51 protein-coding genes, 4 tRNA genes and 1 pseudogene (2 of these 56 only partly in view) are annotated in these 57671 nt (G+C 56.6%); 19 read left to right on the top strand and 37 right to left on the bottom strand.

All coding sequences use genetic code 11. The annotated features are described in order from the left end of the window. The 13 genes from rpoC to NQT62_RS02825 form a co-directional block, all read right to left on the bottom strand. A protein-coding gene (gene rpoC, locus NQT62_RS02765; RefSeq protein WP_256763041.1) for a DNA-directed RNA polymerase subunit beta' crosses the window boundary here: on the bottom strand, positions 1-3379 show its 5' portion. Its footprint begins 851 nt before the window's first position; only the first 3379 of its 4230 coding nucleotides appear in the window; it begins with the start codon at positions 3377-3379; its stop codon lies off the left edge, out of view. Between the two features lie 23 nt (positions 3380-3402). Continuing rightward, a complete protein-coding gene (rpoB, locus tag NQT62_RS02770; protein ID WP_256763042.1) occupies positions 3403-7512 on the bottom strand; it encodes a DNA-directed RNA polymerase subunit beta in 4110 nt (1369 codons plus the stop codon). A gap of 152 nt (positions 7513-7664) precedes the next feature. Beyond that, positions 7665-8045 (bottom strand): 50S ribosomal protein L7/L12, encoded by a 381-nt coding sequence (gene rplL / locus NQT62_RS02775; RefSeq protein WP_256763043.1) that lies wholly within the window; start codon positions 8043-8045, stop codon positions 7665-7667. Positions 8046-8090: 45 nt separating this feature from the next. After that, complete coding sequence (gene rplJ / locus NQT62_RS02780; protein WP_256763045.1) at positions 8091-8621, bottom strand: 50S ribosomal protein L10; 531 nt, start codon at positions 8619-8621, stop codon at positions 8091-8093. Positions 8622-8830: 209 nt separating this feature from the next. Next, positions 8831-9529 carry a 50S ribosomal protein L1 gene (gene rplA / locus NQT62_RS02785; protein WP_256763046.1) on the bottom strand — a complete coding sequence of 233 codons (699 nt, stop codon included), beginning with the start codon at positions 9527-9529 and terminating at the stop codon, positions 8831-8833. A gap of 1 nt (position 9530) precedes the next feature. Continuing rightward, positions 9531-9962, bottom strand: coding sequence for a 50S ribosomal protein L11 (gene rplK / locus NQT62_RS02790; RefSeq protein ID WP_256763047.1), 432 nt, complete (start codon positions 9960-9962; stop codon positions 9531-9533). Between the two features lie 147 nt (positions 9963-10109). Further along, positions 10110-10643, bottom strand: coding sequence for a transcription termination/antitermination protein NusG (nusG, locus tag NQT62_RS02795; protein ID WP_256763048.1), 534 nt, complete (start codon positions 10641-10643; stop codon positions 10110-10112). After that, positions 10643-11026: a preprotein translocase subunit SecE gene (secE, locus tag NQT62_RS02800; RefSeq protein ID WP_256763049.1), complete on the bottom strand. Its 384-nt coding sequence runs from the start codon at positions 11024-11026 to the stop codon at positions 10643-10645. The genes nusG and secE overlap by 1 nt, the downstream gene beginning before the upstream one ends. Before the next feature lie 57 nt (positions 11027-11083). Further along, positions 11084-11159 (bottom strand) — tRNA-Trp (locus tag NQT62_RS02805). A 7-nt stretch (positions 11160-11166) separates the two neighbouring features. Then, complete coding sequence (tuf, locus tag NQT62_RS02810; protein ID WP_256763037.1) at positions 11167-12357, bottom strand: elongation factor Tu; 1191 nt, start codon at positions 12355-12357, stop codon at positions 11167-11169. Positions 12358-12411: 54 nt separating this feature from the next. Beyond that, positions 12412-12486, bottom strand: a tRNA-Thr gene (locus NQT62_RS02815). Between the two features lie 17 nt (positions 12487-12503). Beyond that, positions 12504-12577, bottom strand: a tRNA-Gly gene (locus tag NQT62_RS02820). Positions 12578-12626: 49 nt separating this feature from the next. Next, positions 12627-12712: transfer RNA gene (locus tag NQT62_RS02825), tRNA-Tyr, on the bottom strand. Positions 12713-12761: 49 nt separating this feature from the next. On the opposite strand from NQT62_RS02825, the gene NQT62_RS02830 reads away from it, so the two are divergent. Further along, complete coding sequence (locus NQT62_RS02830; protein WP_256763050.1) at positions 12762-13991, top strand: AmpG family muropeptide MFS transporter; 1230 nt, start codon at positions 12762-12764, stop codon at positions 13989-13991. Here the strand turns inward: NQT62_RS02830 and NQT62_RS02835 are convergent. Then, positions 13941-14975 (bottom strand): AraC family transcriptional regulator, encoded by a 1035-nt coding sequence (locus NQT62_RS02835; RefSeq protein WP_256763051.1) that lies wholly within the window; start codon positions 14973-14975, stop codon positions 13941-13943. The genes NQT62_RS02830 and NQT62_RS02835 overlap by 51 nt on opposite strands. A gap of 169 nt (positions 14976-15144) precedes the next feature. On the opposite strand from NQT62_RS02835, the gene NQT62_RS02840 reads away from it, so the two are divergent. Then, complete coding sequence (locus NQT62_RS02840) at positions 15145-16059, top strand: alpha/beta fold hydrolase (protein ID WP_256763052.1); 915 nt, start codon at positions 15145-15147, stop codon at positions 16057-16059. Next, entirely contained in the window at positions 16056-16886 is an 831-nt protein-coding gene (locus tag NQT62_RS02845) for an SDR family NAD(P)-dependent oxidoreductase (protein WP_256763053.1), read from the top strand. Before NQT62_RS02840 ends, NQT62_RS02845 begins: the two co-directional genes overlap by 4 nt. 36 nt (positions 16887-16922) lie before the next feature. Here the strand turns inward: NQT62_RS02845 and glmS are convergent, their stop codons facing one another. The 10 genes from glmS to NQT62_RS02895 all read right to left on the bottom strand — a co-directional run bounded on the left by glmS (position 16923) and on the right by NQT62_RS02895 (position 27466). Continuing rightward, positions 16923-18764 (bottom strand): glutamine--fructose-6-phosphate transaminase (isomerizing), encoded by a 1842-nt coding sequence (glmS, locus tag NQT62_RS02850; RefSeq protein WP_256763054.1) that lies wholly within the window; start codon positions 18762-18764, stop codon positions 16923-16925. Between the two features lie 18 nt (positions 18765-18782). Continuing rightward, positions 18783-20174, bottom strand: coding sequence for a bifunctional UDP-N-acetylglucosamine diphosphorylase/glucosamine-1-phosphate N-acetyltransferase GlmU (gene glmU / locus NQT62_RS02855; RefSeq protein WP_256763056.1), 1392 nt, complete (start codon positions 20172-20174; stop codon positions 18783-18785). A gap of 29 nt (positions 20175-20203) precedes the next feature. Then, on the bottom strand, positions 20204-21478 hold the full coding sequence (locus NQT62_RS02860) for an FIST signal transduction protein (RefSeq protein WP_256763057.1): 1275 nt from the start codon (positions 21476-21478) through the stop codon (positions 20204-20206). Further along, positions 21475-22152: a PhaM family polyhydroxyalkanoate granule multifunctional regulatory protein gene (locus NQT62_RS02865; RefSeq protein ID WP_256763058.1), complete on the bottom strand. Its 678-nt coding sequence runs from the start codon at positions 22150-22152 to the stop codon at positions 21475-21477. The genes NQT62_RS02860 and NQT62_RS02865 overlap by 4 nt, the downstream gene beginning before the upstream one ends. 23 nt (positions 22153-22175) lie before the next feature. Further along, entirely contained in the window at positions 22176-23063 is an 888-nt protein-coding gene (gene argB / locus NQT62_RS02870) for an acetylglutamate kinase (RefSeq protein ID WP_256763059.1), read from the bottom strand. A 109-nt stretch (positions 23064-23172) separates the two neighbouring features. Continuing rightward, positions 23173-24504, bottom strand: coding sequence for an ATP-dependent protease ATPase subunit HslU (hslU, locus tag NQT62_RS02875; protein ID WP_256763060.1), 1332 nt, complete (start codon positions 24502-24504; stop codon positions 23173-23175). A gap of 20 nt (positions 24505-24524) precedes the next feature. Continuing rightward, positions 24525-25076: an ATP-dependent protease subunit HslV gene (gene hslV / locus NQT62_RS02880; protein WP_256763061.1), complete on the bottom strand. Its 552-nt coding sequence runs from the start codon at positions 25074-25076 to the stop codon at positions 24525-24527. Positions 25077-25133: 57 nt separating this feature from the next. Beyond that, positions 25134-26168, bottom strand: coding sequence for a septal ring lytic transglycosylase RlpA family protein (locus NQT62_RS02885; protein WP_306173514.1), 1035 nt, complete (start codon positions 26166-26168; stop codon positions 25134-25136). 56 nt (positions 26169-26224) lie between these two features. Further along, positions 26225-26863 carry a thiol:disulfide interchange protein DsbA/DsbL gene (locus tag NQT62_RS02890; RefSeq protein ID WP_256763062.1) on the bottom strand — a complete coding sequence of 213 codons (639 nt, stop codon included), beginning with the start codon at positions 26861-26863 and terminating at the stop codon, positions 26225-26227. 6 nt (positions 26864-26869) lie between these two features. Next, on the bottom strand, positions 26870-27466 hold the full coding sequence (locus NQT62_RS02895; protein WP_256763063.1) for an SPOR domain-containing protein: 597 nt from the start codon (positions 27464-27466) through the stop codon (positions 26870-26872). A gap of 134 nt (positions 27467-27600) precedes the next feature. Between NQT62_RS02895 and ilvA the strand changes: the two genes are divergently transcribed. After that, positions 27601-29121, top strand: a complete 1521-nt coding sequence (gene ilvA / locus NQT62_RS02900; RefSeq protein WP_256763066.1) for a threonine ammonia-lyase, biosynthetic — start codon at positions 27601-27603, stop codon at positions 29119-29121. 48 nt (positions 29122-29169) lie between these two features. Here ilvA and ttcA read toward each other — a convergent pair. The 3 genes and pseudogenes from ttcA to NQT62_RS02915 form a co-directional block, all read right to left on the bottom strand. Next, positions 29170-30024 (bottom strand): annotated as a pseudogene (gene ttcA, locus NQT62_RS02905) (tRNA 2-thiocytidine(32) synthetase TtcA); the annotation flags it as partial. A 73-nt stretch (positions 30025-30097) separates the two neighbouring features. After that, on the bottom strand, positions 30098-30496 hold the full coding sequence (locus NQT62_RS02910) for a dihydroneopterin aldolase (protein WP_256763067.1): 399 nt from the start codon (positions 30494-30496) through the stop codon (positions 30098-30100). Further along, positions 30493-31257 (bottom strand): SDR family oxidoreductase, encoded by a 765-nt coding sequence (locus tag NQT62_RS02915; protein WP_256763531.1) that lies wholly within the window; start codon positions 31255-31257, stop codon positions 30493-30495. The genes NQT62_RS02910 and NQT62_RS02915 overlap by 4 nt, the downstream gene beginning before the upstream one ends. 150 nt (positions 31258-31407) lie before the next feature. On the opposite strand from NQT62_RS02915, the gene NQT62_RS02920 reads away from it, so the two are divergent. Further along, positions 31408-32460 carry a class I SAM-dependent methyltransferase gene (locus NQT62_RS02920; RefSeq protein ID WP_256763069.1) on the top strand — a complete coding sequence of 351 codons (1053 nt, stop codon included), beginning with the start codon at positions 31408-31410 and terminating at the stop codon, positions 32458-32460. Between the two features lie 35 nt (positions 32461-32495). On the opposite strand, the gene NQT62_RS02925 is transcribed toward NQT62_RS02920, so the two are convergent. Genes NQT62_RS02925 through NQT62_RS02935 form a run of 3 tightly spaced genes read right to left on the bottom strand, consistent with a single transcriptional unit; the run spans position 32496 to position 34800 of the window. After that, complete coding sequence (locus tag NQT62_RS02925) at positions 32496-33236, bottom strand: hypothetical protein (protein WP_256763070.1); 741 nt, start codon at positions 33234-33236, stop codon at positions 32496-32498. Next, the gene (locus tag NQT62_RS02930; protein WP_256763071.1) at positions 33233-34033 is read right to left on the bottom strand and encodes a type III pantothenate kinase; all 801 of its coding nucleotides are present in this window, start codon (positions 34031-34033) and stop codon (positions 33233-33235) included. The genes NQT62_RS02925 and NQT62_RS02930 overlap by 4 nt, the downstream gene beginning before the upstream one ends. Beyond that, positions 34030-34800, bottom strand: coding sequence for a biotin--[acetyl-CoA-carboxylase] ligase (locus NQT62_RS02935; protein WP_256763072.1), 771 nt, complete (start codon positions 34798-34800; stop codon positions 34030-34032). Before NQT62_RS02935 ends, NQT62_RS02930 begins: the two co-directional genes overlap by 4 nt. A 78-nt stretch (positions 34801-34878) precedes the next feature. On the opposite strand from NQT62_RS02935, the gene NQT62_RS02940 reads away from it, so the two are divergent. The 5 genes from NQT62_RS02940 (at position 34879) to NQT62_RS02960 (ending at position 38555) form a co-directional block, all read left to right on the top strand. Continuing rightward, positions 34879-36024, top strand: a complete 1146-nt coding sequence (locus NQT62_RS02940) for a VanZ family protein (RefSeq protein ID WP_256763073.1) — start codon at positions 34879-34881, stop codon at positions 36022-36024. A gap of 35 nt (positions 36025-36059) precedes the next feature. Then, complete coding sequence (locus NQT62_RS02945; RefSeq protein WP_256763074.1) at positions 36060-36371, top strand: (2Fe-2S) ferredoxin domain-containing protein; 312 nt, start codon at positions 36060-36062, stop codon at positions 36369-36371. Continuing rightward, entirely contained in the window at positions 36368-37006 is a 639-nt protein-coding gene (locus tag NQT62_RS02950; protein ID WP_256763075.1) for an alpha/beta hydrolase, read from the top strand. Before NQT62_RS02945 ends, NQT62_RS02950 begins: the two co-directional genes overlap by 4 nt. A 67-nt stretch (positions 37007-37073) precedes the next feature. Next, positions 37074-38255, top strand: a complete 1182-nt coding sequence (locus NQT62_RS02955; RefSeq protein ID WP_256763076.1) for a D-alanyl-D-alanine carboxypeptidase family protein — start codon at positions 37074-37076, stop codon at positions 38253-38255. A gap of 15 nt (positions 38256-38270) precedes the next feature. Next, positions 38271-38555 carry an HP0495 family protein gene (locus tag NQT62_RS02960; RefSeq protein WP_306173515.1) on the top strand — a complete coding sequence of 95 codons (285 nt, stop codon included), beginning with the start codon at positions 38271-38273 and terminating at the stop codon, positions 38553-38555. A gap of 430 nt (positions 38556-38985) precedes the next feature. Here the strand turns inward: NQT62_RS02960 and pyrE are convergent, their stop codons facing one another. Beyond that, entirely contained in the window at positions 38986-39672 is a 687-nt protein-coding gene (gene pyrE, locus NQT62_RS02965; RefSeq protein WP_256763077.1) for an orotate phosphoribosyltransferase, read from the bottom strand. A gap of 33 nt (positions 39673-39705) precedes the next feature. Between pyrE and NQT62_RS02970 the strand changes: the two genes are divergently transcribed. Next, positions 39706-40488, top strand: a complete 783-nt coding sequence (locus tag NQT62_RS02970; RefSeq protein WP_256763078.1) for an exodeoxyribonuclease III — start codon at positions 39706-39708, stop codon at positions 40486-40488. 15 nt (positions 40489-40503) lie between these two features. Here NQT62_RS02970 and gatB read toward each other — a convergent pair whose 3' ends face one another. The 3 genes from gatB to gatC all read right to left on the bottom strand — a co-directional run bounded on the left by gatB (position 40504) and on the right by gatC (position 43869). Beyond that, positions 40504-41943 carry an Asp-tRNA(Asn)/Glu-tRNA(Gln) amidotransferase subunit GatB gene (gene gatB, locus NQT62_RS02975; RefSeq protein WP_256763079.1) on the bottom strand — a complete coding sequence of 480 codons (1440 nt, stop codon included), beginning with the start codon at positions 41941-41943 and terminating at the stop codon, positions 40504-40506. Between the two features lie 12 nt (positions 41944-41955). Then, complete coding sequence (gene gatA / locus NQT62_RS02980; RefSeq protein ID WP_256763080.1) at positions 41956-43449, bottom strand: Asp-tRNA(Asn)/Glu-tRNA(Gln) amidotransferase subunit GatA; 1494 nt, start codon at positions 43447-43449, stop codon at positions 41956-41958. Positions 43450-43569: 120 nt separating this feature from the next. Next, positions 43570-43869 carry an Asp-tRNA(Asn)/Glu-tRNA(Gln) amidotransferase subunit GatC gene (gene gatC / locus NQT62_RS02985; protein ID WP_256763081.1) on the bottom strand — a complete coding sequence of 100 codons (300 nt, stop codon included), beginning with the start codon at positions 43867-43869 and terminating at the stop codon, positions 43570-43572. A gap of 220 nt (positions 43870-44089) precedes the next feature. Between gatC and NQT62_RS02990 the strand changes: the two genes are divergently transcribed. The 7 genes from NQT62_RS02990 to NQT62_RS03020 all read left to right on the top strand — a co-directional run bounded on the left by NQT62_RS02990 (position 44090) and on the right by NQT62_RS03020 (position 52553). After that, entirely contained in the window at positions 44090-45133 is a 1044-nt protein-coding gene (locus NQT62_RS02990; RefSeq protein WP_256763082.1) for a rod shape-determining protein, read from the top strand. A gap of 139 nt (positions 45134-45272) precedes the next feature. Beyond that, complete coding sequence (gene mreC, locus NQT62_RS02995) at positions 45273-46238, top strand: rod shape-determining protein MreC (protein ID WP_256763083.1); 966 nt, start codon at positions 45273-45275, stop codon at positions 46236-46238. Continuing rightward, on the top strand, positions 46228-46752 hold the full coding sequence (gene mreD / locus NQT62_RS03000) for a rod shape-determining protein MreD (RefSeq protein ID WP_256763084.1): 525 nt from the start codon (positions 46228-46230) through the stop codon (positions 46750-46752). The genes mreC and mreD overlap by 11 nt, the downstream gene beginning before the upstream one ends. Continuing rightward, positions 46749-48665, top strand: coding sequence for a penicillin-binding protein 2 (gene mrdA, locus NQT62_RS03005; RefSeq protein ID WP_256763085.1), 1917 nt, complete (start codon positions 46749-46751; stop codon positions 48663-48665). Before mreD ends, mrdA begins: the two co-directional genes overlap by 4 nt. Continuing rightward, entirely contained in the window at positions 48643-49776 is a 1134-nt protein-coding gene (rodA, locus tag NQT62_RS03010) for a rod shape-determining protein RodA (protein WP_256763086.1), read from the top strand. Before mrdA ends, rodA begins: the two co-directional genes overlap by 23 nt. Further along, a complete protein-coding gene (locus NQT62_RS03015) occupies positions 49776-50636 on the top strand; it encodes an NUDIX domain-containing protein (RefSeq protein WP_256763087.1) in 861 nt (286 codons plus the stop codon). Before rodA ends, NQT62_RS03015 begins: the two co-directional genes overlap by 1 nt. A 15-nt stretch (positions 50637-50651) precedes the next feature. Beyond that, on the top strand, positions 50652-52553 hold the full coding sequence (locus NQT62_RS03020; RefSeq protein ID WP_256763088.1) for an ATP-binding cassette domain-containing protein: 1902 nt from the start codon (positions 50652-50654) through the stop codon (positions 52551-52553). A gap of 6 nt (positions 52554-52559) precedes the next feature. Here the strand turns inward: NQT62_RS03020 and NQT62_RS03025 are convergent, their stop codons facing one another. Then, on the bottom strand, positions 52560-53369 hold the full coding sequence (locus NQT62_RS03025; protein ID WP_256763090.1) for a hypothetical protein: 810 nt from the start codon (positions 53367-53369) through the stop codon (positions 52560-52562). A gap of 56 nt (positions 53370-53425) precedes the next feature. Then, positions 53426-54502: a phospholipase A gene (locus NQT62_RS03030; RefSeq protein WP_256763091.1), complete on the bottom strand. Its 1077-nt coding sequence runs from the start codon at positions 54500-54502 to the stop codon at positions 53426-53428. A gap of 61 nt (positions 54503-54563) precedes the next feature. Between NQT62_RS03030 and NQT62_RS03035 the strand changes: the two genes are divergently transcribed. Continuing rightward, entirely contained in the window at positions 54564-55472 is a 909-nt protein-coding gene (locus tag NQT62_RS03035) for a MerR family transcriptional regulator (protein ID WP_256763533.1), read from the top strand. A gap of 9 nt (positions 55473-55481) precedes the next feature. Here NQT62_RS03035 and NQT62_RS03040 read toward each other — a convergent pair whose 3' ends face one another. Beyond that, on the bottom strand, positions 55482-57671 hold the 3' portion of the coding sequence (locus NQT62_RS03040) for a response regulator (RefSeq protein ID WP_256763092.1). Its footprint extends 927 nt past the window's final position; only the last 2190 of its 3117 coding nucleotides appear in the window; its start codon lies off the right edge, out of view — the gene reads right to left on this strand; its stop codon occupies positions 55482-55484.

Consider the following 57671-nt stretch of genomic DNA (forward strand, 5'->3'; position numbering starts at 1 on the left):
GGATACGCGCCAGAATTTCACCCACAGACACGTCCTGACCGTCGCGAACAGTAATCAGCGCACCCACTGGGAAACTGATGTTCACAGAGTGATCGGTGCCTGCAATTTTGACTTCGTTGCCAGCCGGGTCGAGCAGCTTCACCTGGGGGCGCTCACCCTTGCCAGTGGCTGTACGGCGCTTGGCATCGATCACCACCAAGGTGGACAAGCCGGTGACATCATCAATCTGCTTGGCAACTGTGGCACCTTCTTCGATGTTCTCGAATTTGATCTTGCCACCGTATTCCGTCACGATCGGACGGGTCAGCGGGTCCCAAGTTGCCAGTAATGTACCGGCTTTGACCTGGTTACCATCCAGTACGGACAGTGTTGCACCGTAGGGTACCTTGTGACGCTCGCGCTCACGACCGAAATCGTCGGTGATCAGCACTTCGCCAGAACGGGAAATCACGATTTGCTCGCGCTTGCCGTTGGTGATGTAGCGCATGGTCGCTGTAAAGCGGATGATACCGTTCGACTTGGCTTCGATGCTGGACACCACGGCCGCGCGGGAAGCCGCACCACCGATGTGGAATGTACGCATGGTCAGCTGTGTACCGGGTTCACCAATGGACTGGGCCGCAATTACGCCAACTGCTTCGCCGTTGTTCACCAGCGTGCCGCGGCCGAGGTCACGACCGTAACACTTCGCACACAGGCCATAGCGGGTGTCGCAAGACAGCGGTGTACGGACACGCACTTCGTCGATGCCCAATTGGTCGATGAGCTCTACGGCATCTTCGTCCAGCAGCTTGCCGGTTTCAAACACAGTTTCCTGGGTTTCAGGGTTGACTACATCCGCCACAGTCACGCGGCCGAGAATACGGTCGCGCAGTGCCTCAATCACCTCACCGCCTTCAACCAGGGCCTTCATGGCCACGCCGTTAGAAGTACCGCAATCGTCTTCAACCACCACCAAGTCTTGCGTCACGTCAACCAGACGGCGGGTCAGGTAGCCCGAGTTCGCAGTTTTCAACGCCGTGTCGGCCAGACCCTTACGGGCACCGTGGGTTGAAATGAAGTACTGCAACACGTTCAGACCTTCGCGGAAGTTCGCGATGATCGGTGTTTCAATGATGGAGCCGTCGGGCTTGGCCATCAGACCCCGCATACCGGCCAGTTGACGGATCTGCGCGGCAGAACCGCGGGCACCGGAGTCGGCCATCATATAAATTGCGTTGAAAGATTCCTGGCGGACTTCCTTGCCGTTGCGATCAATCACTGGCTCTGTGGCCAATTGTTCCATCATGGCCTTGCCCACTTGGTCGCCAGCACGGCCCCAAATGTCCACCACTTTGTTGTAGCGTTCGCCTTGGGTAACCAGACCGGAGGTGTATTGCGCCTGAATTTCTTTCACTTCGGCTTCGGCGGCCGCAATGATGGTCTGCTTCTGCGCTGGCACCACCATGTCGCCCATGGCGATGGAAATACCACCGCGGGTCGCCATGCGGAAACCGAACTGCATCAGCTTGTCCGCAAAAATCACGGTTTCGCGCAAACCACAACGGCGGAAGGACGCGTTGATCAAGCGAGAGATTTCCTTCTTCTTCAAGGGACGATCAATGAAGGAGAACGGCAGCCCAGGAGGCAGAATCTCGGACAGCAAGGCACGGCCGACGGTGGTGTCGTAGCGTGTGCGCTTGGCTGTTTTTTCGCCGGTTTCCTTGTTCACCACGAACTCGTTGATGCGAACAGTAATGCGGGTGGCCAGTTCCACTTCCTTATTGTCATAAGCGCGGTTGACTTCACCCACATCGGCGAACACCAAGCCTTCGTTCTTGCCGTTGACCTTGTCGCGGGTGGTGTAGTACAGACCCAACACAATATCCTGGGACGGAACGATCGAGGGATCGCCGTTGGCCGGGAACAACACGTTGTTGGACGCCAACATCAGTGTCCGGGCTTCGATCTGGGCTTCCAGGGACAGGGGCACGTGTACGGCCATCTGGTCACCGTCGAAGTCGGCGTTGAACGCGGCACAGACCAGTGGGTGCAACTGAATGGCTTTGCCTTCAATCAACACGGGCTCGAAAGCCTGAATACCCAAACGGTGCAGCGTTGGAGCACGGTTCAGCATCACGGGATGCTCGCGGATCACCTCTTCCAGAATATCCCACACGATGGGTTCCTGGTTTTCAACGAACTTCTTGGCCTGCTTGATGGTGGTGGCAATACCCATCACCTCAAGACGGTTGAAAATGAACGGCTTGAACAGTTCAAGCGCCATCAGCTTGGGCAAACCGCACTGGTGCAGCTTGAGTTGTGGGCCCACCACGATCACGGAACGACCGGAGTAATCCACGCGCTTACCCAGCAAGTTTTGACGGAAACGACCGCCCTTGCCCTTGATCATGTCGGCCAGCGACTTCAACGGACGCTTGTTGGCACCGGTCATGGCCTTGCCACGACGGCCGTTGTCCAGCAGTGAGTCGACCGCTTCCTGCAGCATACGCTTTTCGTTGCGCACGATGATGTCGGGTGCGTTCAGCTCGAGCAGACGCTTCAAACGGTTATTCCGGTTGATCACGCGGCGATAGAGGTCGTTCAGGTCGGAGGTGGCAAAGCGACCGCCGTCCAGCGGCACCAATGGACGCAATTCGGGTGGCAGCACAGGCAGCACTTCCAGAATCATCCATTCGGGCTTGATACCGGACTTTTGGAAACCTTCCAGGACCTTCAAACGCTTGGCGATTTTCTTGATCTTGGCTTCGGAATTGGTGGCAGCCAATTCATCGCGCAGGGTGTTCACCTCGCGGTCGATGTCGATGGACTTCAACAGTTCACGAATGCCTTCGGCACCCATGTGGGCCACAAAGTCGTCACCGTACTCTTCCTGCTTGGCGAGGTAATCTTCTTCGGTCAGCAGTTGGGCACGCTTCAACGGGGTCATGCCGGGCTCAACCACCACGAAACCTTCGAAGTACAAGACGCGCTCGATGTCACGCAGTGTCATGTCCAACACCATACCCAAACGGGACGGCAGGGACTTCAGGAACCAAATGTGCGCAACAGGCGATGCCAGATCGATGTGACCCATGCGCTCGCGGCGAACTTTGGCCAAGGTGACTTCAACACCGCACTTTTCGCAGATGACACCGCGGTGCTTCAGGCGTTTGTACTTGCCGCACAAGCACTCGTAGTCTTTGATTGGGCCGAAAATCTTGGCGCAAAACAGACCATCGCGTTCAGGCTTGAACGTGCGGTAGTTGATGGTTTCGGGCTTTTTGACTTCACCGAAAGACCACGAACGGATTTTGTCAGGGGAAGCAATCGCGATTTTGATGGCGTCGAATTGCTCGTCCTGTTGGACCTGCTTGAACAGATCTAGTAATGCTTTCATCTATATACCTCCGTCGCGACCGATCAGAAACGGTCCAGATCAATATCAATGCCCAGTGAGCGGATTTCTTTCACCAACACGTTGAAAGATTCCGGCATGCCGGCATCAATGGTGTGATCACCCTTGACCAGATTCTCGTACACCTTGGTTCGACCATTCACGTCATCCGACTTCACGGTCAACATTTCCTGCAGCACATACGATGCGCCATAGGCTTCCAGTGCCCACACTTCCATTTCACCAAAACGCTGACCACCGAACTGGGCCTTACCACCCAATGGCTGCTGGGTCACCAGCGAGTAAGGTCCGGTTGAACGGGCGTGCATCTTGTCATCCACCAAGTGGTGCAGCTTCAGCACATGCATGTAACCCACGGTGACCTTGCGGTCGAAGGCGTCGCCTGTGCGGCCATCAAACAGGGTGATCTGGGTTTTGTGATCGTTAAAACCCAACGCCTGCATGCGCGGATCATCGCTGGGATAAGCCAGTTCCAACATGTCGAGAATGTCTTTCTCGTTGGCACCGTCAAACACCGGCGTGGCAAACGGCATGCCCTTGGACAGGTTCTTGCCCATGTTGATGATTTCATCATCGGTCATGGAATCCAGGTCCACAGGCGTACCGGTGCTGTTGTACACCTTGGCCAGGTATTCGCGCAGACGAGCCACTGCATTTTGCTGCTGCAGCATTTCGCCAATGCGGTCACCAATGCCTTTGCCGGCCCAACCCAGGTGGGTTTCCAGAATCTGGCCCACGTTCATCCGGGATGGCACACCCAACGGGTTCAGCACGATGTCCACAGGACGGCCATCGGCCATGTGCGGCAGGTCTTCCACGGGAACAATCTTGGAAACCACACCCTTGTTACCGTGACGGCCGGCCATCTTGTCACCGGGCTGCAGACGACGCTTCACGGCCAAGTAAACCTTGACCATCTTCAACACGCCTGGGGGCAACTCATCGCCTTGCGTCAGCTTCTTGCGTTTCTCTTCAAACGCCAAGTCAAACTGGTGGCGCTTGTCTTCGATGGACTTCTTCAGGGTTTCCAGCTGATTGGCGGCTTCTTCATCGGCCAAGCGGATGTCGAACCAGTGGTGACGATCCACCTCGCTCAAATACTCCGCCGCAATCTTGGTGCCCTTGGACAGTTTGCCTGGACCACCATTGGCGACCTTACCCACCAGGAAACGCTCAATACGGCTGAAGGTGTCAGCCTCCACAATACGCATTTGGTCGTTCAGGTCGAGGCGGTAGCGCTTCAGTTCATCGTCAATGATGGACTGGGCGCGCTTGTCGCGAACGATGCCCTCACGGGTGAACACCTGAACGTCGATGACAGTCCCGGTCATGCCAGAAGGCACGCGCAGGGAAGTGTCTTTCACGTCCGACGCTTTTTCACCAAAGATGGCTCGCAGCAATTTCTCTTCGGGTGTCAGTTGGGTTTCACCCTTGGGCGTCACTTTACCGACCAACACGTCACCGGCCTGCACTTCGGCACCGATGTAGACAATGCCGGAGTCGTCCAGACGTGTCAGTTGGGCTTCAGACAGATTGGAAATGTCGCGGGTGATTTCTTCGGAACCCAACTTGGTATCGCGCGCCACCACCGACAGTTCTTCGATGTGGATGGAGGTGTAGCGGTCTTCGGCCACCACACGCTCGGAAATGAGGATGGAGTCTTCGAAGTTGTAGCCGTTCCAGGGCATGAACGCGACCAGCATGTTTTGGCCCAGGGCCAATTCACCAAGGTCGGTGGAGGCACCATCGGCGATCACATCGCCACGGGCGATGATGTCACCGCGGTTCACGATGGGACGCTGGTTGATGTTGGTGTTCTGGTTGGAACGGGTGTACTTGATCAGGTTGTAGATGTCGACGCCAACAGAACCGGGTTCAACTTCATCGTCATTCACGCGAACCACAATGCGGTTTGCATCCACGTAATCAACCACACCACCATGGTCGGCGGTAATCACGGTGCCAGAGTCAACCGCCACGGTTCGCTCAATGCCAGTACCGGCAAAGGGCTTTTCGGGGCGCAAACAAGGCACGGCCTGACGTTGCATGTTCGCACCCATCAAGGCACGGTTCGCATCATCATGTTCCAGGAACGGAATCAAGGAGGCAGCCACAGACACGATCTGGCCTGGCGCAACGTCCATCAACTGCACACCCGATGGATCCATCAATTCGAATTCACCGGCCACGCGGCAGGACACGAGATCGCCCACCAAGCGCTTTTTCTCGTCGACTTCGGCGTTGGCCTGAGCGATGACGTAGCGGCCTTCTTCAATGGCAGACAGGTAAACGATTTCATCGGTAACCACGCTGTTTTCCACCTTGCGATACGGTGTTTCGAGGAAACCGTATTCGTTCAAGCGGGCGAACATCGCCATGGAGTTGATCAAACCAATGTTGGGACCTTCCGGTGTTTCGATTGGACAAACACGACCGTAGTGGGTGGTGTGGACGTCTCGAACTTCAAAGCCGGCGCGCTCGCGGGTCAGACCACCTGGGCCCAATGCAGATACACGGCGTTTGTGCGTGATCTCTGACAAGGGGTTGGTCTGATCCATGAACTGGGACAGCTGGGACGAACCGAAAAATTCCTTGATGGCCGCAGAAATCGGCTTGGAATTGATCAGGTCATGCGGCATGAGGTTTTCAGCCTCGGCCTGGCCCAGACGTTCCTTCACAGCACGCTCAACGCGCACCAAGCCGGCACGGAATTGGTTTTCCGCCAGTTCGCCGACACAACGAACACGTCGGTTACCCAAGTGGTCGATGTCATCAATTTCACCGCGACCATTGCGCAGATCCACCAGAATCTTGATGACTGCCAGAATGTCGTCATTGCCCAAAACCATCGGGCCTTCAACTTCAGGACGACCCACGCGGCGGTTGAACTTCATGCGACCCACGCGAGACAAATCGTAGGAGTCTTCGCTGTAGAACAGGCGATTGAACAGCATTTCCACGGCTTCTTCCGTGGGCGGTTCGCCAGGACGCATCATTCGATAGATGGCCACACGCGCGGCCGTTTGGTCCACAGTTTCGTCGGTCCGCAGGGTTTGCGAAATGTAAGGACCCTGGTCCAATTCGTTCGTGAAAATGGTTTCGATGGACTTAACACCCGCATCACGGATTTTGCCCATGGCTTCTTCCGTGATTTCGTCGTTGGCGTTGGCCACCACTTCACCGGTGCTCGGATCGATGATGTTTTTGGCCAATGTGCGCCCAATCAGAAACTCTTCCGGGACGGAAATTTTTGTGAGGCCGGCCGCTTCGATGTCGCGAATGTTTTTGGCGTTGATGCGCTTGTCCTTTTGAACCAGCACCTTGCCCGCCTTGTCCACGATGTCAAACTTGGCCACTTCGCCCTTCAGGCGACTGGTCACCACATCCATCAAAGCGCCTTCGGATTTGATTTCGAACTGGTCGAATTCAAAGAAGGTGGACAGGATTTGTTCGTTGTTCATCCCGATGGCTTTGAGCAGGATGGTCACCGGCATTTTACGGCGACGATCGACGCGGAAATACAGGACATCTTTGGGATCGAACTCGAAGTCCAACCAAGAGCCGCGGTAAGGGATGATGCGAGCGGAGAACAACAACTTGCCCGAGCTGTGGGTTTTGCCACGATCGTGTTCGAAGAACACACCGGGAGACCGGTGCAGCTGAGACACGATGACACGCTCAGTCCCGTTGATCACGAATGAACCGTTGCGGGTCATCAGGGGCAGTTCGCCCATGTAGACCTCTTGCTCCTTCACTTCCTTGACGGTGGGCTTGCTGGCCTCGCGGTCCAACAACACCAAGCGCACCCGTGCGCGCAGTGGGGAACAGAAGGTCAGACCACGCTGCTGACACTCCTTGACGTCAAAGGCGGGCTCGCCCAACGCATACTGAACGAATTCCAGCCGTGCGTAACCATTGTGCGACACGATGGGGAACACAGACTGAAATGCAGCCTGCAACCCCTTGTCTGCCCGGTTCTCAATGGGCGTACCCAATTGCAGAAACTCGGTGTAAGAGTCAAGTTGAGTGGTGAGAAGGTACGGAACATCCAAAACTGGAGGCCGTTTCGCAAAGCTTTTGCGTATGCGTTTTTTCTCGGTGGCAGAGTAAGACATATTTTCTGTCCTGATGTCGAGCGGATTAAGCGATGGGCATGTGGTTGCACATGGCTTAACCAACTCAGTCGGGTTGATTCAAATCACAAACCAGAACTTCAAGCGCAAAAAGCCCGGAGGCAAAAACCCCCGGGCATTTGCAAAAACCGACATTATTTAACGTCGACTTTGGCACCAGCTTCTTCGAGTTGCTTCTTGATGTCCGCAGCTTCAGCTTTGGAAACGCCTTCCTTCACGTTCTTGGGTGCGCCGTCTACCAGATCTTTGGCTTCTTTCAGGCCCAGACCGGTGATTGCACGCACAACCTTGATCACGTTTACCTTGCTTTCGCCAGCGGCTGTCAGAACCACGTCGAATTCAGTTTTTTCTTCAGCAGCAGCGGCACCGCCACCAGCTGCAGGTGCAGCAGCAACAGCAACAGCTGCAGCGGCGGCAGAAACGCCAAACTTCTCTTCCATTTCTTTGATCAGTTCGGACAGTTCGAGTACGGTCATGCCAGCGATGGCGTCGAGGATTTCGGCTTTAGTTGCCATGGTATTTCTCCGGTAAAAAGTTTGATTCGGCTATCTTGAAAAATGTTATGCAGCTTGCGAGTCTTTCTGGTCACGCACTGCAGCCAGACCACGCACAAATTTCGTAGGCACTTCGTTGAGCGTGCGAACAAACTGAGCGATGGGGGCTTGCATGGTACCCAGCAATTTCGACAGAAGCTCTTCACGACTTGGCATGGTGGCCAGGGCCTTCACACCATTGGCGTCCATCACTTGACCGGGCATTGCACCGGCTGTGAGAACGAGCTTGTCGTTGCTTTTGGCAAAATTGACCAACACTTTGGCTGCTGCAACGGGGTCAGCACTGATCCCGTAAATCAGCGGACCGGCCATTTTGTCGGACAGCGCCTCGAAAGGCGTTCCAACAACGGCACGGCGGGCCAATGTGTTTTTCAAAACACGCAGATAAACACCTGCTGCGCGAGCTTCCTTGCGGAGCTGCGTCACACTTTCTACAGACAGACCACGATATTCAGCAACCACGATGGCTTGGGCATTCACCAGCTCGGCAGATACCTCTTCAATCACGGCTGCTTTTTCTTGGCGATTTAAGGCCACGGTCTTTCTCCAAAAAGAAGCGCTTATTGCACTGTTAAAACAGGCGACCGAAATCAAGCTTTGAACTTGCATTCATTACTTTTCTTCGGGACCGCCATCTCGGTTGGATGGTTTTTTAAAACGCCGCCCAATACTGCAGGCATTGCTTCCAACGGTCTTTGACGACTAGGCCGGGTTGTTTGGAGGAACCCGGCACAGCCCAAAGTTTCTTACTGACCCAGCACGGAGGCTTGATCAACACGTACACCACCACCCATGGTGCTGGATACGGCAATTTTTCTCAGGTAAATGCCTTTTGACGAGGCTGGCTTGGACTTGTTCAGTGCTTCAACCAGCGCGCTCAGGTTGGACTTGAGCTGATCCACATTGAACGAGGCACGGCCGATGGTGCAATGAATGATACCGGCCTTGTCGGTGCGGTACTGAACCTGACCAGCCTTGGCGTTTTTCACGGCCGTGGCCACGTCGGGCGTTACAGTGCCGACCTTGGGGTTGGGCATCAAGCCGCGGGGGCCCAGGATTTGACCCAGGGTACCCACGATGCGCATGGTGTCCGGCGATGCGATCACCACGTCGAAATTCATGTTGCCAGCCTTCACTTCAGCGGCTAGGTCTTCCATGCCAACAATGTCGGCTCCGGCTGCCTTGGCCTCTTCAGCCTTCGCACCCTGGGCAAACACGGCCACGCGAACGGTTTTACCAGTGCCAGCAGGCAGCACCACAGAACCACGTACCAACTGGTCGGATTTGCGAGCGTCAATGCCCAGCTGAATGGCTGCGTCAACAGACTCATCAAACTTGGCAGTGGCAGTCTCTTTAATCAGCGACAGTGCTTGGTCGACAGGGTATACGGAATTGCGATCGATTTTGGCGCGGATCGCTTGTTGGCGCTTAGACAATTTTGCCATGTTACAGACCCTCCACCACGATGCCCATGCTGCGGGCAGAACCTGCCACGGTGCGAACGGCAGCTTCCAGATCAGCAGCGGTCAGGTCGGGCATTTTTGTTTTTGCGATTTCTTCAGCTTGAGCACGTGTGATGCTGCCTACCTTATCCATGTGAGGACGTGGGGAGCCTTTCGTGATCTTCGCTGCTTTCTTGATCAGTGTGGTTGCGGGCGGAGTCTTCATGATGAACGTGAAGGACTTGTCCGCAAACGCAGTGATCACCACAGGAATGGGCAGGCCAGGTTCCAAACCTTGGGTTTGGGCATTGAAGGCCTTACAGAATTCCATGATGTTCAGACCGCGCTGACCCAGCGCTGGACCAATGGGGGGCGAGGGGTTGGCTTTACCAGCTGGCACTTGCAGCTTGATGAAGCCGATGATTTTCTTGGCCATCTTTCTATCTCCGTGAGTTCAAACGCAACCGCAGTTGCTCCTCGTCTTGCCTACTGAACCGTTTGCCCTGCCAGCAATGAAAACAGGCGGTCTTAAAACATTTACCAAACGAACCAAGCCTGGTCTGGACACCCTTAAGGGCAGCACTCAAACTTTCTCGACCTGGTGGAAATCCAACTCAACTGGTGTGGCCCGACCAAAAATGGTCACTGAAACCCGCAGCTTGCTTTTTTCGTAATTCACTTCTTCGACGTTGCCATTGAAGTCAGCAAACGGACCTTCCTTGACACGCACCATTTCACCCACTTCAAACAGCACCTTCGGACGGGGCTTATCTGCACCCTCCTGCATCTGCTGCATGATTTTATCGACTTCTTTCTGCGAAATCGGGGTTGGACGGTTGCCCACACCACCCACAAAACCAGTCACTTTGGGTGTATTTTTCACCAAATGCCAGGAATCGTCGGTCATTTCCATTTCAACCAGCACATAACCTGGAAAAAACCGACGCTCAGAAATGGATTTTTGACCGCCCTTGATTTCCACCACTTCCTCGGAGGGAACCAGGATTTGGCCAAACAAATCAGAAATTTCAGAGCGATCGATGCGCTCCTGCAAGGCTCGCTGAACGCTTTTCTCGAGTCCCGAGTAGGCGTGCACGACGTACCAGCGTTTTGCCATTATGTTGTCCATCCCAAAATCACGTCGTAAAACAACCACTCGAGCGTTTTATCGACTGCAAGCAAATAAATGGCCATGATGAGCACGAAGCCAAACACCACGGCGGTCATCTGCATGCCTTCCTTGCGCGTGGGCCACACCACACGCTTGGCTTCATTGACGGCGTCTTTGGCAAATGCCGCAAACTGCTTGCCGGTTTGAGACACCAAAAAACAGGCCACAGCAAGACCAACACCCAACACCACCACGCCCAATCGGACGAAAAAGTCTTGCGTGGATAAAACTTGATAGGCCACCGCACCACCAATCGCGAGGACGATGGACAAGCCCAGCAAAGCTTTGTCTTTGCCGGTAGAGACCGTTTGGATGTCGTTTTGCGCCATGTTCTTAAAATGTAAGCCGCCGCTGATGTTATTCAGCGGCGACACTCCTACCAAATTTGGCAGGGCAAGAGGGAATCGAACCCCCAACCTTCGGTTTTGGAGACCGACGCTCTGCCAGTTGAGCTATTGCCCTAAAGAGATTACTTCGTAATCTTGGCAACCACGCCGGCGCCCACTGTGCGGCCGCCTTCACGGATCGCAAAGCGCAGACCTTCTTCCATCGCGATCGGGGCAATCAGCTCCACGTTGATGGACACGTTGTCACCTGGCAACACCATCTCTTTGTCAGCTGGCAGGCTGATCGAGCCAGTCACGTCCGTTGTACGGAAGTAGAACTGGGGACGGTAGTTGTTGAAGAATGGTGTGTGACGACCGCCTTCTTCCTTGGACAGCACATACACCTCAGCGGTGAAGCCTGTGTGTGGCTTGATTGAACCGGGCTTGCACAGCACTTGGCCACGCTCCACTTCTTCACGCTTGGTACCGCGCAGCAGTACACCCACGTTGTCGCCCGCTTGACCTTGGTCCAGCAGCTTGCGGAACATTTCCACACCAGTACAAGTGGTCTTGACCGTGTCTTTGATACCCACGATTTCGATTTCTTCGCCAACCTTCACAACGCCACGCTCGATACGGCCTGTTACCACGGTACCGCGACCGGAGATGGAGAACACGTCTTCGATGGGCATCAGGAATGCGCCGTCCACCGCACGCTCGGGCGTGGGGATGTAGCTATCCAGGGCTGCGGCCAGGGCCTTGATGGCACCTTCGCCCAGCTCGCCCGCGTCGCCTTCCAGGGCCAGCTTGGCCGAACCCTTGATAATGGGCACGTCGTCGCCTGGGAAGTCATAGGAAGACAGCAATTCGCGCACTTCCATTTCAACCAGTTCCAGCAGCTCGGCGTCGTCCACCATGTCGCACTTGTTCAGGAACACGATGATGTAAGGAACACCCACCTGGCGGGCCAGCAGGATGTGCTCACGAGTCTGGGGCATGGGGCCGTCAGCGGCCGAGCACACCAGAATCGCGCCGTCCATCTGCGCTGCACCAGTAATCATGTTCTTTACATAGTCAGCGTGACCTGGACAGTCCACGTGGGCGTAGTGACGTGTTTCTGTCTCGTACTCAACGTGTGCTGTGTTGATGGTAATACCACGGGCCTTTTCTTCAGGAGCCGCATCAATCTGGTCGTAACCCTTGGCTTCACCACCAATCAGGCGCGCCAACACCGTTGTGATCGCCGCTGTCAGTGTCGTCTTGCCATGGTCCACGTGACCAATCGTTCCAACGTTTACGTGCGGCTTCTTACGCTCAAACTTTTCTTTTGCCATGACGACCTCGATGCAAGCACCCAAAGCGGCGAGTGCGGAGTGTTAACAATAACTTGGTGCTCATGGGCAGGATCGAACTGCCGACCTCTCCCTTACCAAGGGAGTGCTCTACCACTGAGCCACATGAGCAACTATCTTTAAAAGCCTGGAGCGGGTGAAGGGAATCGAACCCTCGTCTTAAGCTTGGAAGGCTTCAGCTCTACCATTGAGCTACACCCGCACACCTTGCACAACCCGAAGGCCGCGCTCGGTTAAACTGCTTGAATTCTTGGTGGAGAGAGCTGGATTCGAACCAGCGTAGGCGTACGCCAACAGATTTACAGTCTGCCCCCTTTAGCCACTCGGGCATCTCTCCAAAAGAGAACCCCGGATTATGTCTTTAATTTTGAGTACCGTCAAGCCTTATGCCCCGCTTTCTACCGCCTTTCCGTCTTTTTTGTATTTTGGTTTTGGGTTTTTCCAGCGGGTTGCCGCTGGCGCTGACCGGCAGCACATTGCAGGCCTGGCTAACCGTCGAAGGCGTGGACATCAAAACCATTGGTTTGTACGCGGTGGTGGGATTCCCCTACACCTACAAATTTATTTGGTCACCTCTGCTGGATTACATCAACCCACAGATGTTTGACCAGCGGCGCGGCTGGATAGTCTGGATGCAACTGGCTTGCGCCGGCCTCGTGGCTGCCCTGGCTTTTGTGGACGCCCATTCAGCTTGGACTGTGGCTGCTGTGGCTGTGGCCATTGCATTTTGCTCGGCCACACAGGACATGGCCATTGATGCCTACCGAACCGATGTATTGCCCGCCGAGGAACGTGGCTTGGGTGCGGCTTACTATGTGACTGGCTACCGCGTGGCCATGTTGGTGTCGGGTGGGTTGGCTCTGATTTTGGCTGGAGAGTGGCTGGGATGGCGTGGCACCTACCTGATGATGGCTGCACTGATGGCGCTGTGCGCAGTACTCTCGGCGTTCAGCCCGAGCCTGAACACCACAGACGACGATAAACCCGCCAAGAAAGCTTTACTGGACATCGTGAAGCAGTCGGCCCGCGACTTTTTGCGAAAGGACGCCGCCTGGGGAGTGCTGCTACTGATCGTGCTCTACAAAATTGGGGATGCATTTGCGGGCTCGCTGACCACCGCGTTTTTGCTCAAGGGTTTGGGATTCACGCTCACCGAGGTGGGGGTCGTCAATAAAACGGTCAGCTTGATTGCAACCTTGCTGGGCGCCTTTCTGGGCGGGCATCTGATGAAGCGCCTGGGGCTTTACCAGTCACTGATGTTGTTTGGGATTGCTCAGGCTTTGTCGAACCTGACGTTCTGGGGCCTGTCGGTAACCCCGCCATCCATTGAAACCATGGGTGTGGCGGTTTTTATCGAGAACCTGTGCGGCGGCATGGGCACTGCAGCCTTTGTGGCGCTGCTGACCAGCCTGTGTACCCGGGAATTTTCGGCAACGCAATATGCACTGCTGTCGTCGTTGGCGGCCGTGGGCCGCGTTTACTTGAGCGCACCGGCGGGTTATGTGGTGGCCAGCTTTGGATGGAGTACGTTTTTCGTCCTGTCTACCGTGGCGGCAGTACCAGGCTTACTGGCCCTGTTTTTCCTTCGTGCGAGCCTCCAAAAACTGGCGCGGTGAGCAATTGCGCCATTTTTGAAATGCGTGGATAAAGGCCGAGGTGGATGCATAGCCCAGACGGGCCGACACTTCAGATACGCTTAGACCAGTGGACAGGAGCAGCTCTTCGGCCATGGTTTGCCGAACTTCGGCCAGCAGATCCCGAAATGTGGTGCCCTCATCGGCCAGCCGCCTGCGCAGCGTGCGCTCGGTCATGAAATGATCACTGGCAATTTGAGCCAGGCTCGGGGAACTGGCGATGTTGGCCAGCAGCTTGTTGCGAATCCAAGCCGAGGTGCCACCGCGCTGCTTGCGAAGGGACAGCAATTGTTGCATTTGCCCTTCATACAACGCAGCACTGGCGTGACTGCCTTTGGGCAGGGCAATGTCCATGGTCGACACATCAAATGCGACGCGCGAAACAGGGGCACCAAACGTTGGTACACGACCAAAGATGGCTTCGTAACGCCCCAGCTCACAGCTGGGCTGGTGCGCAAACTCGACCAGCTTCAATGGCATGGCCACACCAAACAATTCGCGTTGTATGACTTGCACAGCCGATGCGTCGCGCTCAATCACAAATGTACGAATGGCCGGCGGCAGACCATCGGCCCGCAGGGTGATGGCAGCCAAATCTTTTTCTTCAACAAACTCGATGCTGGAGAAGGCGTAGGTGAGATCCAGATAACGCAAACCCAAGTGGACTGCATCCCGAAACTTCGGACTGGTGATGAGCGCGTAACCCCAAATACCAAAGGTGGTAAGGTGGTATTCCAGGCCGGCCATCAACCCCAAACCCGATGTACCAGACTGCAAACGAACGAGATTGTGAATGACCTGCAGTTCTTGCTCGGGCGTGATCTCGAGGTGGGGGTCCTGCAACTGGGCCGGTGAAATGGCAGAGCCCGTGAGCAGCGCACTCAGCGGCGTTCCCAAGCGGGTGCCCAGCGTACACAGAATGTTCACGCTGACGACAGTACGACGAGCTTTGGTCGACTGATTCATGCAGGCTGGCTCAAGAGGTTTGTCGGCATGGGCATCCGGATGTCCGGAAATGTCAATTGTGAAACCATTCTAGCGAAGAATTTCTAGAACGTCTCCTCCTACACTGAACTTGGCACATTTGTTCAATAATAGTTTTGCCGCAAACCCCAAAAAATATCCGGAGACACTATTGAAAGCGCTGCTGAATGATTTTGGCCTGATGGGCCCCAGTTTTGACGAGCTGAAACGACGTCACGCACTGCCCAGTTCACGCTGGGTGAAATGCATGGGTGTCGATGTCCATGTGAGCATCGAGGGTAGCGGGCCCGATGTGGTGATGGTGCATGGTTTTGCCGCCCACCTGCGAACATGGGATGACGTGGCCGCTGTGTTGGTGAAACAGTACCGGGTGATCCGGTTCGATCTGCCACCGTTTGGATTGACTGGCCCATTGCTGGATGCGCAGGGCGAGCCCCGCAAACTGGATGTGGCTTTTTATCAGGAATTTGTCGACACGCTGCTGGACACGCTGGAGATCCGCAAGTGCGTGATGATCGGCAATTCATTCGGCGGATTTTTAAGTTGGGACCAGGCGCAACGGCATCCTGAGCGCGTTCGCGGCGCTGTCTTGAGTGACGCAGTGGCGTACCAGCAACCCCTGCCGATTTACATTCAACTGTTCACCATCAAGCCGATTGCCTGGTTGACCAAACACACCATCCCTGGCTTTTTGCTGCGCATGGCCATCTCGGATGTCTACGGGGACAAAAGCAAAATTAAACCGGGTGTACTGGCCCGGTATCTGGATTTGTTCATGTACAAACCAAACCGTAGCGCTGTGGGCAAGATGGTTGGCGTGTTTACGGATGGGGAGCTGGGTGCTGATCGCCTGCCGAGTATTCAATGCAAGACACTGATTATTTGGGGCAGCGACGACCGCTGGGTAAAACCCGCCATGGGCGAGCAGATGCACAACGACATTCCCGGCTCGGAATTGAAGATGTACCGAGGCGTGGGCCATATTCCCATGGAAGAAATGCCGGAACGTTTTGCCCAGGACTGCGTGGCGTTTATTGAATCTCTGTCGATGGAAACCGTGTCATGAAAAACAAAGTGGTGTTCATTACCGGTGGCGCCCGAGGCCTGGGCGCAGGCTTGGCACAGCGGGTGGTGACATCCGGCGGGAAAGCGTTCATTGTAGACCTCAGCGAGAAAGCCGTGTTTGCGCAGATTGAAAGCCTCGGTAGTAACGCGGCGGGTTGCGTGGCCGACGTGACCAAACTGGGCGATTTGGAGCTTGCACTGGAGGCCTGTGCAACCCGCTTCGGCAAAGTGGATGTCTTGGTTGCCAATGCGGGCATTCTGAAAATGGGTTCGATTGAGAACATGGACCCTGCCGACTTCGATGCCGTCATGAAGGTCAACGTGACTGGCGTGTTCAACACGATTCGCGCTGGCATTCCGCACCTGCGAGACTCCCAAGGTTATTTACAGGTGGTGTCGTCTCTGGCAGCGGCCATTCACACACCGCTGATGGGCCACTATGCAGCCTCCAAAGCAGCGGTGGAAGCGTTGGCTGATGTGGCCCGACAGGAGCTGTCACTGGACGGCGTGGATGTGGGTTGTGTACACCCCACCTTCACCAACACGGCGATGATTCAAGAGACGAACGCGGGCGTGCTGTGGGGTGGACACAAGGGCGCATTTGCAGCCGTTGAGCCAGCCGAAGTGATTGATGCAATGTTCAAGGGCATTCAAAAGCGGCAACGAAAAATCATTGCACCCAAGCAGATTACGCCGTTGATATTGGCACCCGGTTTGTTCCATTGGGTGGCAGAACGGATTAGTCGCCTACAGGGCTCAGATGAAGCCCTGAAAAAATTTCAGCGAGAAGAACGTAAGAGCCGGAAAGGCAGAAAGCAGCCCGCATGAAGAAAATCAGGCTCATCGAATGAGCCTGATCTGAATTTATTCCACTGTTACACTCTTGGCTAGATTACGCGGCTTGTCCACATCAGTACCCTTGACCAACGCCACGTGATAACTCAACAACTGCAAGGGCAGCACATGCAAAATGGGCGACAAATGTCCGGCATGGTCCAGCAGCTTGATGACGTGAACACCCTCGGAGGACTCGATTTGGCTGTCGCGATCAGCAAAAATGTACAGCTCACCACCCCGTGCACGCACCTCTTGCAAATTGGATTTTAGCTTTTCAATCAAGGTATCTTTGGGTGCAACTGCCACCACGGGCATGTCGGCATCCACCAGCGCCAAGGGACCATGCTTTAATTCACCTGCCGCATACGCTTCAGCATGAATGTAGCTGATCTCTTTGAGCTTGAGCGCACCTTCCATGGCGATGGGATAATGCACGCCTCGCCCCAAAAACAATGCGTGACGCTTCTCGGCGAAATGCGCGGCCAGTTGTTTGATGTGCGGCTCGAGCGCCAGGATGTTTTGCATCGCTGAGGGCAAGTGACGCAATTGGGCCAGCAGTGTTTTTTCTTGATCCACCGCCAGTTGACCGCGCAACTTGGCCATAACCAATGTGAACGTGAACAAAGCGGCCAGTTGGGTGGTGAAGGCTTTGGTCGAGGCCACGCCAATTTCAGGGCCCGCGCGGGTTAGGAATTTCAGATTGCTGGCGCGGATGAGTGCGGACTCCGGCACGTTACAGATGGACAATGCATGCTCAACACCCATGTGCTTGGCATGCTCCAGCGCTGCCAGGGTATCGGCTGTTTCGCCCGACTGTGAAATGGTGATCACCAACGTGTGAGGAGCCAGTACGCTTTTGCGGTAGCGATATTCGCTGGCGATTTCAACCTGGGTGGGCACACCGGCGATGGACTCCAGCCAATATCGGGCTACAGCACCAGCATGGTAGCTGGTGCCACAGGCCAGAATGAGTATGTTCTGGATACCGGGCAACACTTGTGCCGCATCCACACCAAACAATTCAGGCTTCACGGCCGATGCATTGCTGACCATTTCCAGTGTGGCTGCAATGGCACCGGGTTGCTCGTACATTTCCTTTTGCATGTAATGCGCATAGGGGCCCAGTTCGACTGCATCGGCCGAAAGCTGGCTTTCGATGACCGCACGCTCAACCAATTGCCCCTGCGCATTGAACACACGCATGGACTGGTGAGTGAGTTCTACCACATCGTTTTCTTCGAGGTAGCTGATGAACTTGGTGTAAGCCACCAATGCAGAGGCGTCGGACGCCAAGAAATTCTCGCCCTGACCATGCCCCACCAACAATGGTGCACCGCGCTTGGCTGCAATGATGGTACCTGGCGAGTTGTCCGCAATCACGCCGATGGCAAATGCACCTTCCAACTGTGCCACCGTGGCCTGTACGGCCGCCAGCAAAGGCTTGCCGCTGACCAAGTGCTGGTGGGTCAGGTGTGCGATCACTTCAGTATCCGTATCGGACAGAAAGACATAACCTTGCGATGTCAATCGCTGCCGGACTTCTTCATGGTTTTCAATGATGCCGTTGTGAACCACGGTCACGGTAACGCCCTGGCCTTCGCTGATGTGCGGGTGGGCATTGCGTTCGCTGGGTACACCGTGCGTGGCCCAACGGGTGTGAGCGATGCCCACCCTGGCTTGCAAACCCTTTGCCGTGGTTTCCAATTCAGCCACGCGACCCACGCTGCGTGCCCGTTGAATGCGGTGGTCCACATCACCCTGCACGGCCAGGCCAGCGGAGTCGTAGCCTCGGTACTCCAGCTTTTTCAAGCCATCAATGAGCACAGGTACACAGTTGGTTTTGGAGAGCGCGCCGACGATGCCACACATGGTGATATTTCCTAACGTTTATTGGGGGGTGGAAGGCTTGGGGGCTTTGACTGGGCGCTTCCAGCCGTCGATGGTGACTTGTTTGGCTCGCGACACAGTGAGCGAGCCCTCGGGCGCGTCTTTGGTCAAGGTGGTGCCTGCGCCCAAGGTGGCACCGCGCTTGACTGTCACCGGTGCAACCAGCTGGGTGTCCGAACCGATGAAGACATCGTCTTCGATGATGGTGCGGTGTTTGTTGGCGCCGTCGTAATTGCAGGTGATGGTGCCTGCGCCCACATTGACCCGCTCACCGATGATGGCATCGCCAATGTAGGCCAGGTGATTGGCTTTGGAGGCTTTGGCAATCGTTGCATTTTTGACCTCCACAAAATTCCCGATGTGGACTTCGTCGGCCAATTGCGCCCCGGGGCGCAGGCGAGCATAAGGCCCGATGACGGCCTGGGCACCCACCGTGGCATCTTGCAAATGCGAGTACGCCTCAATGCGGGTACCTGCCCCAACACGAACATTGCTGAGCACGCAGTAGGGGCCGACACGGACACCTTCACCCAACTCCACCGTTCCTTCAAATACACAACCCACGTCGATAGACACATCGCCTGCGCAGGTCAGTTCACCCCGCACATCAACCCGGGCGGGATCGAGCAGTTGCACGCCCTGCGCCATCAGACCATCGGCCTGGTGCAATTGCCAAATTCGCTCAAGCTCGGCTTGTTGCTGACGCGAGTTCACGCCACTGACTTCCCAGGGGTAAACCGGTTGCGCAGTGTCAATGGGCACACCGTCCGCATGGGCCATGGCAATGATATCGGTGAGGTAGTATTCACCTTGGGCATTGTGGTTGTTCAAACGACTCACCCAGTGCTGCAGCAGCTCAGTTGGGCACGCCAAAATGCCAGTATTGATTTCCGTGATGGCGCGCTGGGCTTCCGTGGCGTCTTTTTGCTCCACAATCCCGACCACTTGGTTGCGAGTATTGCGAAGAATTCGGCCATAGCCGGTTGGATTGACCATGTGCAACGTCAGGAGGCCCACATGGCCTTGCTGCGCAGCCTGAATCAATGGTTGCAGGGAGTGCGCCTGAATGAGTGGCACATCGCCATACAGGATCAGGGTGACGGGGTGGTTGGCCAGTTGTTGAAGAGCGCACTGCACTGCATGCCCGGTGCCCAGCTGGTCTGCCTGCAATGCATACTGAAGCTCACTGAACGAGCCCAGGTGTTGCTCGACCGCGGCAGCACCATGCCCCACCACCACAACCAGGTGTGCCGGCGTTTGCGAGGTGCCCAAGTGGCGTGCGGTGCGAACCACCCGTTCGACCATGGATTGACCGGCCACTGCATGAAGCACCTTGGGCCGTGTCGATTTCATGCGCGTGCCTTTGCCGGCAGCAAGAATCAGTACATTCATGAATGAATTGAATACATCAAAATACAGCGTTAGAAAAATAGCGCCAGCACACCGGTGTAACCGTACAGCGCACCCTTGAATATTTCGCCATTGGCTGAAAAACCCACCAGCGGAATATCGCCCAGTTGCTCACGCACAATTTGCTGCTCGACACCCTGCTGCCCAAACAGCGCCGCACCCCGGCCATTGCAAGCAATGTACAGCGCGCCGCGGGGCTTGCGCTGAGAAATGATTCCAGAAAACCCCGCCGCTTGCAGTTCATTCAATCGGGGCGCAGGCGCCTCGAGATCTTCCCGCAGTTCAGCACACATGCGGGTTAAATCAATGCGGGCTGAACTTTCATCGCGGGTGCAAAAAGCCAGGTGATCGCCGATTTTAAAGTCGTCGGCCACGGCCAAAGATTTTCGACCAGGATCCATACCAACCACAGGACGAACCTTGAGTTGGTGAGTTTCCACCTTGCCACCGGCAAAACCCTTGCGAAGAATGGATTGCGCATGGACCTTGTCTGTAATACCCACGAACAAGCCATGCGAGAACCGCTTGGCCAAGAGCTCGGTGGTGTGTTCAGCCCTGTTGTCTTCGATGGCCTCCGTGCTCAAGCCCAGGTCGTTGAGCAATACATCCAACGCGGGCTGGCCATCCAGCTCTTCGATGAAGTTGCCGCGAATGCCGGTGATTTCATGCTCACCGCCCACCATTTGCACGCCTTGCGTCATCCGCACTTCCAGTGGCACGCCATCGGCAAACACCACACCGGACACGCCGCCAGCCAGCGGCTCCAGGGCGATGTGCGATTTGGGATGGGCAGCACCAACCAAACCACCAAACACTTGGTTGCTGCTGACTTTGAGGCTGAAATCCTCCAGCAGGTCATCAATGTCTTCAGTCAGCGGATCCACGTGCACCAGCGCTGAGGCCATGGCATTCCGACCTGCGCCGTTCAAGGTTCCAGGCTTGGGTAAAGGTACTTTGCCTGAAAACACACGCACCGTGTCGCCAGGAAATTCCGTGAGCATGACCACCAGCGCTGGCTCCTGGTAATACTCCACACCACTGCTGCACACACCGATGGCAACTCCCCCAACCCATTGTTGAACACCTGTTCGCCGCTTCAGCCCGTCAATGATTGAGTCGAGATGCTCGGCAAACGGCTCCGTGACATAAACCAGACCCAATTTTTGTGGTCGTGAAGGGTCAGCGGCAAATTGTTCCAGTTGCATTTGGCCTTCCAACTGAACATGCACGAGTTCAAGCGCTTCGCGCCAATTGGGGTGTGTGGAATGACCAAAGCGAAACATCATGAACGGCTGCGGGTACGACGGGTGGTTGAACTGCTGGTTTTTTTGGCCGTGGTGCTGGCTCGACGTGGTTTGGTTGATGGTTTTTTAACAGCCGCCTTGGATTCGGCTGTGGCAGGATTTGCCTCCACCTGGGGCGTTGCGGGCTTCTCGGTCTCATTAAGGCCGGTGCCCGACATGGCAGCGGTGGCAACCTTGTTGAACTGCTCCTGCAGCAAGCCCCACCAGGCTGTGGCATTGGAAATGATGGCTTTGGATGATTCGTTGACCGCCTCGGGTTCAGGATCGGGCAACTTGGGCTCAATGGGTTTGGCTTTGGGCACCGGCGGCACAGTGGGTGAGACGGCTGCGGCTTGCATGGCGTTGCGGATCAATTCTTCGTTGACGGCTTGATTAACCTCGCTGCTGCGATCACCCAGCCCAAGATTGGAACCAAACGATTTAATGGTGGCAATGGTGCCGCGCTGAACTTCCAGGCCCTGAATAGTGGCGCGCAGCATGCTGAGGTTGACATTGAGCCATTGCTCAACTGCCTTCAGGTCGGAAATGCGTTTGTCCAGCTCATCAAGATCGGTGGTGGGACTCATCACACTGGGGATGGGAAGACTTCCCCAGATTTTCTTCACAAAATCGAAACCGTCTGTGACGGACAAGTTCGGAATTCTCCGGTTGGACATGTCTCCCCCCTTGGTGTGTTGAATCAGTGGCTGCGGATCATGGTGCCCACACCCTGGTCGGTCAACAGTTCGAGCAACAAGCAGTGCGGCACACGACCGTCGACAATGTGTACCGAGTTTACGCCACTTTTGGCAGCTTCCAGGGCACCTGCTATTTTTGGCAACATGCCGCCGGAGATCGTGCCGTCCGCGAACAATTCATCAATCCGCTTGGCGGTGAGACCCGTCAGCAGTTTGCCCTCCTTGTCGAGTACACCGGGGGTGTTGGTCATCATCACCAATTTCTCGGCTTTCAGAACCTCTGCAATTTTTCCGGCCACCAAGTCGGCATTGATGTTGTAGGCCATGCCATCCTCGCCGTAGCCAATCGGGGAAATGACCGGGATGAACGCATCGTCTTGCAGGGCTTTCACAATGGAGGGATCGATGGAGGCGATTTCGCCGACAAAGCCGATGTCGTGGAAGGTGTTGGGATCGTTCTGATCGGCCAGCTTCATTTTCCGGGCACGAATTAGACCGCCGTCTTTGCCAGTGAGGCCCACCGCTTTGCCGCCGTGTTCGTTGATCATCATGACAATGTCTTGCTGAACCTGGCCACCCAATACCCACTCCACCACTTCCATGGTCTCTGCGTCGGTAATCCGCATGCCCTGAACGAAAGTGCCCTGTTTGCCGATGCGCTTGAGTGCCTCATCGATTTGGGGGCCGCCGCCATGCACCACGATTGGATTGATGCCCACCAGTTTGAGCAACACCACATCATGGGCGAAGGACTTCTGCAATTCCACATCGGTCATCGCGTTGCCACCATACTTGACGACCACGGTTTTGCCGTGAAAGCGGCGAATGTACGGCAGCGCCTCGGACAATACCTTGGACTTGGTGGCAGAGGAGAGGATTTCGTTGCTCATGGACATTCCGGACAAAAAAATGGGGAGCGAAGGCCCAACCCGGAGGCGGACCGCAGTTCCCCATATTTTAAGTCAATGCCTGCCAGGGCATGCCCCAGTGGGCGATTTCTTACAGAATGAATTGTGCAAGATCTTCAGACCTGGCCGCCTCACCCAGACGGGCATCGACAAAGGCTGCGTCCACTGTCACAGCTTTGGCAGTGCCGTCTGCCTCGAACGCTACTTCTTCCAGCAGCCGCTCCATAACCGTGTACAGGCGGCGGGCACCAATGTTTTCTGTCTTTTCATTGACTGAAAACGCCACCTCGGCCAAGCGGTGTACGCCCTCATCCGTGAATTCCAGATCGATTCCGTCGGTGGCCAACAAAGCCTGATACTGACGGGTCAAACAGGCATCGGTGCTGGTGAGAATGCGCTTGAAATCCTCGACAGTCAGTGACTCCAGCTCCACCCGAATGGGAAAGCGTCCCTGCAGCTCTGGAATGAGGTCGGAGGGGCGGGACAAGTGAAATGCGCCGCTGGCGACAAACAGAATGTGATCAGTCTTGATCATGCCGTATTTGGTGTTCACCGTGGTGCCTTCGACCAAGGGCAACAAGTCGCGCTGAACACCCTGACGGGACACATCGGTGCCGCGTCCGTCGGCCTTGGTGGCAATTTTGTCGATTTCATCCAGGAATACAATGCCATCCTGCTCAACTCGAGAAATTGCACGGGCCCGAACCTCTTCTTCATTCACCCGCTTGGCCGCCTCCTCTTCCTGGATCACCTTCAGGGCTTCGGCCACTTTCATCTTCCGGGTTTTCTTTCGGCCACCCGACAAATTGGCAAACATGGACTGCAATTGACCGGACAATTCTTCCATGCCGGGTGGACCCACCACGTCCAGCGACGGTGCGGCCACCGCCACATCGATCTCAATCTCGCGCTCATCGAGTTCACCATTGAACAGTTTTTCGCGGAACTTGATGCGCGTGCGGTTTTCCTCCGAGTTTGCGGACTGGTCCGTAAAACCAAAGTCGCGGGCAGGCGGCAACAGGGCATCCAGCACTCGGTCGAATGCGGCATCCTTGGCTTGCTCAATCACGGCTTGCTGGGCTTCGTCGCGCACCTGCTTGAGCGCAATTTCGATCAGATCACGGATAATGGTGTCGACATCACGGCCCACATAGCCCACTTCGGTGAATTTGGTGGCCTCGATCTTGATGAATGGGGCATTGGCCAGGCGAGCCAAACGGCGGGCGATTTCTGTTTTGCCAACACCAGTGGGGCCGATCATGAGGATATTCTTGGGCGTGATCTCATGGCGCAACGGTGCATCGACCTGCATGCGGCGCCAGCGGTTGCGCAGGGCCACCGCCACAGCCCGCTTGGCAGCTGCCTGGCCGACGATGTGCTTGTCCAGCTCAGTCACAATGTGTTGGGGAGACAGGGTACTCATGGTTAAATGCTCACAGTGACTTATTTGGATTGGGCCGCACCCAACACCTCGATGGTGTGGTGCTGATTGGTGTAAATGCACAGGTCGCCTGCAATCACCAGTGATTTCTTGACAATGTCTTCGGGTGCGAGGTCGGTGTTTTCCAGCAGCGCCTTGGCAGCCGACTGGGCATAAGCACCACCGCTGCCAATGGCGACAATGCCCTGCTCAGGCTCCAGCACATCGCCGTTGCCAGTGATGATGAGCGAATGGTCTTCATCGGCCACCGCCAGCATGGCTTCCAGGCGGCGCAGCATGCGGTCGGTGCGCCATTCTTTGGCCAACTCCACCGCTGCGCGCAGTAAGTGCCCGGAATGCTTTTCAAGCTGGGCCTCAAAGTGCTCAAAGAGCGTGAACGCGTCAGCAGTTCCACCCGCAAACCCGGCGATGATCTTGTTGTGGTGCAGGCGACGGATTTTGCGGGCTGAACCCTTCACCACGATGTTGCCCAGCGTGACCTGACCGTCGCCACCGATGGCCACATGTTTGCCGCGACGCACCGACAGAATGGTGGTTCCGTGATATTGCTCCATGTCATTCCTTGTTGTAGGGCCGCAATTGCGCCGCCGATTGGAAGGACTTGGGGATGCTCAAGGCAAAATCAAGTCCTGCTTGATCACTGGTTTGACTTCAATGGCTGCGCTTAACTGGATGGCTGCCTCATTGGCCTGGTCCAGCGATGAAAAAGGCCCCAACAGAACGCGGTGCAAACCCGATTCAGACAAGATACGACCGCTGGCCGACGCATTGGCACCCGACGCGCTGACACGGCTCAGCAGGCTCTCAGCCGAGGCCCGACTGCCAAAAGCCCCCACTTGCAAATACACAGGCCGACCGAGCGGTGCAGTTGATGGGTTGGGTTTGGCTGCAGCGACTGTTTGTATTGCAAGGTCTGGATCGGCAGTGATCGATGGACTGGGCCCTTGGCCAGACTGGGCAATTTTTCCGGAGGCCAGGTCTGCCTTGTAGGCGGCAATATCGGTTGGGGTCAGCTTTTCAACCAACACCTCGGCGCTGCCATGGCGAATGTAATCGAGTTTGTAGGCGGCTGCGTAGCTCAAATCGATCACGCGGTTGCGCAAAAAAGGGCCGCGGTCATTCACACGCACAATCACCCAGCGACCGTTGGACAAATTGGTGACCTTGGCATAGCTGGGCAACGGCAAGGTGGGGTGTGCAGCGGTCATCTGGTGCATGTCGTAAATTTCACCGGTGGCTGTTCGCGCGCCATGGAATTTCTTGCCATACCAACTGGCCCGCCCCCGTGCTTTGTAGGGCTCCTCCAGCGTTGTTTGAGGATAAAAGGTTTGACCCAAGGCTTCGTACGGCTTGGTTTTGGCAACCAGAATGGGTTCAACCTGAGGGTCTGCCATGGGCAAATCAGCCAAATTGCTGGGACGCCAGTCTGCAGGACCATCGTCCAGGTAATAGCCGCCGCCCTTGGGAGCCGGCTCCCAGCCTTTTGGAGGGGTGCTACTGGCACCTTGCGCAGTGGGCGTATTTTTGGCCGTTGGGGTGGGCTTGAGCGATACAGTGGAACACGCTGACAAACACAACACCACCACAGACATCGCGATGCCCGCTGACCCGCGGAAAGGCGCTGAGTACACACTTGCAACCTGCATAAAACCCCCTCCTGTCATGTATTGGATCGGCATGCCGAGAGGGCGCAGATCCTGACTCAGCCCTGGCGCGCGCGCTTGATCAACAGATCAGCCACGCGAAGGGCGTTTTCTTCCGTTCCGGCAATGGACGCCGAGGTCATGAACTTGCCATCAATGCCCAGTGTGGGCACGCCGTCGGGGCCATAGGCCTCCATCAGGCTGGTGGCCTTGGCGCATTTGGTGCTGACAGCAAACGACTTGTACATATTCGCAAACTCTTCACGGTTCAAGCCAATACTGACCGCGAAATCGAAAATCTGGTTGTCATTGGCGAGCGGATTTTTATCCTTGTGCATGGCATCAAACACCTTGGCATGGGCTGCCGGCATTTTGCCCAGCGCTTCCAAGGTGAAGTACAGCTTCTGGTGGCCTTCAAAGTTGACGCGGTTGCTGGGCCAACGCACTGGTACCTTCATGAAGTGAACATCACCCGGCAATTTTTTGATCCATTCATTCAATGCTGGCTCAAAATGAAAGCAGTGCGGACAGCCGTACCAAAAAAATTCGACCACGTCGATTTTTCCGGGGGTGGAGCGCGGCACGTCGCGCTTGGTTTTGACAAAAGCTCCGGCTTCCTGAGCCTGCGCCTGGGGCAAACCCAGCACAGCCAATGAGCCAGCCAGCAGGGCGCCTTTTACCACTTCACGGCGTTTCATTTTTGTTTACTCCTTCACAACGGTGGCCTCAAATCCACCTTTGGTCAATGGCACCCGGGCCTGGTAGGCTTCGGTGGCTGAGCTGAAAGGCCCCACTCGAACGCGGTTCACGGTGGTGCCGTTGACTTCACCCACTGAAATTTCAGACTCTGAACCGACGAAAGCCAACTTGGCCCGCAGTTGTTCAGCGTCTTCTCGGTTTTTGAAACTTCCCAATTGCAGGAAGTATTGCGTTTGAGCCACTGGTTGGGAAGAAGTTGCACTGATGGCACCAGCAGGTGCCGATGGTGCAGCCGCTTTGGGTTGATCGGGGTCCACTGTAACCATTTGTGCGCTGTTGGCGTTGGCCCGGCCATAAATGGCCGCATTCGGATCGCGGGTGCTGCCGTTGTCGGGCAAGGCCGGTTTTGCATCCGCGCCCTGTGTGCTACTGCCTGAAAAGGGCAACTCGGTGCGGGTGACAAACAGCGCCACGCCCAAGGCGATCAGCAGGCCAAACACCATGCCAAATACAAAGGCTTGAACCGTGTTGCCGGACGAGGAGCGACGGGCTTTGGTTTTGGATGCCGGGCTGCCCGGTTTGGCGGATGACGTCTTGGCCATGCGATGAGAACCTGTGCTTGTGAGAAGATCCCGAGAATTATGCCCCAAGAATTGGCTCACGAGGATCGTGGCTTAGGGCCTCAGGCATTAAACTTCAACACTGGATTGGACTGAATACCCCTCACAGGTGCCTCGTGGGTCTTGATTACTTGAAACGCATATTAACCGCCAAAGTGTACGACGTGGCCATCGAAACGCCGCTGGAGCCTGCGCATGCACTGTCGGTGCGCACCGGGAACCGCGTTTTGCTGAAACGCGAAGACATGCAGGAGGTGTTCAGTTTCAAATTACGGGGCGCCTACAACAAAATGGCACACTTAAGCCCCATGCAATTGGAACGGGGGGTGATTGCGGCATCGGCGGGTAACCATGCGCAGGGTGTTGCATTGTCAGCCTCCCGCCTGAAGTGCCCGGCCACGATTGTGATGCCCACCACCACACCGGCGGTGAAGATTGATGCAGTGAAGCGATTCGGCGGCGATTGGGTTCAGGTGGTGCTGCATGGCGACAGTTACAGCGACTCGGCCACTCACGCCTTCGCACTGGCTGACGAACAAGCCCTCACCTTTGTGCACCCATTTGATGACCCTGATGTGATTGCGGGCCAAGGCACCGTGGGCATGGAGATTTTGCGGCAACACCAAGCCCCCATCCACGCGATTTTTATTGCGATTGGCGGCGGCGGCCTGGCTGCCGGCGTGGGGGCGTATGTCAAACAGTTGCGCCCCGACGTCAAGGTGATTGGTGTTCAGACGGTGGACTCGGATGCCATGGCACAGAGCCTGGAACAGCAACAACGCGTGACCTTGAATGAGGTGGGGCTGTTCTCGGATGGCACAGCTGTGAAACTGGTGGGTGAGGAAACGTTCCGCCTATGCCAGCAATACCTGGATGGCGTGGTGCGTGTAACCACCGATGAAACCTGCGCAGCCATCAAGGATGTGTTTCAGGACACCCGCAGCATTCTGGAACCCGCTGGCGCTTTGGCCGTGGCTGGCTTGAAACAATATGCAGCAACGATGGGCCTTCAGGCGCAGACGCTGATTGCCATTTCCTGTGGCGCGAACATGAACTTTGACCGCCTTCGTTTTGTGGCTGAGCGCGCTGAAGTGGGTGAACAACGGGAAGCGGTATTTGCCGTGACCATTCCTGAAGAACGTGGCAGCTTCCGAAAGTTTTGTGATCTGCTGGGACCGCGCAATGTCACCGAATTCAACTATCGCATGGCCGACTCGAAACAGGCGAACATTTTCGTGGGCGTGCAGGTGGGCAACCGTGCGCAAGCTGATGAGCTTCAAGCCCGATTCAATGACAACGGTTTCCAGGCCCTGAACTTGACCGATGATGAAATGGCCAAGCTGCACTTGCGACACATGGTGGGCGGACGGTCTGCTTCAGCAGAACATGAACTGGTGTACCGGTTTGAATTTCCGGAACGTCCGGGTGCATTGACCCGCTTCTTGAATAGCTTGAACCCTGGCTGGAACATCAGCCTGTTTCACTATCGCAACCATGGTGCGGATTATGGCCGTATTTTGGTGGGCATCCAGGTGCCGCCAGTTGACCATGCGGAGTTCGAGAAGTTTTTGGAGACCTTGGGCTACCCGGCGGTGAACGAGACCAACAACCCGGCGTACAAGCTGTTTTTGAGGTGAGAAGCGCAGTGTGGCCAAGCCTACGCCACACACGGCGTGAATGACACCTCAGCAAGCATCATCCGAATCAAACGCAATATCCCCTTCCGCACCGAATTGCGGCTTGGGGTCTCCAGGCTTGATGGTCTCGAACGGAAACAGCTTTCGATCCATCAAATGTGAGGGAACCACGGTGGACAGTGACGTGAAAAGATTGGCAATCCAGCGAGGATTGTGCTTTTCCCACTGGGCCAATAACTGGGCCATTTCTTTGCGCTTGAGATTTTCCTGACTGCCACACAGATTGCACGGAATAATGGGGAATTGACGTTCCTCCGCATAGCGAGCCAGGTCACGCTCGCGGCAATAGGCCAGCGGGCGGATCACTGTGTGTTCACCGTTGTCGCTCACCAACTTGGGCGGCATTCCCTTGATGCGTCCACCATAAAACAGGTTGAGCAACAAAGTCTGCAGAATGTCGTCCTTGTGATGACCCAGCGCGATCTTGTTGCAACCCAGCTCTTTGGCCACGCGGTACAAAATGCCACGGCGCAAGCGCGAACAGAGGGAGCAGGTGGTTTTTCCTTCGGGAATGACGCGCTTCACAATCGAGTAGGTGTCCTGCTCTTCAATGTGAAACGGCACGTTGATGGTGCGCAAATAATTGGGCAGCACTTCTTCCGGAAAACCGGGCTGTTTCTGGTCCAGGTTGACGGCGATGATCTCAAAATCGATGGGGGCACGCTGGCGCAACAGCAACAGGATATCGAGCAATCCGTAACTGTCTTTACCGCCTGACAAACACACCATGACCTTGTCACCCGACTGAATCATGTTGAAGTCGCCAATGGCTTCACCGACGTTTTTGACCAGGCGCTTTTGCAGCTTGTTGAACTCAAAGGCCTCTTTTTGCTCTTCGCGGGTGGGGAAAAACTGCAGGGTTTGTTCGGCAAACGGCGTCATGGCATTACTCAAGATTCAAATTCAATAAGGACATTCAGTCAGCCGATTTGAAGCGGAACACTTCAACCCCGGCCGACTCGCAATCAGGATAGACCTCGGATTTCTCGGCGCGCACACGCGCGGCCACCACCTTCGGGTGCGCCAATACCAGGTCCAGGGTTTTGTCGACCAGCCGCTCCAGCAAACCGATGTGCCCAGCCTGAATGAGCTTGTGAATACCTGGGCGCACAAAGTCATAGTCCACCACATCGGCCAGCATGTCCCGGTCCGACGGTGTGGAAGCGCATTTCACCCAGAAGTCGATATTGATGCGCACGGCCTGCGTACGCCCCAATTCCTGGGGGAACACGCCAATGGCTGCGGACACGTCAAAGTCGCGAATGAAAACGCGCCGGCAATCGGCCAAACGGGGATCAAAAAACCAGTCAGTCATGGGTTCATCAAACTAAAGTCGCGGGCCATGGGCACCAGATGTTGACCACCGTCCACCCACACGGCACTGCCCGTGATGGCAGGACTTTGCACCAGAAACAGGACTGTTCGGGCAATGTCCTGCGGCTCACTGGACTTGTTCAGTGGCGAAATACTGTGCGTTTTTTCAAACTGCTCCGGGGACTGCAAATGGGAAATGAGTGTGAGACCCGGCGCAACGCCCACCACCCGAACACGCGGTGCCAGCTCCATGGCCAACAGCGTGGTGGCCGTCTCCAGCCCAGCCTTGGTCAGGGTATAGCTAAAAAAATCAGGATTCAAATTTTTGAGTTTTTGATCCAGCAAGTTGACGACCACCCCTTGCTCGCCAGCGGGCACTGCCGAGTGCAAGCGTTTGGCCAATTGGATGGGCGCCGACAGGTTGCTGGCCATGTGGCGATTGAACAGGACTGGATCGAACTGCTGACAGGAATCGAACTCGAACAAAGACGCATTGTTAACCACGCAGCGCACCCGTCCTGAGGCTTCAGCCGCGTCAAACAAAGCGTCCACCTCGGCAGTAACTTCCAGATCCGCCTGCACGGGAATACAGGGCACACCCACGGCGCGAATGTCCTGTGCAGTGGCCATGGCTTCCGCTTCCGAACTGCGGTAATGCAAAACAATGCCCCACCCGGCCTGTGCCAGCGCCAAGGCGATGGCTCGCCCCAAGCGTTTGGCACCGCCAGTTACCAGCGCGAATTCGGGTGTTGCATGCTGCATCGAGTAAAATCCAATCTTCACCAGCGCCCAACGAACCCATGTCCGAAGGGCATCACCAAGGCTTTGTTTTTCAAAGAAGAACCCGTGATTGTAAACCACTCCAGCCCCCTGCTGTCGAATTTTGTCCAGCCGGTTCGGTTTGACCATTTCATGCAACAGGCCCTGTATCACCCATTGCATGGTTATTACGCCCGCGGACAACAGGTGTTTGGCGCAGCGGGTGATTTTGTGACATCCCCGGAGTTGACTGCGTTGTTCGGCGAAACCTTGGCCAGGGGCTTGATGCCACTGCTGGAACGCTGCCCACCCAGAATCATCGAATTTGGGGCGGGGCGGGGGAAACTCGCATTGGATATCGTGAGCATGGCCGATGATCGACTGCGGGAGTATTGGATTGTCGAAGTCTCTGGCGGATTAAAAAGCGTGCAGCAAAGCACGCTGGCGGCTTTGCCCACCCACCTGCGACAAAAGGTGCGCTGGCTGGACCAGTTGCCCGATCGGCTGGAAGGCATTGTTCTGGGCAATGAAGTGCTGGATGCCACCCCAGTGCGACGCTTTCGCTGGCAGCCCACGGGCGTTGAGGAGGCGTATGTTCAAACCGTCGGCGACCATCTGGAATGGCGGTGGCTGGCCGCCGACGAACGCCTTCGCATTCACGTGACAGGGCTGCACGCCCTGTATGGCCCCTGGCCAGCCGGATATACATCGGAATGGGCCGAGCAAAGCGATGCCTTGGTACGCACACTCACAGACAGTTTGCATGGGGTGGTGGTGCAGATTGATTATGGTTACCACGAAGCCCTGTACTATGCGCCACACCGCAGCGATGGCACCTTGCGGGCCACACAGCGCCATGTGGCGCACAGCGACCTGCTTGCCAACCCGGGCGACCAGGACCTCACTGCCCATGTGAATTTCTCGGCGGCCTGGCGCGCCTTGGAGGACGCAGGAGGCACTTTGGAAGGCTATGTGACCCAAGCGGGACTGCTCATGGGCTTGGGCATTCTGGAATTGGCACAACAACAACCGGACTTGACAGACCCTGTGCGAGGCGGACATCTTCGGCAAGGCTTGAACTTGCTGCTGTCCGAAGCAGACATGGGGGAACAGTTCAAAGCATTGGTGTGGTCAAAGGGGGTTGAGCTGGATGAAAGCCTGCTCCAGCAGGCCTTGCTTCAGTACGACCGAAGCGGCCAGCTGTAAGAAACGTTGAGCCAGTTTGACGTGGCCCAAGGCACTTATGGTGCAGAGGGGACAGGACAGTCCTGCAAATCCCCTTTCGGATTGAGCTCGTACACACGCCGCAACGCACCTGCCTGGACAGCTGTGCCTCTCAACTCGAAATACACCCGTTTGGGCCCCAATCGTTCGCGGATTTCAACACCTGCCACGCCTTTGCCCACCAAATCAGCCTGCTGCTGACGCGCCCGAGTCAAATCACGAAATAAACCCAGTGATATGGTGCCCTGCATGGGCCCGGGCGCCGAGATGTAAAACATTTCGCGCACGCCTTTGGCAGCCAACTGCGACAGACCAAGCCCACGGTCGACCTCCGCCTTGGGCAAATACACGACATAACCAATTGGCATCTCCCGTTCGGTGCGGCGCGTTTGACCCGGCCAGGTTTTCAGTGCGTCGGCAATCCGATCCGCTTCATTCGGTACAAACGGCCCCCACAGACGGCAAACCTGCATGACGGGTACCAATTGGGGCGTTTGAGCAGCCGCCTCAATCGCGGAATCCAATTCACGCTGACTTTGGACCACGTCAATTTTGGGCTTGGGCGCTTTGGCGGCGGTCGGCGCCACGCTGATTTCCCAGGGTTTTTCAATCTGGACCCAGTCAGACCGCCAACCCGCGTCAACCAACGAGTCACCGGGAACTAACCACGATGACGCCCCCCAGGCCAACAGGCTCAGGTTAGCGGCGGTCAGTGCAATGAGCCACAGCGGCCCACGACGTTCTGGCTTGAGTATCATGACGACAAGTCCATAAAAGCCACGCACAGTCCGAGCAAAACAGCTTGAGGCAACACCCAGGCATCCACCAGCGCCCCGGCCAGCGCCTGAGCACCACCGCCTGACAATACACAGCAGGCCGGTTGCCCGGTGAAGTCCTGCAATTGGTGCAGACGTGTCTGAATGAAATCCACCTGCATCTGATAAACACCAGCACCGATGGCACTGGCGGTGTCAACTGGCCAATCCGCCTGTGCCAACGGCACCCGTGGCAACTGAGCGGTTTTGCTGTGCACACTGTCGAGCATGGTGTGTAGACCGGGCGTGATGTAGCCACCCAGGTGCAGCCACGGGTCCGAGGGATCGGAACCGGGCACCACCGCATCCACCGTGGTGGCAGTGCCCAGGCTGACACACAGGAGTGGGCGACGCTGCATGCGCTGTTGTGCCTGTTGTACAGCAGCCAGCATCAATGACCATCGGTCACGCCCCAACTGGCGGGGTGTGGCATACCGGGTTTTCAGGTCAGGGGTGTCGAGAACCTGAAGCACTCGCAAGGTCACACCGGCGTGATCACACGACTGCTGCACCCCATGCTCAAATGGCTCGCCAAGCACACTGCACAGCCACACCTCTTTCACGGGTGGCCCCATGTGCCGGGCCAATTGCGTCAAACGATCTGGTGCGGTGCTGTCCAGCCGCAGCACAGTCAAATCATCCGTCTGAATATCCTTTAGCCCGCGGTTTGAACGAACGAAAGACAACTTGACATGGGTGTTGCCCGCATCCACCAACAAGATATCCCTGGCTTGATTCATGCGGCCCTCCGGATGGACAGATCGCCCACCACCACCGATTTCAGACCGGCGTCGGTGTCGAGCAAATAAGCGCCGTCGTCCGCCAATCCCATACCGAGCCCTGTCAATAACGTACAACCACCATCCTGAACCAGCAACGGCTGCCCCAGCAAGGCATCGCGCTCTCGAAACAATGCTCGCAAAGTGGCCCATCCAGCCGGGGATGATGCGGCGTCAATGGCGGACAGAATGGCAGGCACCACACGCTCGGCCAGTTGACGGGCACTGGGCACCGCTTTGTCAGCTGGCCATGCTGACTTTAGCGCCACCGGCATCCAGGCACCACCGGGCAAGGCAGCAGGCGCGGCGGTGAGATTCAGTCCAAGACCCACAATAACCTGCATGCCATGTACGGTCGACACAGTCTCACACAGCAATCCTGCCAGTTTTCCGCCCAACAGCAACACATCATTGGGCCACTTCAACTGCGCGGTGATACCCACGGATGCCAAGGCTTGCGCAACCCCCACACCGGCGCACACAGGCCAATGGGGCATGGGTTGTGCAGTGTGCACCGGAAACCCCAGGGACAACAGCAAGGCAGAATCGGGCTGCGCCAACCATGAACGCCCAGCGCGCCCGCGGCCGCCGGTTTGTACCCGGGCCAGCACAGCCTGCACACCAGGCAAAGGGCGCTGGGAATAGGCCTGCAACAACCAGGTATTGGTGGAGTCGACCGACTCAAGTTCGGTCCAATGAATGTCGGCTTGGGTTAAGATCCCGGACATGGCGAGGCATCTGGTTTGCATCAACGGGGCCCTCATCATACCCTTGAGCTCAGCGGCCTCCAAACCAAAACCGTTCCCATGCCACCGATTCACGACAGCCTCAGTACTCGCAAGCCCTATCAGGGCCTGTTGATGTTTGCCGCGCTGTACACCTGCGTTGTGGTGCACCTCAGCCTGTACCCCTACGCCAATTGGCGAAGCATCGGGATTGGCCCATTTGAATTTTTGAGCGGCCCGTGGATTCCGATTTATCAAACCGTGCTGTGGACTGACATCGCCGTCAATGTGTTGGGCTATGTGCCACTGGGCTTTTTACTGATGGCCGCATTGAACCGGCGTCCATCGTCATGGGACAAAATACGAGTCTTGGGTCTGTGTGTGGCGTTGTCGTTTTCGCTGGAATCCCTGCAAACCTACCTCCCCACCCGAGTTCCATCCAAAATGGATTGGCTCACCAACGGCATCGGCGCAGCGTTGGGCATCATATTGGCGATGACCGTCAACGCGACCCCCGGCTTTGCAGCACGGTTGAACCATCGCATCGAGGGCTGGCTGATCCAACGTGCATGGCTGGGCATGATCACCCTCACCCTGTGGTTTTTGTGCATTCTGGCCCCCCAAAACCCGCCATTCAGCACCGGGCTGTGGCTGGGTAACCTCTTTGACGTGCCGGGCCCGCAACAAAACGGTACGCCGTTCGGTCTGCCCATGAATGTCATTTTGATGGTTGAACAAGCAGCGCCCAACTTCATCAATTACTGCACACTCACCTGTGCATGGCTGATCGGCCTTGCACAAACCCAGGCCGGCTCCCCTCGGTTGCGGCTCAGCCTGATTTTGATGTCGTTCACCCTGCTGCTGCGAGCCATGGATGCGCTGGTGGCCCAACCCGCCAATGCCTGGTGGTACCAAGCGGGTTTGTGGATGGAAGCCAATGGGTGGGGGTTGTTCACAGCCATCGCGGTGGTGATTGCCGTTGCCCGGTTAAAACTGGCTTCCCACCAATTGGCGCGTTTAAGCCTGTTGCACCTGTTGGCCGGCTGGCTCATCACCCTCTTGCTGCCTGGTGTTTACGACCCAGATCTGGACATACATGGTGCAGGTTTAGAAGGAATCTTCAGGGCGTTGCAAGAGGCCGGGCGCTGGATCAGCGAGCTCTGGCCGATTCTTGCTCTGACTGTTTTGGCCTTTCTCAGCAAGCCCGAGCGTCGATTTCGGCGATAATTTCACTTTGATTCACGCCATTGGGTGTGCTCGCCATGGGCTATTTCGACAAACATGTTTTTTTCTGCACCAACCAGCGGGACAACAATGAAAACTGTTGTGCCAACTGCAATGCGTCAGAAGTGCATGCCCACGCCAAAGCGCGCATCAAACAGCTGGGCTTGAACGGCGCCGGGAAAATCCGGATGAACAAGGCTGGTTGTCTGGATCGGTGCGAAGAAGGGCCCGTGTTGGTGGTCTATCCGGAAGGCGTTTGGTACACCTATGTAGACCAAACCGACATCGACGAAATCATCGACAGCCACCTGGTGGGTGGTCAGGTGGTGGACCGGTTGCGTTTGCCATGAACCCGAAAACACGCCATGAGATTTGGCAGGGCACCGCAGGGCCAATCGAAGTATCGATTGATGAACCAGCCGATGGCCTGAAGGGCCTTGCTGTGGTGGCTCACCCCCACCCACTGTTTGGCGGCACGAAAGACAACAAGGTGGTACAGACCCTGGCACGCGCATTTCTCCAGTTGGGTTACACCACCTTGCGATTCAATTTCCGTGGTGTGGGCCAAAGTGGGGGCATCCATGATCACGGACAAGGCGAAACCGACGATTTGGTGAACTTGCTGAACATGGCACGGTCTACCTTGCTGCCACTGCATTTGCAGCACAACGCTGTGGCACTGGCCGGTTTTTCATTTGGTGCATTCGTGGCCAGCCATGCAGCGCAGCGCCTGCGAGCGCAGGGTGTACCCATGGGTAAACTGGTCTTGGTGGGCACGGCCACCAGCCGTTTTCAAGTGGCCGATGTGCCCGCCGATACGCTGGTCATCCATGGTGAAACCGACGACACCGTCCCATTGAGCAGTGTGCTGGCATGGGCAAATACTCAGCAAGTGCCTGTGCTGGTGATGGCCGGCGTCGAGCATTTTTTTCACGGCAAGTTGCCTCAACTGAAAGACCTGGTGGTGCGTTACTACCCTGCCTGATCGTTCAACCGTTGTCCCTCGGTTGTTGAAGCCAAAGCCCAACCCACCCCATCAAGAGGAGCCTGTTTTGTTTAAGTCTGGATTGTCCCGTTTCACCCGCTGCCTCAGCCTGCTGGCTGTTTCTGCAAGCCTAGGCCTCAGTGGCCTGTCTGCCCAAGCGGGCGTCATGCCACCCTCGCCCGAAATCGGCGCCAAAGGCTACGTGCTGCTGGACTTGACCACCGGCCAGACCTTGGCTGACTTCAACAGCCACGAGCGCCTTGAACCCGCATCGCTGACCAAACTGATGACGGCCTACCTGGCTTTCGCCGCCATCGAAGCCAAACAGATCAAACCCGATCAAGTGGTGCCGATTTCCACCTACGCATGGAAAGCAGAGGGTTCTCGCATGTTTGTGGAACCCAACAAACCCGTGACGGTGGATGAACTGTTGAAAGGCGTGATCGTGCAATCGGGCAACGATGCTTCACGCGCGATTGCAGAGTTGCTGGCCGGTGATGAAGCCAACTTTGCAACACTGATGAACCGTGAAGCACAGCGCCTGGGCATGAAGGAAACCAGCTTCAAGAACGCCACAGGCTTGCCCGACCCGCAGCACTACACCACCGCCAATGACCTGGCCATTCTGGCCAAGCGGATCATTCTGGACTTCCCCGGCCACTACAAGCTGTATTCCACCAAGGAGTACACCTACAACGGCATACGCCAACCGAACCGCAACCGTTTGCTGTGGATCGACCCCTCCGTGGATGGCATGAAAACCGGTCACACCGAATCTGCGGGGTATTGCCTGATCAGCTCGGCCAACCGAAAACTGCCCAATGGCAGTGATCGCCGCCTGCTGGCTGTGGTGTTGGGCACGGCATCAGACCAAGCCCGTACGCAGGAAAGCCTGAAATTGCTCAACTATGGCTTTCAAATGTTCGACACGGTAAAACTGTATTCGGCCCGTCAACCGATTGCCACCAGCGTGGTGTACAAAGGGCAAGAAAAAGAGATCAAGCTGGGCGTTCCCAAAGACCTCCTGATCAATGTGCCCAAAGGGGCTGCTGCCAACCTGAAAGCCTCGGTTGAAAAGAAAGAAAGCCTGGTGGCCCCCATCAAGGCTGGCACCGTCTTGGGCAACCTCAAGCTGACGCTGGAGAATGAAACACTGGCCACCATCCCACTGCAGGCTTTGAGTACGGTGGATGAGGCTGGTTTCTTTGGTCGCATGGTGGACTCCGCCAAGATGTGGATCAACAACTAAGCGAATGGGTGTTGTATGAATGTCATTGGTTCAGACCCTGAAAAGAAAAGCCTGATTGAGTTCCCGTGCCACTTTCCCATCAAGGTGATGGGAAAGAACGTGCCGGAATTTGCGCAGGTAATTTGTGATTTGCTGATTGAAATCAACCCAGGGTTTGAACCGGCTGGTGTGAACATGCGGCCTAGCACCAAAGGCACGTACATCAGCCTGACTTGCAAGGTTCGGGTGGACAGCCAGGAGCAGCTGGATGACATTTACCGGGCTTTGTCGGGGCATGAATTGGTGTCGGTGGTGTTGTGATTTTTTGGGCTCATGATGTGAGCCTGATCTTATTTACTGCCCCCCAATAACACCAATAGCCCGGTCCTGTTCTTCACGCCCCCCCAGCAATACCGGCAGCCCGGTCCGAACGCCCCCCGAAAGGCAAAGGTTGACCCGAGCATGCCGGTGTTGCTGGGGGCTCGGTGCAGGCGGCCTGCGCGGTTCACCTCCCCTGCAGCGACAGTCAGGACAATCTGCAAAACCGTGACAAGCAGGCGCGGTGAACACAGCCTTCAGGCTGGCCCAGAGGTCGATCCCCGACCGCCTCTTTTGGAGGGTCGACCTCAGCGGTCGCGAGGCTCAGGTTTTGAAGCACAGATTGGCCGTCGCCAAGGGGTGTGACCGTGCGGGGCGCACAGCCATTCAATCAGAGGGATGCTTGCCAACAGCGGCGCCCAGCTTCAGCTTATTAAACCCCATACCGCGAGCGGTATTCCTTCACCTTCTCGTACCACCCCGCCAAGCGCACATTGGCCGACTGGGTTAACAAGTAGCGCAGCAAATCAGCAAGGTTGGCAATGGCAATCACGGGAATACCGTAATGCTGTTCGACTTCCTGCACTGCCGAGTGCTCTGTGTCGGTGCCGTCACGCACACCTTTTTCCATGCGGTCCAGCGCAATCAACACCGCCGCGGGCTCGGCACCGCTGGCGCGAATGATGTTGACGGACTCCCGAACGGAAGTCCCGGCAGAGATCACGTCATCAATAATGACAACCTTCCCTTCCAGCGGGGCGCCCACCAAGGTACCCCCCTCACCGTGGTCTTTGACTTCTTTGCGGTTGTAGGCAAAAGGCACGTCATGACCCAGGCGAGCCATTTCCATGCTGGTGCCAGCCACCAGCGGGATGCCTTTGTAGGCAGGGCCAAAAATCATGTCGAACTGAATGCCGCGCTCGGCAGCCTTCTGCATCAAGGTTTGTGCGTAGAATTCAGACAGGCGCTGTAGCGATGAACCCGTGTTGAACAAACCTGCATTGAAAAAATACGGCGACATGCGCCCAGCTTTGGTTTTGAATTCACCGAATCGAAGCACCTGCTTTTCAACGGCAAACTGAAGAAACTGGTCGGACAATGTTGATTGGGACTCGGCCACGGACAACCTCACACTTTCTAGATGCACTGCACAATGACACGCATTATCTCAGCAAATCTGAACGGAATCCGTTCTGCACACACAAAAGGTTTTTTCAACTGGATGGCTCAAAGCGGTGCCGATGTGGTGTGTGTCCAGGAAATCAAAGCCCACCTGTCAGACCTTAATGACGAGCACAAAGCGCCTGCCGGCTACACCGGCCATTTCATGGCAGCCGAGAAAAAGGGGTACAGCGGTGTGGGCCTGTACAGCCGAGTGGCTCCTCTAAACGTGGAATACGGTTTGGGCAACGCAGAATTTGATGCGGAAGGCCGCATGGTCACCGCTGAATTCGACAAACTCGTGGTCAGCTCCATCTACTTCCCATCGGGCAGCAGTGGAGAGGAACGGCAAGCCGCCAAATTTCGATTTTTGGACCATTTTCAGGGTGTTTTAGACCGTTTTGAACGAAGCAAAAAACCGGTGGTGCTGTGCGGCGACTGGAACATTGCCCACCGCGAAATTGATTTGAAAAACTGGAAAGGTAACCTGAAGAATTCAGGCTTTCTGCCTGAAGAACGCGCGTGGATTGGCGAGGTGATTGGCACTCGCAACTGGGTGGATACCTACCGCGAACTGCATCCAGAAGAGACCGATGGTTGCTACACCTGGTGGAGCAACCGTGGGCAAGCCTATGCCAAGAATGTGGGGTGGCGAATTGATTACCAGATGGCCAGCCCACACCTGAAAGGCAAAGTCAAAGCGGCCGGCGTCTACAAGGCTGAAAAATTTTCAGACCATGCGCCGCTGATTATCGACTACGATCATCCGCTTTAATCAAAAAGCACAGGCTCACGCCGTGAGCCTGGCTTTCAAGATATCGTTCACCTGCGCCGGGTTGGCTTTACCACGGGCGGCCCGCATCACTTGGCCCACCAGGAAGTTGAATGAGGCCTCTTTACCGGCCTTGTATTCAGCCACTGGCCCTGGGTGTGCCGCCAGCACCTCATCCACCATTTTTTCAACAGCGCCGCTGTCGGAAATTTGCTGCAGCCCCTCCCCCTTGATGCACGCATCCACGTCGCTGTATCGGCCTTCCCATAACGCGGCAAACACCTGCTTGGCTGTTTTGTTGTTCAGGGTGCCATCCGCAATGCGGGCCACCAGCGCAGCCAACTGAGCAGGCGCCATGGGTGCATCAGCAGGCGTCTTTTCATCCCGGTTCAGGCTGGCTGAAAATTCGCCCAACAACCAGTTGGCCACTGTCTTGGCCTTGTCTTGGCCGGCAGCGTTCACGGTGGCTTCAAAGTAGTCTGTCATTGCCCGGCTGGCTGTTAGGGTCACGGCGTCGTAGGTGGGTAAACCCAATTCGCTTTCATACCGCGCCTGCTTCTGACCTGGCAGCTCGGGCATGTCGCCCTTCACCCGCTCAATCCATTCGCGGGCAATGGTCAATGGTGGCAGGTCAGGATCGGGGAAATAGCGGTAATCCTCGGAATCTTCCTTGCTGCGCATGGACCGGGTTTCATTGCGGTCTGGGTCATACAGGCGGGTTTCCTGCTTGACCACCCCGCCGTCTTCGATGAGCTCAATTTGCCGCTGGACTTCATACACAATGGCGGCCTGCAAAAACTTGAAGCTGTTCAGGTTTTTGATTTCGCAACGGGTGCCAAATTTTTCTTGCCCTTTGGGACGCACCGACACGTTGGCATCACACCGGAAGCTACCTTCCTGCATGTTGCCATCGCAAATGCCCAACCAAGTGACCAGGGTGTGCAGGGCTTTGGCGTAGGCCACTGCCTCGTCGGCACTGCGCATGTCTGGCTCGGTCACAATTTCCAACAGGGGAGTGCCGGCACGGTTCAAGTCGATGCCCGATTGCCCTGCAAAATCTTCATGCAGGCTTTTCCCCGCATCTTCTTCCAGGTGTGCGCGGGTCAGCCGCACGGTTTTCATCTGGTCGCCCAGCAGAAAACTCACCGCCCCGCCTTGTACCACAGGGATTTCAAACTGGCTGATTTGGTAGCCTTTGGGCAGGTCGGGGTAAAAATAGTTTTTGCGGGCAAACACCGAGTGCTCAGCCACAGTGGCACCCACGGCCAAACCAAAGCGAATGGCGTGTTCGACCGCACCTTTGTTCATCACCGGTAGCACGCCGGGCAGGGCCAAATCCACCGCGCAGGCTTGCACGTTGGGCTCAGCACCAAACGCAATGCTGGCGCCCGAAAAAATTTTGGACTTGGTCATCAATTGGGCGTGGGTTTCAAGACCCACCACGATTTCCCATTGCATGTCGAAACTCCTTTAAACCGGGGTGCGAAGGTGCCAGTCGGTGGCCTGTTGGTAATGGTCGGCCAGGGCCAACAGTTCGCCTTCCTTGAAATAATTGCCGATCAACTGCAGGCCAACCGGACGATTTTTGGCGCCAAAACCCACTGGCACGCTCATGCCGGGCAAACCGGCCAAGCTGGTGCTCAGGGTATAGATGTCGGCCAAGTACATTTGCACCGGATCGGCATTCAATTCGCCGATGTTCCAGGCCACCGTGGGGCTCACAGGGCCGGCAATCACGTCGCATTGCTGGAAAGCGGCTTGAAAGTCCTGCGCGATAAGGCGTCGCACTTTTTGCGCTTGGAGGTAGTAGGCATCGTAATAGCCATGGGACAACACATAAGCCCCCACCATGATGCGGCGCTGCACTTCCAGGCCAAAGCCTTCGCTGCGCGAGTTCTCGTACATGGATTTGAGGTCGGTGTACTCGGCGGCGCGGTGACCATACCGCACACCATCAAAGCGAGACAGATTCGAGCTGGCCTCGGCGGGCGCAATCACGTAATAGGCAGGAATGGACAACTCGGTGCGTGGCAGGCTGATGTTCACCAACTGCGCGCCAAGGGCTTCCAGTTGCTTGAGCGCCTGATCAATGGGTGCGCGCACATCGGGGGCCAGGCCGTCGCCGAAAAACTCGGCTGGCAAGCCCACCCGGACACCAGCCAGCGGCTTCACAGCGTTGCCGTCGCGCAGTGGCTTGCCGAACAGGGCAGTAAAATCCTCGGGGCCGTTGGCAGCGGCCGGACGCTGCACACTGGTGCTGTCCTTGGCATCAAAACCCACCATGGCATTCAGTACCAGTGCGCAATCCCGCGCGTTGCGGGCCATGGGGCCGGCCTGGTCCAGGCTGGAGGCATAGGCAATCATGCCGTAACGGCTGCACGACCCGTACGTGGGCTTGATGCCGGTGATGCCACACAGCGATGCGGGCTGGCGAATGGAGCCGCCCGTGTCGGTGCCGGTGGCAAAGGGCACAGTGCCCGCGGCCACCGCCACGGCCGAACCACCTGACGAACCGCCAGGCACAGCCGAGGTATCCCAAGGGTTCAAACAGGGACCAAAAGCGCTTTTTTCGTTGGACGAGCCCATGGCGAATTCATCGCAGTTCAACTTGCCGATGTTCACGGCGCCAGCCTTGTTCAGACGGTCTACGACCTCGGCGTCAAAGGGGCTGACATACCCCTTGAGCATGTTGGACCCAGCAGTGCTGGGCCAACCCCGCGTGACGAAAATGTCTTTGTGCGCGGTGGGGATTCCCAACAAGGCGCCGGTTTCTCCAGCCGCCAAGCGAGCGTCGGCCGCTCTGGCCTGTTCCAGGGTGAGGTCGTCGCGAAGATTGATGAAGGCATTGAGCGCAATGTTCGCCCTGGCATCGGCCAAGGCTTGTTGAGCCAGCTCAGTGGCGCTGGCTCGCTTGCCGTCCAGCATGGCACGCAGCTCGGAAATTCCTTGGGGTTTGGAAGACATCAGGGTCACCAGAATTCGGAAATGGGTCGAATCAAAAAACAGTTCGTATCAATCGGGGCCAACCAGGCTTGCAAGGCCCTTGGGTCAACGCGATGGCAGTCAAGCCCGTTAGGGGGGTGGTTATTCAATCACCTTGGGCACGAGAAACAAGCCATCTTGGGCCGCAGGTGCATTGGCCATGTTGAACTCCCGCTGGTTGCCCTCGGTCACGACGTCCTCGCGAAGGCGAAGGGCAATGGGCTGAATCAGCGACAAGGGGTGCGACAAGGGCTCTATCCCGTCGGTGTTGGCGCTGGCCAAGCGATCGGCCAGTGCCATGATGTTGTTCAATTGCTGTTCCAGCGCCGGGGCCTGGTCGGCCTGCAGTTTGAGGCGAGCCAGGGCTGCAATCTTGGCGATTTGACCGGAATCAAGCGACATAAAAATCTCCGCGTCGAGGCAGGCCTGAACATCGCCTCTAAACGATGCAAAAGCCGCCGGGTGAAAGTCTTGGTTTAATCAAGAAGCATTATTTTATAGGTTATCATCAGGGATTACGCCAATTAAGAACTGAAGCATCACATTAATGGCGTCTCGGGACATCATAGAGCTCCGCGGGCTTGGCGGCTCTCCAACCACTCGTACAGGTTAAATTCACACCATGTTTGGCTTTCTTCGCAGCTATCTCTCCAACGATTTGGCCATTGACCTGGGCACGGCCAACACACTGATTTACGCCCGGACCAAAGGCATCGTGCTGGACGAGCCCTCCGTGGTGGCCATCCGCCAGGAAGGCGGCCCCAATGGCAAAAAAACCATCACGGCTGTAGGCCTTGAAGCCAAGCAGATGCTGGGCAAGGTGCCTGGCAACATTGAAGCCATTCGCCCCATGAAAGACGGGGTGATTGCTGACTTCACCGTCACTGAACAGATGCTCAAGCAGTTCATCAAGATGGTGCATGAAAGCCGTCTGTTCTCTCCAAGCCCACGCATCATCATTTGCGTGCCCTGTGGCTCCACCCAGGTTGAGCGCCGTGCCATTCGCGAAAGCGCACTGGGTGCCGGCGCATCCCAGGTGTACTTGATTGAAGAACCCATGGCTGCAGCCATCGGTGCGGGCTTGCCGGTGTCGGAAGCCTCTGGCTCCATGGTGGTTGACATCGGTGGTGGCACCACCGAGGTGGGCATCATTTCCTTAGGCGGCATGGTCTATGCCGGCAGCGTGCGCGTGGGTGGCGACAAATTCGATGAAGCCATCATCAGCTACATTCGCCGCAATTACGGCATGATGATTGGCGAGCCCACGGCTGAGGCCATCAAAAAGCAGATCGGCTCGGCCTTCCCCGGCTCTGAAGTCAAAGACATGGAAGTGACAGGCCGAAACCTGTCTGAAGGTATTCCTCGCCGTTTCACCATTTCGTCCAATGAAATTCTGGAAGCGCTGACCGAACCCCTGAACCAGATTGTGTCGGCCGTAAAATCCGCACTGGAGCAGACCCCCCCTGAATTGGGCGCCGACATCGCCGAACGCGGCATGATGCTAACCGGCGGCGGCGCTTTGCTGCGCGACCTGGACCGCCTGCTGATGGAAGAAACCGGCTTGCCCGTTCATGTGGCCGAAGACCCGCTGACCTGCGTGGTGCGAGGCTGTGGACTGGCGCTGGAACGCATGGACAAGCTGGGCACCATTTTCACCAGCGAATAACACAGCCCGAGGTTGGCCTGTTGGCCACCTTGGACCTGACCTGGACAGCCCGGTGATCGATCGGGTTGCCAGACGCAACACCCAAAGCCTGGCCTTGCGCCGGGCTTGCTCAATTATGGCCCTGGCCTGAAAGACGCCCATGGAGTACACACCACCGCCACTGTTCAAGCAAGGTCCGTCGGCCCGGGTGCGGCTGATGGCCTTCGTCACGCTGTCGGTGCTGCTGCTGTTTCTGGATGCACGCTATGGCGCCATGGAAGTGGTTCGCAAGGGGATGGGCACTGTACTCTACCCGCTTCAGCGGCTGGCAAGCCTGCCGGTTGAATTGTCCGAGGCGGGCATGGACTACCTCACCACACTGGACTCACTCAAGGCAGACAATGAACAATTAAAGCGGGACCGCCTGTTCAATCACCAACGGCTGCACGAACTGGAAACCCTTAAAGCAGAAAACCAGAAGCTGCGCAAATTGATGGGGGTGGGCTCAGTGCTGCAGGTCAAGCGCACCTTGCTGACCGAGGTGGTGAGCGATGCCAGCGATCCGTTTTCCAAGAAAATCGTGCTGAACAAGGGCCTGATTCAAGGCGTGAAGGAAGGCATGCCAGTGATTGACGAATTGGGTTTGGTTGGCCAGGTCACGCGCGCCTTCCCAAGTCGGGCTGAGGTGTCGCTCATCACCGACAAGGAACAGATCGTTCCTGTCGAGAGTTTGCGCAACGGTTTGCGCAGTGTGGCCTACGGTGGCGCTGAAGGCGGGATTCTGGAACTTCGCTTCCTGGCACCCAATGCCAATATTGAAAAAGGCGACCTGCTGGTCACCTCCGGCCTGGACGGCGTGTATCCGCGCGGCATTCCCGTGGCCCGAGTCAACAGCGTGGAGCGCAATGCCCGCTATGCGTTTGCCAGCGTGTACTGCCAACCGATTGCCGGGGTTGAAAGCCACCGGTTCATGCTGGTACTGGACACCGAAAAAACCCCGGAAACCGTGGACAGCAACAGCAAAGCCCCTGAGACCGGCAATACACGGGTAAACCCACCGCCACCGGCCAGCCATAGCCCCACCCATGTTCCCAGCAAACCTGCAGAGGTGAAAAATGGGCCTTAATGCCGCCAACAGCCCGGAAATCCTTCGTCCGGTGAACCCCTGGTTCATGGTTCTGTCGCTGTTTGTCGCCATGCTGCTGCGCTTCATCCCGGTCGATCGCGATTGGCTGATGCCCGACTTCCTCGCGCTGGTGCTGGTGTTCTGGAATATTCGGCAACCGCGCCGCATTGGCATTGGGGCGGCCTGGTGCTTTGGTGCCATCATGGATGTGCATTCATCCAGCGTGTTCGGTGAGCACGCCTTGGCCTACACCTTGCTGTCGTACTTCGCCATCACCATTCATCGGCGTGTCCTGTGGTTTTCGCCGCTGATGCAGGCTGCCCACATTTTCCCGCTGCTGCTGGCTGCACAAACAGTGACAGTGGTCATCCGCATGTTGTTCGGCGCCAACTTCCCGGGCCTGTGGATTTTTGCTGAAAGCTTGCTCACCGCTGCCCTGTGGCCATTGACCCAATTTGTGTTGATTGCGCCGCAGAAACTGCCGTTGAACAGGGATGAAGACCGGCCGATATGACTGAGTTCAACCATCCCGAGCAAATTCTCAAACAATTCCGGTTTCGCCTGTTTCTGGCCGGAATTTTTGTGGTGTGCCTGTTTGGTGTACTGGTGGTCCGCCTGTTGTGGCTGCAGGTCATCAGCTATGAAAAATACAAATCGATTGCAGAAGACAACCGCATCAGCATTGTGCCGGTGGTACCCAACCGCGGGCTGATTCTGGATCGCAATGGCGTGGTGATGGCCAACAACTATTCAGCGTACACGCTGGAAATCACACCCTCCAAGATCAAGAACCTGGACGAGATGCTCAATGAATTGTCCGACGTGGTGGACATCACCGCGCTGGACAAAAAACGCTTTAAAAAGCTGAAAGCCGAAACCAAGCGCTTTGAGTCCATCCCGATTCGCACGCGCCTGAGCGATGAAGAGGTGGCCCGGTTTGCTGTGCAGAGTTACCGGTTTCCGGGCGTTGAAATTCGCGCACGCCTGTTCCGTCAATACCCCCACGGCCCTTCGGCAGCACACCTGCTGGGCTACATCGGACGGATTTCCCAAAAAGACCAGGAACGCATTGAAGACCTGGATATGCAGGACAACTACCGCGGCACCACCTACATCGGCAAGGACGGCCTGGAAAAACGCTATGAGACCGAGCTGCATGGCCTGACAGGTTTTGAAGAGGTTGAAACCTCAGCGGGCGGACGGGCGGTACGGGTGCTGTCCAGGAAACCAGCCGTGCCCGGGCGCAACCTGATGCTATCGATCGACATTCGCTTGCAACAGGCAGCAGAGAAAGCCTTGGAAGGCCGACGCGGCGCCTTGGTGGCCATTGATCCAGCCACTGGAGACGTACTGGCTTTTGTGAGCGCACCCAGCTTCGATCCCAACCTGTTTGTGGAAGGCATTGATTTTGAAAACTGGAAGGCACTCAATGAAAGCCCCGACCGGCCTCTGTTGAACCGTCCGATTGCCGGTACCTACCCACCGGGCTCAACATTCAAGCCTTTCATGGCCATGGCGGCGCTGGAGAAAGGCTTTCGGACGTACGGGCAAGTGCTTCGTGACCCCGGCTTTTTTGACTACGGTGGCCGTCGTTTCATGGACGACAAAATTGGCGGCCACGGCGCTGTGGACATGTACAAGTCGATTGCAGACTCCTGCAACACCTACTATTACATGCTGGGCAGCGAGATGGGGATCGACAACATTTCCGACTTCATGGCGAAGTTTGGCTTCGGACAGCACAGCGGCATTGACCTGGACGGCGAGCGGATTGGCGTGCTGCCCTCCAAAGAATGGAAAGCCAAGACCTTCAAACGCCCGGAGCTAAAGCGCTGGTACAACGGTGAAACGGTGTCGGTGGCCATTGGGCAGGGTTACAACGCTTACACGCCCCTGCAACTGGCCCATGCAGTGGCCATGCTGTCCACAGGCGGACTGGATTCCAAACCGCGATTGGTGAAAGCCTTCCAGAACCCGGTCAATGGTGAAATTGAGGACCGCCCCATCGACAGTCAGCAGAGGCTGGATCTGAAGGCCAGCCATGTCGACAACATCAAGGCGGCCATGCGTGGCGTTGTGCTGGAGGGCACAGCGCGCGCGGTGTTTGCGCAATCCCGGTATGAAGTCGCCGGTAAAACAGGCACGGCCCAGGTGTTTGGCCTGAAAAAAGGTGAATCGTACAAAGACAAGGCGCAGGAAGAACGCTACCGTGATCACGGTTGGTTTATTGCCTTTTCACCATTGCAACGACCACGAATTGCACTGGCGGCCATTGTCGAGAACGCTGGATTTGGAAGCCAGTCGGCCGCACCGGTGGTCAAGGCGGTGCTGGACAAATTCTGGGAAATTGAAGGCATACCCAACCCCGTGATGCCTGCTGGCAAACCAGTGCCGCCCGTGACGGATGAGGAGCGCCAAGGTGAATAGATCGATTCAGCGTGAGCCCTTGTGGCCGAAAATCAAGCCCTACCTGTCCGTGTTTGATCCGGCATTGAGCATTGTGCTGCTGATCGTCATGCTGTTTGCTCTGGTGGTGCAATACAGTGCAGCCTACAATTTTGAAGGCCGCATGGCCGACCACCTGCGTAACTTCATGGTGGCCTTTTTGGTGATGTGGGCCACGGCCAACCTCAAGCCCCAGTTCATGATGCGGGTAGCACCGCCGCTGTACATTCTGGGGGTGATCCTTCTGATTGCCGTTGAACTGTTTGGTGACATTTCAAAGGGTGCGCAGCGGTGGTTGAACTTGGGCTTTGTGCGCATTCAACCCTCCGAGATCATGAAAATTGCCATGCCCTTGATGCTGGCCTGGTTCTTTCAGCAGCGGGAGAATGTGTCTGGTTGGCGAGAATTTGTGGTCGCCACGGTGTTGCTGGGTATCCCGGGTGTGCTCATTCTCAAGCAGCCTGACCTGGGCACAGCGATGCTGGTGTTTGCATCCGGTTTTTTTGTGATTTTCTTCGCTGGTCTGTCCTGGCGTGTGATGGGTGGCCTGCTGCTGGCATTTTTAGCCAGCCTGCCCGTGCTGTGGAACTTGATGCATGACTATCAGCGACAACGCGTGCTCACACTGATCGACCCCACACTGGACCCGCTGGGGAAAGGTTTTCACATCATTCAGTCCACCGTGGCCGTGGGCTCGGGCGGATTCACCGGCAAAGGTTTTTTGCAAGGCACCCAAACCCACCTTGAATTCATTCCAGAGCGCACCACCGACTTCATTTTCGCGGTATTGGCCGAAGAATTCGGACTGCTGGGTGCATTGGTGTTGTTGCTGCTCTACACCTGCCTGATTATCCGGGGGCTCACCATTGCCGCCAACGCACCCACCCTGTTTTCACGGTTGCTGGCTGGTGCCATCTCACTGATTTTCTTTGTGTATGGCTTTGTGAACATTGGCATGGTGAGCGGCATTCTGCCGGTGGTGGGTGTGCCGTTGCCCATGATGAGTTACGGCGGGACCGCCATGGTGACCCTGGGCATGGGGGCTGGTATTTTGATGAGCATCAACCACAACAAAAAGCTGGTGCAAACCTGATGGATGTGACCCGCGACTGGGCCTTGAATACCCTGGCCCCGGCATTTGCACCGTTTGCCAAGCGCTGGCGGGACGCCGACAGCCCGGAACAATCGCATTTCATTCCAGTCCGGATTACCCGCCCGGGCTCACCCGGTGAGCCTGCACAGGGCTGGATACACCGCGACCTCCTCAACACAATTGAAACCGCCCTGGCCCGGTTGGAGCTGTCATTTCGCCGGGAAGCGTCTGCGCTGCACCTGGAAGTACGCGGCGACAAAAAACCGCCCAACGATCTTCAAACACTGGCCGAGCACCTGCGGGCGCTCGGATTGTTGAAAGGCTGGCGCGGGGAAACCCAAGCCGTGCAAGCCAGCCGCGAAAACACCCTCATGCATGTGGAACGGGCCTTGTTCAAGGCACTGGGCCTGTGCAGCGAGGCCGTGCACGTGCATGTGGAAACCCACGACGGCCTGGTATGGCTGGGGGTACGGGCAGACCACAAGGCGGAAAACCCGGGCATGCTGGACAACCTCTGCGCGGGGGGCGTGTGCAATGGTGAAACACCGCAAGCCACCTTGTGGCGGGAATTGCAAGAAGAAACGGGATTGAGTGCACAGGATTTTGAACACATGGCCTGGGTGTACAACCCGAACACCCCGCTGCGCATGAATCGCCCGCTGCTGCACGGCGGATGGCATCAGGAATGGGTGCATGTGGTGCATGCTGTGCTGAAGCCGGGTGTGTGGCCGCGCAATCAGGACGGCGAAGTGAAGGCCTTCAACCTCCTGAGCCGGTTGGCTTGTACGCAGCAGGTGAATGACGGGCGGCTAACGCCCGATGCGGGGCTGTGCACCGCACTGGTCCTGTCCAAACAGTAAAGGAATCACGAAACAATGTTGTTGGGAATGAAAGGCGTGTCGCTGCGCATCGGCACCATGGTGCTGCTGGATCAGGTGGAATTTTCACTGGAAGAACGGGAGCGTGTTGCACTGCTCGGTCGCAATGGCACGGGAAAAAGCACGCTGTTCCGGGTGTTGATGGGGCAGGTTCAGCCCGAAGATGGGCAGGTGATTCGCCGGGACGGCCTGCGGGTGAGTTGCCTGGAACAGGCAGTACCCCTGGAGGTGAACGCCACGGTGTTTGATGTGGTGGCACAAGGGCTGGGGCCCATTGGTGAGTGGGTTCATGTGTTGCATGCCAGCCACCTGAACCCCGCATCGGTTGACCAGGCCCGGTTGGAGCACGCCCAACACCTGTTGGCCGAGCACCATGGGTGGCATCTGGAGAGTGAGGTTGAGCAAACCCTGTCACGCTTCCGGCTGGATGGTCAGCAACCATTTGCCAAATTGTCTGGCGGCATGAAACGAAAGGTGATGCTGGCCCGCGCCCTGGTCAGCAACCCAGATGTGTTGATGCTAGACGAGCCCACCAACCACCTGGACATTCCCAGCATTGAACTGTTGGAAGACCAGATTCGACAATTCAAAGGCGCCGTGATTTTTGTCAGTCACGACCGCAGCTTCATGCGCAAGCTGGCCACCCGGGTGTGTGATCTGGACCGTGGCCACCTGAAAAGCTGGTCGGGCGGCTATGAGGGCTACCTCAAAGGCAAGGCTGAATTTCTGGCCGCCGAAGAAAAAGCCGTGGCCCTGTTTGATAAAAAACTGGCTGAAGAAGAAGTGTGGATACGCCGCGGCATTGAAGCCCGCCGCACCCGCAATGAGGGACGAGTGCGTGCCTTGATGGACATGCGTCGCCAGTTTTCGGAGCGGCGCAATGTGCTGGGCACTGCCCGGGTTCAGGTGCAGGAAGCCGACCGAAGCGGCAAAGTGGTGGCGGACATTGATGAACTTGAATTGGCGCTGGATGGATTTCCGATTCTTAAAAACTTCAGCAATGTGATCTTGCGGGGCGAGAAAATTGGTTTTCTGGGTCCCAACGGGGTTGGAAAAACCACAGCATTGAAAGCCCTGTTGGGACAAATCAAGGCGGATGCGGGTACGGTCAAGTTGGGAACGAAACTGGAAATTGCCTATTTCGACCAGTTGCGCAGCCAGTTCAATGAAGCGGACACCGCGGTGGACATCATCGGTGCGGGGAAGGAGTTCATCACGATGGATGGTCAACCCCGGCATGTGATTGGCTATCTGCAGGATTTCCTCTTCACACCCGACCGCGCTCGGCAACCGGTGCGCAGCCTCTCGGGCGGCGAGCGTGCCCGCTTGCTACTTGCGCAGTTGTTTGCCAGCCCATCCAACGTGATGGTGTTGGACGAACCCACCAACGACCTGGACATTGAAACCCTGGAGCTGTTGGAAGACAAGCTGATGGCCTACCAAGGCACGCTGATTTTGGTCAGCCACGACCGTGAATTTCTGGATCAGATTGTGACCCGCTGTTGGGTCTTCGAGGGCGACGGGCAGGTGGGTGACTATGTGGGCGGGTACACCGATTGGTTGCGCCAACGCACGACTGACCCCTGGCAGAGCAAACCGATTGGCAAAGCACCCGCTGGCACAGACAGCTCAATCACTCAGGCTCAACCGGTGAGCCCAAGCGCCAAGGGTAAAAAGCTCAGCTACAAAGAGCAGCGGGAACTGGAAAGCCTGCCGGGTTTGATTGAACGCCTGGAGACCGAACAAGCAGAGCTGGTCAGCACGGTGGGTGACCCGTCGTTCTATCAGCAGCCTGCAGATGCCATGGCCGCAGTGCAACAGCGCCTGCAAATGCTGGAAGCCGAGCTGGCCAGTGCCTATGCGCGTTGGGAAGAACTGGAAAGCAAGATCAACCCGTGAGCGGGGTCAACGAAAGCGCCGAGGACGCCCCGTAGAGTCCAGTGCGATGCCGAGTGACTCCCAAACCCGGTTGGCGTCCTCGTAGGCATTGGCCAATTGCAGGCGCATGCCATAAAACAGCAAGTCTTCTCGGGGTGTGCCGGGCAAATCTGGCACCCGGGCCTCCAGCAATTGACGGGCAGTCCATTCGCTGGCGATTGAAAAGCTACCCTCCAGCACTCGTCCGCCGGTCAGTTTTCGAACCTCCCAGGTGAAGTTTTGCCCCCAACCGAATTCCACTGCGTTGGGGAAATGCACGCGCACATCGTCCAGCTGCTGAACCCAGAAGCGCTTGCCTTGACCATCAAAAATCAACAGCGAGCCTTCGCGGGGCAAATCGCCCTTGAAAACAAATTCAGGAAATCGGTTGAGCAACATGGCCCCTTCTTTGGGGGTCACAATCTCAAGTCCCAAAAAACGGGGCTCGGGCTGATTGCCCCGGCGCGGGTACCGCACCAGCCATTGCTCAGCAAGGTCATGCTCCAGCGGGGTCAAGGCTTGAACCTTGGGTTGTTCACCCTGGCGCACTGAAACGAACTGGTCCTTCAACAACAATCGGGCCGGGCCGCGATACACCCGTCGATTGCCAGTGCTTCGCACCATCAGGGACAATCGCGCGCCTTTGGCCAGCGCAATGCGGTGGCCAGGCACCAGCCTGTGCAGGGGCAACGCGTCATAGGTTTGACGGTTCTCATTGGTGATGGACACCCGACCCGCCACAGCCAGCACCAGGGCAGTTGGCTCTAAAAGAGACAATTCACCCGACGGGCTGGCCATTGCGACCGCCCCATGCAAACAGGCCAGTGTGCACAACAGCACCTGCCAGATTGTTCTCAGTACCATCCCACCAGCGAGAAACCCACGCCCAAGTAATCGGACTTGTAATTGTAGTCAATCAGGCTTTCGCCGTAGCCACTGAAGTACTGGATATGACCACGCAAATTGCTGGTGATGGGAATGCCCCAGTCCAACTGGATGGCACCCCGTGAACGGTCGCCACCACGGAAGGTGTGCCGGGCCAACATCGACAATTCATGCCCATTGATTTTGTGCACGAGCAGAATGTCACCCCGTCCCATGTAGTCGCTGATGTCGGGATTATCATCGGTTTCCTTGGCTTCGGAAATGCGAACCCAGGGGCGAATTTGCAAGAGGGTGTTTTCACGCTCCAGACCCACCATGCCGATGACACGGTTCCATGAACGCGACAGAGGCAACGCACGGCCATTGGACTGATGGTTCAAACTCAAGCCCAGTAGCCGGGGCTTCCAGCCGGTGGCCTCCGCAAATTCAGTCCAGCTGCTGCGCCAGGTGAACATCAGCTCTGGCTCGTAGTTGGTTTCCCGAAACGGTCTGGAGGTGTCGCTGTTGTAGACCTGCCATCGACTAGACTGGGTATAACCAAACCACACATCGCCGTTGTCACCGAAGAGGTTTTCCACCACCTTGGTTTTCAGGCTGAGCTGAAATTTGGTTTCGTTCTGGTCCAGGTTTTCCGGTGAACTCACCGTATTTAACGGGTTGGGGCTGCTCGGCCGCGTGTTGGGTGAACTGTTGTGAATCAGCGGCAACAGGTAGACCGGCTTGTAAGGGCGAACCTGGAAAGTACCGCGCTTGGATTCCGGCGACAATTCCCACCGCTGGTCCAACCAGGACAAAGTGCTGTCGCTGGTGTTTTTATAGAGCAGCAGACCGCCGTCGAGCGGGGCAGCCACCTCAGGGGCCTTGCCACCTTGGGCCACTTGGGCCCGACCTGTCGCATCATCAAAACAACGCAGTCGAAGCTGGTCATCTTCCAGAAACAGACACCGTCGCAATGCCTGCTCATCGAGGGTTTTGTAATGGATGTCGTCGGCATGGGCCAAGGACAGCGCCCCCAGAAGGGCAGTGAACAACAAGGTGCGCTTCATGATTTGGACTGTAAAGGTGATGCGTTGGCGAAAGTCTCTCACATTTGGTTACAATCACCACATGGTTTCTTTCCGGTTCAAGAAAAGTTCATCGAGCAAAGACCCGTCCAACGGCACAGCCGGACGGGAATACACCATTGATGAACTGGCCCGTACGGCCAACACCACCGTGCGCAATGTTCGGGCCTATCAAGACCGTGGCTTGCTGGCCCCACCTGAAAAACGCGGTCGCGTTGGCTTTTACAGTGAAGACCACCTGTCCCGACTGAAGTTGATTGGCCAAATGCTCGGCCGCGGTTACACCCTGGGCAACATTCAGGAAATGCTGGATGCGATCGACAAGGGCTATGACCTTCGGCAGTTGCTCGGTTTAACGCACGCCATCACCAGCCCGTGGACGGACGAAGCGCCCAAGAATTTCAACCCGGTGCATTTGGCCACCATGTTTGGTACCAACCTTAGCCGCGGTGCGTTGGCACGCACCATCGAACTGGGTTTGCTGGAACCGGATGGTTTGAGATACCGGGCCACCAGCCCAAAAATTTTGCATGCTGGTGCTGAAATGGCCGCTGCGGGCATTCCGCTCATCGATCTGCTGGAGTTGATTGCGTCGCTGCGCAGCCACCTGGAAAGTTTTTGTGATCAGGCGGTGTCCTTGTTCGTGAAAGAGCTGGACCAATACGGCGACAACTTGCCGCCCAAAGAAGAACTGCCCCGATTGGCTCAGTTGATCTGGAAAATTCGACCGTTGGCCATGACAGCGATTGAATCGGAAGTGTCGCGGGCGCTGCAAAAATCTGCCAGCAAGTTTGTGGACGAACGCATCATGGGTCTGCTGGACAAAATGGCCGAGGAAGCATTGCCGGGCTTGAACCTGTCTGGCATTAAACCGGATTGGTCCATGCCCGCTGCAAGCCCCGCCACGGATCCGGACGCCGCCAGCAGCGGTGAACCACCTTCCGAGCGCTAATCCGAACGGTCAATTCACAGTGGTCGGCGGTTGTTGCCGGCCGTGTTCGTTCAGCACCAACCACAGGGTGTTGCCTTCCGTGGTGGATTCATAATCAAAACGGGACGACACCAGGTGGATGAACTTCAACCCCATGCCGCCCTCGGGCAAACGGTTCAGCTCGGTTTCTTCATTGATGGTGCAGCGCTGTGCGATTGCATCCAGCACCGCCACGGGGATGGGCTTGCCCTGGTCGTTTAATACAATGCCCAAGGCATGCTCAAAAGCCAGCACCGCAATCACGGCTGGCTTGGGGCGCTCTGCCCGGAAACCATGCACCATCACATTGGTCAGCGCCTCAGACACCGCAAGGTCCGCATTGTAGGCCACTTGGTCGTCATAACCCAGGCGCTCCGAAAACGCCCGCACCGCTTGGCTAACCGCACCAATGCTGGTGGTATCGCACACCAAGCGGTAGGCCATGCTGTCCCGCAATTCACCCAGCGTCAACGGCTCGCAGGTGGCATCCAGTCGATCGCGGGTCTGCAAGGCAAGACCCAGCAGCCGCTGCTTCCAGTAGTCCATTTGGTTGGGCGCAAAGTCCCAGGGCTGGACATCAAATTGCTCGCGCCATTGAATACCGCTGAGCATGAAGTCCTGAAGGTTGTATTCCAACACCGGATTCAAGCTGAGCAACCGGGCAAACTCATCTTCCAACCTGCAATGGCCCTGCCATCGCGCATCGTCAGGCAACAACACCGACTGTGTCCACACGGCAGGATCGGTCAACCCCAACCCTTCGGCACACACGGATGGATAAATGAAAAGTCGGCTGCCAGGCTTGATCAAGTCCTGAAAAATCACCTGCCCCTGCGGTGCATTGACCGCCTGAAACAGGGGAGTCTCGCCGGGCTGTGCAATCAGCACCGACCAATGGCCCAGACCGGCTAGCAGCAGGGAGCCCTGGTCCAGGTTCAACAAACCATACAACAGGTCAAACGGCCTGCGCTTGGCACCCAGCGAGGGGGAAATCTCCATGAGTTCAGCCTGCACCAGCGCTGGCGAGGCCAGGTGACGGCGCAATTTCGAACTGGAGGGGTCCTTGGGAAACAACACCTGGGTGGCCCGGTCCAGCGAGAACCAGCGAGACAGGGCCATGGCCTGCAGGGCCGTGGAGGTGTCATCGCCAGGCATGGAGATCATGAAAAACCCATACTCATTGGGTTGGGTCTCAAGCAAACCCATTTGCTGGCCACACACATAAGCCTGCGGCTGATACAGCATTTGCAGGGCAAACGGCCAAGGCTCGGTTCTGGTTTTGGGCAAGAGGGCCCGCTGGATGCGGGACACCTCGCGCATGTCACGTTGCAAAGCGTCGTACAGCGCGGCCAACTCGGAATGCCTGGCCTCTAGGCTGGTGTGCAGGTCGGCGATGCGCTCAGCGGTTTTCAGGCGAACCTTCAACTCACTGGGGTTGACTGGCTTGGTCAGGAAATCATCAGCGCCCACACGCAAGCTGTTGAGCAAATCATCCCGGGTTGCATACCCCGTGATCATGATGATGTAAATGTAGGAATCCTGGTGCGCACGCACATGCTCGCACAACTCAATCCCGCTCATCCCGGGCATGTCCCAGTCGGTCAATACAAAGTCAGGCTTGACCGAATCAATCAGGGTGACCGCCTCATGCCCGTTCTTGGCGGCATGCACCTCATAACCCCAACTGTTGAGCATGGCCTCGAAAATTCGAAGAAAACTCTTGGAGTCGTCGACAATCACTATGGATTTGGGTGCCAGTTCATGGTGGATGTCCAGCTCATGCGCGGGCAGAATTTCCTGATGGCGAAACACGGTTTCGCCTGAATTTTTGCGGCCGCCCGGGTTGGCATCCACCGAGAGAAAAGGATCGGCTGACAACATGAGGATGGACACATCGTCCTGGAAACCGTGTTGCTGAACCGCCTTACCGCCCCAGTCCAGAATGGTCTCCTCGATCAGGTGTGGCAACCGTCCGGGCAACCCGCCCTGTGCCAGTACCTGGGCCTCAATGCTGCGCAGCAGTCGATCTTCACCAAAGCCTTCGTCCTGAGGCGACATCACTTCGGTCAGACCATCGGAGTACAGCAACAGCACATCTCCCTGCTCCAGGGTGAGGTCAATGTCCTCGAAATCGTCCGTGTCAAACAGGCCCACGGGATAACCCCCGCCACCCAACGTGCG

The organism is Limnobacter humi (genome assembly GCF_024518835.1).
Lineage (GTDB): Bacteria > Pseudomonadota > Gammaproteobacteria > Burkholderiales > Burkholderiaceae_B > Limnobacter > Limnobacter humi.

Excerpts from the sequence above, each read along its gene's own strand:
- NQT62_RS02885 (WP_306173514.1), bottom strand. The coding sequence starts at position 26,168 with ATGCAGGTTGCAAGTGTGTACTCAGCGCCTTTCCGCGGGTCAGCGGGC.
- NQT62_RS02915 (WP_256763531.1), bottom strand. The coding sequence starts at position 31,257 with ATGCAGCATGCAACACCCGAATTCGCGCTGGTAACTGGCGGTGCCAAA.
- NQT62_RS02940 (WP_256763073.1), top strand. The coding sequence starts at position 34,879 with ATGCCACCGATTCACGACAGCCTCAGTACTCGCAAGCCCTATCAGGGC.
- NQT62_RS02895 (WP_256763063.1), bottom strand. The coding sequence starts at position 27,466 with ATGGCCAAGACGTCATCCGCCAAACCGGGCAGCCCGGCATCCAAAACC.
- NQT62_RS02860 (WP_256763057.1), bottom strand. The coding sequence starts at position 21,478 with ATGATGTTTCGCTTTGGTCATTCCACACACCCCAATTGGCGCGAAGCG.
- NQT62_RS03025 (WP_256763090.1), bottom strand. The coding sequence starts at position 53,369 with ATGGCCAGCCCGTCGGGTGAATTGTCTCTTTTAGAGCCAACTGCCCTG.
- NQT62_RS02960 (WP_306173515.1), top strand. The coding sequence starts at position 38,271 with ATGAATGTCATTGGTTCAGACCCTGAAAAGAAAAGCCTGATTGAGTTC.
- NQT62_RS02930 (WP_256763071.1), bottom strand. The coding sequence starts at position 34,033 with ATGAATCAAGCCAGGGATATCTTGTTGGTGGATGCGGGCAACACCCAT.
- NQT62_RS02990 (WP_256763082.1), top strand. The coding sequence starts at position 44,090 with ATGTTTGGCTTTCTTCGCAGCTATCTCTCCAACGATTTGGCCATTGAC.
- NQT62_RS03015 (WP_256763087.1), top strand. The coding sequence starts at position 49,776 with ATGGATGTGACCCGCGACTGGGCCTTGAATACCCTGGCCCCGGCATTT.
- NQT62_RS02925 (WP_256763070.1), bottom strand. The coding sequence starts at position 33,236 with ATGATACTCAAGCCAGAACGTCGTGGGCCGCTGTGGCTCATTGCACTG.
- NQT62_RS03020 (WP_256763088.1), top strand. The coding sequence starts at position 50,652 with ATGTTGTTGGGAATGAAAGGCGTGTCGCTGCGCATCGGCACCATGGTG.
- NQT62_RS02835 (WP_256763051.1), bottom strand. The coding sequence starts at position 14,975 with ATGAATCAGTCGACCAAAGCTCGTCGTACTGTCGTCAGCGTGAACATT.
- mreD (WP_256763084.1), top strand. The coding sequence starts at position 46,228 with ATGGGCCTTAATGCCGCCAACAGCCCGGAAATCCTTCGTCCGGTGAAC.
- hslU (WP_256763060.1), bottom strand. The coding sequence starts at position 24,504 with ATGAGTACCCTGTCTCCCCAACACATTGTGACTGAGCTGGACAAGCAC.
- hslV (WP_256763061.1), bottom strand. The coding sequence starts at position 25,076 with ATGGAGCAATATCACGGAACCACCATTCTGTCGGTGCGTCGCGGCAAA.
- NQT62_RS02890 (WP_256763062.1), bottom strand. The coding sequence starts at position 26,863 with ATGAAACGCCGTGAAGTGGTAAAAGGCGCCCTGCTGGCTGGCTCATTG.
- rodA (WP_256763086.1), top strand. The coding sequence starts at position 48,643 with ATGAGGAGCGCCAAGGTGAATAGATCGATTCAGCGTGAGCCCTTGTGG.
- rpoB (WP_256763042.1), bottom strand. The coding sequence starts at position 7,512 with ATGTCTTACTCTGCCACCGAGAAAAAACGCATACGCAAAAGCTTTGCG.
- glmU (WP_256763056.1), bottom strand. The coding sequence starts at position 20,174 with ATGAATGTACTGATTCTTGCTGCCGGCAAAGGCACGCGCATGAAATCG.
- gatB (WP_256763079.1), bottom strand. The coding sequence starts at position 41,943 with ATGCAATGGGAAATCGTGGTGGGTCTTGAAACCCACGCCCAATTGATG.
- NQT62_RS02970 (WP_256763078.1), top strand. The coding sequence starts at position 39,706 with ATGACACGCATTATCTCAGCAAATCTGAACGGAATCCGTTCTGCACAC.
- nusG (WP_256763048.1), bottom strand. The coding sequence starts at position 10,643 with ATGGCAAAACGCTGGTACGTCGTGCACGCCTACTCGGGACTCGAGAAA.
- tuf (WP_256763037.1), bottom strand. The coding sequence starts at position 12,357 with ATGGCAAAAGAAAAGTTTGAGCGTAAGAAGCCGCACGTAAACGTTGGA.
- NQT62_RS02945 (WP_256763074.1), top strand. The coding sequence starts at position 36,060 with ATGGGCTATTTCGACAAACATGTTTTTTTCTGCACCAACCAGCGGGAC.
- NQT62_RS02830 (WP_256763050.1), top strand. The coding sequence starts at position 12,762 with ATGCCCCGCTTTCTACCGCCTTTCCGTCTTTTTTGTATTTTGGTTTTG.
- rplA (WP_256763046.1), bottom strand. The coding sequence starts at position 9,529 with ATGGCAAAATTGTCTAAGCGCCAACAAGCGATCCGCGCCAAAATCGAT.
- NQT62_RS03035 (WP_256763533.1), top strand. The coding sequence starts at position 54,564 with ATGGTTTCTTTCCGGTTCAAGAAAAGTTCATCGAGCAAAGACCCGTCC.
- glmS (WP_256763054.1), bottom strand. The coding sequence starts at position 18,764 with ATGTGTGGCATCGTCGGCGCGCTCTCCAAAACCAACTGTGTACCTGTG.
- rplK (WP_256763047.1), bottom strand. The coding sequence starts at position 9,962 with ATGGCCAAGAAAATCATCGGCTTCATCAAGCTGCAAGTGCCAGCTGGT.
- mrdA (WP_256763085.1), top strand. The coding sequence starts at position 46,749 with ATGACTGAGTTCAACCATCCCGAGCAAATTCTCAAACAATTCCGGTTT.
- NQT62_RS02865 (WP_256763058.1), bottom strand. The coding sequence starts at position 22,152 with ATGTCCAACCGGAGAATTCCGAACTTGTCCGTCACAGACGGTTTCGAT.
- NQT62_RS03030 (WP_256763091.1), bottom strand. The coding sequence starts at position 54,502 with ATGAAGCGCACCTTGTTGTTCACTGCCCTTCTGGGGGCGCTGTCCTTG.
- gatC (WP_256763081.1), bottom strand. The coding sequence starts at position 43,869 with ATGTCGCTTGATTCCGGTCAAATCGCCAAGATTGCAGCCCTGGCTCGC.
- NQT62_RS02845 (WP_256763053.1), top strand. The coding sequence starts at position 16,056 with ATGAAAAACAAAGTGGTGTTCATTACCGGTGGCGCCCGAGGCCTGGGC.
- NQT62_RS02950 (WP_256763075.1), top strand. The coding sequence starts at position 36,368 with ATGAACCCGAAAACACGCCATGAGATTTGGCAGGGCACCGCAGGGCCA.
- NQT62_RS02910 (WP_256763067.1), bottom strand. The coding sequence starts at position 30,496 with ATGACTGACTGGTTTTTTGATCCCCGTTTGGCCGATTGCCGGCGCGTT.
- gatA (WP_256763080.1), bottom strand. The coding sequence starts at position 43,449 with ATGTCTTCCAAACCCCAAGGAATTTCCGAGCTGCGTGCCATGCTGGAC.
- argB (WP_256763059.1), bottom strand. The coding sequence starts at position 23,063 with ATGAGCAACGAAATCCTCTCCTCTGCCACCAAGTCCAAGGTATTGTCC.
- mreC (WP_256763083.1), top strand. The coding sequence starts at position 45,273 with ATGGAGTACACACCACCGCCACTGTTCAAGCAAGGTCCGTCGGCCCGG.
- secE (WP_256763049.1), bottom strand. The coding sequence starts at position 11,026 with ATGGCGCAAAACGACATCCAAACGGTCTCTACCGGCAAAGACAAAGCT.
- NQT62_RS02935 (WP_256763072.1), bottom strand. The coding sequence starts at position 34,800 with ATGTCCGGGATCTTAACCCAAGCCGACATTCATTGGACCGAACTTGAG.
- rplL (WP_256763043.1), bottom strand. The coding sequence starts at position 8,045 with ATGGCAACTAAAGCCGAAATCCTCGACGCCATCGCTGGCATGACCGTA.
- NQT62_RS02920 (WP_256763069.1), top strand. The coding sequence starts at position 31,408 with ATGCAACAGGCCCTGTATCACCCATTGCATGGTTATTACGCCCGCGGA.